46 protein-coding genes and 1 tRNA gene (1 of these 47 only partly in view) are annotated in these 57,671 nt (G+C 58.9%); 21 read left to right on the top strand and 26 right to left on the bottom strand.

The features are described from left to right. Positions 1-315 precede the first annotated feature (315 nt). Together HMPREF2971_RS02315 and HMPREF2971_RS02320 are read right to left on the bottom strand one after the other, a co-directional pair. A complete protein-coding gene (locus tag HMPREF2971_RS02315) occupies positions 316-2,505 on the bottom strand; it encodes a DEAD/DEAH box helicase (RefSeq protein ID WP_070690993.1) in 2,190 nt (729 codons plus the stop codon). A gap of 657 nt (positions 2,506-3,162) precedes the next feature. Further along, positions 3,163-5,007, bottom strand: a complete 1,845-nt coding sequence (locus HMPREF2971_RS02320; RefSeq protein ID WP_070690997.1) for a DUF2079 domain-containing protein — start codon at positions 5,005-5,007, stop codon at positions 3,163-3,165. A gap of 455 nt (positions 5,008-5,462) precedes the next feature. Here HMPREF2971_RS02320 and HMPREF2971_RS02325 point away from each other — a divergent pair, with 455 nt between their 5' ends. Further along, the gene (locus tag HMPREF2971_RS02325; RefSeq protein ID WP_246825016.1) at positions 5,463-6,491 is read left to right on the top strand and encodes a DNA-3-methyladenine glycosylase family protein; all 1,029 of its coding nucleotides are present in this window, start codon (positions 5,463-5,465) and stop codon (positions 6,489-6,491) included. 96 nt (positions 6,492-6,587) lie between these two features. Here HMPREF2971_RS02325 and trxA read toward each other — a convergent pair whose 3' ends face one another. The 3 genes from trxA to HMPREF2971_RS02340 all read right to left on the bottom strand — a co-directional run bounded on the left by trxA (position 6,588) and on the right by HMPREF2971_RS02340 (position 8,083). Continuing rightward, positions 6,588-6,965, bottom strand: a complete 378-nt coding sequence (trxA, locus tag HMPREF2971_RS02330; protein ID WP_012902990.1) for a thioredoxin — start codon at positions 6,963-6,965, stop codon at positions 6,588-6,590. A 412-nt stretch (positions 6,966-7,377) separates the two neighbouring features. After that, a tRNA-Tyr gene (locus tag HMPREF2971_RS02335) sits at positions 7,378-7,459 on the bottom strand. Between the two features lie 237 nt (positions 7,460-7,696). Beyond that, the gene (locus HMPREF2971_RS02340; protein WP_012902988.1) at positions 7,697-8,083 is read right to left on the bottom strand and encodes a hypothetical protein; all 387 of its coding nucleotides are present in this window, start codon (positions 8,081-8,083) and stop codon (positions 7,697-7,699) included. A 141-nt stretch (positions 8,084-8,224) separates the two neighbouring features. Between HMPREF2971_RS02340 and HMPREF2971_RS02345 the strand changes: the two genes are divergently transcribed. Next, positions 8,225-8,716: a YajQ family cyclic di-GMP-binding protein gene (locus HMPREF2971_RS02345; protein WP_005508322.1), complete on the top strand. Its 492-nt coding sequence runs from the start codon at positions 8,225-8,227 to the stop codon at positions 8,714-8,716. A gap of 222 nt (positions 8,717-8,938) precedes the next feature. On the opposite strand, the gene htpX is transcribed toward HMPREF2971_RS02345, so the two are convergent. Both htpX and HMPREF2971_RS02355 read right to left on the bottom strand, forming a co-directional pair. Beyond that, positions 8,939-9,823, bottom strand: a complete 885-nt coding sequence (gene htpX, locus HMPREF2971_RS02350; protein WP_070691001.1) for a zinc metalloprotease HtpX — start codon at positions 9,821-9,823, stop codon at positions 8,939-8,941. Positions 9,824-9,962: 139 nt separating this feature from the next. Continuing rightward, a complete protein-coding gene (locus tag HMPREF2971_RS02355; protein WP_005504804.1) occupies positions 9,963-10,226 on the bottom strand; it encodes a hypothetical protein in 264 nt (87 codons plus the stop codon). A gap of 194 nt (positions 10,227-10,420) precedes the next feature. On the opposite strand from HMPREF2971_RS02355, the gene HMPREF2971_RS02360 reads away from it, so the two are divergent. Both HMPREF2971_RS02360 and HMPREF2971_RS02365 read left to right on the top strand, forming a co-directional pair. Then, on the top strand, positions 10,421-11,008 hold the full coding sequence (locus tag HMPREF2971_RS02360) for a Fur family transcriptional regulator (RefSeq protein ID WP_049353374.1): 588 nt from the start codon (positions 10,421-10,423) through the stop codon (positions 11,006-11,008). A 129-nt stretch (positions 11,009-11,137) separates the two neighbouring features. Continuing rightward, entirely contained in the window at positions 11,138-12,628 is a 1,491-nt protein-coding gene (locus tag HMPREF2971_RS02365; RefSeq protein WP_049356300.1) for a catalase, read from the top strand. Positions 12,629-12,892: 264 nt separating this feature from the next. Here HMPREF2971_RS02365 and HMPREF2971_RS02370 read toward each other — a convergent pair whose 3' ends face one another. After that, positions 12,893-14,209, bottom strand: a complete 1,317-nt coding sequence (locus HMPREF2971_RS02370) for an SseB family protein (RefSeq protein WP_070542188.1) — start codon at positions 14,207-14,209, stop codon at positions 12,893-12,895. 280 nt (positions 14,210-14,489) lie between these two features. Here HMPREF2971_RS02370 and HMPREF2971_RS02375 point away from each other — a divergent pair, with 280 nt between their 5' ends. Then, positions 14,490-15,827, top strand: a complete 1,338-nt coding sequence (locus tag HMPREF2971_RS02375; protein WP_070691005.1) for a DUF6882 domain-containing protein — start codon at positions 14,490-14,492, stop codon at positions 15,825-15,827. Positions 15,828-16,015: 188 nt separating this feature from the next. Continuing rightward, positions 16,016-16,987 carry an EamA family transporter RarD gene (gene rarD, locus HMPREF2971_RS02380; RefSeq protein WP_070691009.1) on the top strand — a complete coding sequence of 324 codons (972 nt, stop codon included), beginning with the start codon at positions 16,016-16,018 and terminating at the stop codon, positions 16,985-16,987. A gap of 97 nt (positions 16,988-17,084) precedes the next feature. On the opposite strand, the gene HMPREF2971_RS09075 is transcribed toward rarD, so the two are convergent. The 4 genes from HMPREF2971_RS09075 to HMPREF2971_RS02395 form a co-directional block, all read right to left on the bottom strand. Continuing rightward, positions 17,085-17,228, bottom strand: a complete 144-nt coding sequence (locus HMPREF2971_RS09075) for a methionine/alanine import family NSS transporter small subunit (RefSeq protein ID WP_083314071.1) — start codon at positions 17,226-17,228, stop codon at positions 17,085-17,087. Between the two features lie 8 nt (positions 17,229-17,236). Further along, positions 17,237-18,820, bottom strand: a complete 1,584-nt coding sequence (locus HMPREF2971_RS02385) for a sodium-dependent transporter (RefSeq protein WP_070691012.1) — start codon at positions 18,818-18,820, stop codon at positions 17,237-17,239. Positions 18,821-19,202: 382 nt separating this feature from the next. After that, positions 19,203-20,264 (bottom strand): polyprenyl synthetase family protein, encoded by a 1,062-nt coding sequence (locus tag HMPREF2971_RS02390; protein WP_049353826.1) that lies wholly within the window; start codon positions 20,262-20,264, stop codon positions 19,203-19,205. Positions 20,265-20,318: 54 nt separating this feature from the next. After that, a complete protein-coding gene (locus HMPREF2971_RS02395) occupies positions 20,319-21,050 on the bottom strand; it encodes a demethylmenaquinone methyltransferase (RefSeq protein ID WP_049341054.1) in 732 nt (243 codons plus the stop codon). A gap of 253 nt (positions 21,051-21,303) precedes the next feature. Between HMPREF2971_RS02395 and HMPREF2971_RS02400 the strand changes: the two genes are divergently transcribed. The 3 genes from HMPREF2971_RS02400 to HMPREF2971_RS02410 all read left to right on the top strand — a co-directional run bounded on the left by HMPREF2971_RS02400 (position 21,304) and on the right by HMPREF2971_RS02410 (position 23,908). After that, positions 21,304-22,143 (top strand): ABC transporter substrate-binding protein, encoded by an 840-nt coding sequence (locus HMPREF2971_RS02400; protein ID WP_070691014.1) that lies wholly within the window; start codon positions 21,304-21,306, stop codon positions 22,141-22,143. Between the two features lie 148 nt (positions 22,144-22,291). Then, positions 22,292-23,095 (top strand): amino acid ABC transporter permease, encoded by an 804-nt coding sequence (locus HMPREF2971_RS02405; RefSeq protein ID WP_012902971.1) that lies wholly within the window; start codon positions 22,292-22,294, stop codon positions 23,093-23,095. A 33-nt stretch (positions 23,096-23,128) separates the two neighbouring features. Then, positions 23,129-23,908: an amino acid ABC transporter ATP-binding protein gene (locus HMPREF2971_RS02410; RefSeq protein ID WP_070691016.1), complete on the top strand. Its 780-nt coding sequence runs from the start codon at positions 23,129-23,131 to the stop codon at positions 23,906-23,908. A gap of 101 nt (positions 23,909-24,009) precedes the next feature. Here HMPREF2971_RS02410 and HMPREF2971_RS02415 read toward each other — a convergent pair whose 3' ends face one another. The 3 genes from HMPREF2971_RS02415 to HMPREF2971_RS02425 all read right to left on the bottom strand — a co-directional run bounded on the left by HMPREF2971_RS02415 (position 24,010) and on the right by HMPREF2971_RS02425 (position 27,270). Beyond that, positions 24,010-24,843 carry an oxidoreductase gene (locus HMPREF2971_RS02415; RefSeq protein WP_070691020.1) on the bottom strand — a complete coding sequence of 278 codons (834 nt, stop codon included), beginning with the start codon at positions 24,841-24,843 and terminating at the stop codon, positions 24,010-24,012. Between the two features lie 202 nt (positions 24,844-25,045). Further along, positions 25,046-25,423 carry a cupin domain-containing protein gene (locus tag HMPREF2971_RS02420; protein WP_070691023.1) on the bottom strand — a complete coding sequence of 126 codons (378 nt, stop codon included), beginning with the start codon at positions 25,421-25,423 and terminating at the stop codon, positions 25,046-25,048. A 167-nt stretch (positions 25,424-25,590) separates the two neighbouring features. Continuing rightward, positions 25,591-27,270: a phosphatase PAP2 family protein gene (locus HMPREF2971_RS02425; protein WP_070691027.1), complete on the bottom strand. Its 1,680-nt coding sequence runs from the start codon at positions 27,268-27,270 to the stop codon at positions 25,591-25,593. Positions 27,271-27,563: 293 nt separating this feature from the next. Here HMPREF2971_RS02425 and HMPREF2971_RS02430 point away from each other — a divergent pair, with 293 nt between their 5' ends. The 3 genes from HMPREF2971_RS02430 to HMPREF2971_RS02440 all read left to right on the top strand — a co-directional run bounded on the left by HMPREF2971_RS02430 (position 27,564) and on the right by HMPREF2971_RS02440 (position 31,826). Next, the gene (locus tag HMPREF2971_RS02430) at positions 27,564-28,607 is read left to right on the top strand and encodes an o-succinylbenzoate synthase (RefSeq protein WP_070691392.1); all 1,044 of its coding nucleotides are present in this window, start codon (positions 27,564-27,566) and stop codon (positions 28,605-28,607) included. Between the two features lie 92 nt (positions 28,608-28,699). Next, a complete protein-coding gene (gene menD, locus HMPREF2971_RS02435; protein ID WP_049363310.1) occupies positions 28,700-30,529 on the top strand; it encodes a 2-succinyl-5-enolpyruvyl-6-hydroxy-3-cyclohexene-1-carboxylic-acid synthase in 1,830 nt (609 codons plus the stop codon). A 277-nt stretch (positions 30,530-30,806) separates the two neighbouring features. Continuing rightward, positions 30,807-31,826 carry a glycosyltransferase gene (locus HMPREF2971_RS02440; protein WP_044150155.1) on the top strand — a complete coding sequence of 340 codons (1,020 nt, stop codon included), beginning with the start codon at positions 30,807-30,809 and terminating at the stop codon, positions 31,824-31,826. Positions 31,827-31,962: 136 nt separating this feature from the next. Here the strand turns inward: HMPREF2971_RS02440 and HMPREF2971_RS02445 are convergent, their stop codons facing one another. Continuing rightward, entirely contained in the window at positions 31,963-32,871 is a 909-nt protein-coding gene (locus tag HMPREF2971_RS02445; RefSeq protein WP_044150153.1) for an MBL fold metallo-hydrolase, read from the bottom strand. A gap of 255 nt (positions 32,872-33,126) precedes the next feature. Here HMPREF2971_RS02445 and gluQRS point away from each other — a divergent pair, with 255 nt between their 5' ends. The 6 genes from gluQRS (at position 33,127) to HMPREF2971_RS02475 (ending at position 40,303) form a co-directional block, all read left to right on the top strand. Then, positions 33,127-34,155 (top strand): tRNA glutamyl-Q(34) synthetase GluQRS, encoded by a 1,029-nt coding sequence (gluQRS, locus tag HMPREF2971_RS02450; RefSeq protein ID WP_049349151.1) that lies wholly within the window; start codon positions 33,127-33,129, stop codon positions 34,153-34,155. 381 nt (positions 34,156-34,536) lie between these two features. After that, positions 34,537-36,024 carry a sodium/proline symporter PutP gene (gene putP, locus HMPREF2971_RS02455; RefSeq protein WP_070691030.1) on the top strand — a complete coding sequence of 496 codons (1,488 nt, stop codon included), beginning with the start codon at positions 34,537-34,539 and terminating at the stop codon, positions 36,022-36,024. Between the two features lie 206 nt (positions 36,025-36,230). Further along, complete coding sequence (locus HMPREF2971_RS02460) at positions 36,231-37,184, top strand: 1,4-dihydroxy-2-naphthoyl-CoA synthase (RefSeq protein ID WP_049341035.1); 954 nt, start codon at positions 36,231-36,233, stop codon at positions 37,182-37,184. Between the two features lie 170 nt (positions 37,185-37,354). After that, on the top strand, positions 37,355-38,719 hold the full coding sequence (locus HMPREF2971_RS02465) for an AMP-binding protein (RefSeq protein WP_070691033.1): 1,365 nt from the start codon (positions 37,355-37,357) through the stop codon (positions 38,717-38,719). Between the two features lie 126 nt (positions 38,720-38,845). Beyond that, on the top strand, positions 38,846-39,760 hold the full coding sequence (locus HMPREF2971_RS02470) for a 1,4-dihydroxy-2-naphthoate polyprenyltransferase (RefSeq protein WP_070691036.1): 915 nt from the start codon (positions 38,846-38,848) through the stop codon (positions 39,758-39,760). A 102-nt stretch (positions 39,761-39,862) separates the two neighbouring features. Then, a complete protein-coding gene (locus HMPREF2971_RS02475; protein WP_049356260.1) occupies positions 39,863-40,303 on the top strand; it encodes a PLD nuclease N-terminal domain-containing protein in 441 nt (146 codons plus the stop codon). A gap of 133 nt (positions 40,304-40,436) precedes the next feature. On the opposite strand, the gene HMPREF2971_RS02480 is transcribed toward HMPREF2971_RS02475, so the two are convergent. From HMPREF2971_RS02480 to HMPREF2971_RS02490, 4 genes are all read right to left on the bottom strand, one after another. After that, positions 40,437-41,126 (bottom strand): histidine phosphatase family protein, encoded by a 690-nt coding sequence (locus HMPREF2971_RS02480; protein ID WP_070691038.1) that lies wholly within the window; start codon positions 41,124-41,126, stop codon positions 40,437-40,439. A 155-nt stretch (positions 41,127-41,281) separates the two neighbouring features. After that, positions 41,282-41,380 carry a 30S ribosomal protein bS22 gene (locus HMPREF2971_RS09080; RefSeq protein ID WP_005504750.1) on the bottom strand — a complete coding sequence of 33 codons (99 nt, stop codon included), beginning with the start codon at positions 41,378-41,380 and terminating at the stop codon, positions 41,282-41,284. Between the two features lie 263 nt (positions 41,381-41,643). Then, positions 41,644-43,683 carry a FadR/GntR family transcriptional regulator gene (locus HMPREF2971_RS02485; protein ID WP_070691042.1) on the bottom strand — a complete coding sequence of 680 codons (2,040 nt, stop codon included), beginning with the start codon at positions 43,681-43,683 and terminating at the stop codon, positions 41,644-41,646. A gap of 93 nt (positions 43,684-43,776) precedes the next feature. Beyond that, positions 43,777-44,961, bottom strand: coding sequence for an ArsR/SmtB family transcription factor (locus HMPREF2971_RS02490; protein ID WP_070691046.1), 1,185 nt, complete (start codon positions 44,959-44,961; stop codon positions 43,777-43,779). A 412-nt stretch (positions 44,962-45,373) separates the two neighbouring features. Between HMPREF2971_RS02490 and HMPREF2971_RS02495 the strand changes: the two genes are divergently transcribed. Both HMPREF2971_RS02495 and HMPREF2971_RS02500 read left to right on the top strand, forming a co-directional pair. Continuing rightward, positions 45,374-46,999, top strand: a complete 1,626-nt coding sequence (locus tag HMPREF2971_RS02495) for a TrkH family potassium uptake protein (RefSeq protein ID WP_070691049.1) — start codon at positions 45,374-45,376, stop codon at positions 46,997-46,999. After that, on the top strand, positions 46,992-47,654 hold the full coding sequence (locus tag HMPREF2971_RS02500) for a potassium channel family protein (RefSeq protein WP_070691053.1): 663 nt from the start codon (positions 46,992-46,994) through the stop codon (positions 47,652-47,654). The genes HMPREF2971_RS02495 and HMPREF2971_RS02500 overlap by 8 nt, the downstream gene beginning before the upstream one ends. 193 nt (positions 47,655-47,847) lie before the next feature. Here the strand turns inward: HMPREF2971_RS02500 and proC are convergent, their stop codons facing one another. Then, the gene (gene proC, locus HMPREF2971_RS02505) at positions 47,848-48,693 is read right to left on the bottom strand and encodes a pyrroline-5-carboxylate reductase (protein ID WP_070691057.1); all 846 of its coding nucleotides are present in this window, start codon (positions 48,691-48,693) and stop codon (positions 47,848-47,850) included. A 369-nt stretch (positions 48,694-49,062) separates the two neighbouring features. On the opposite strand from proC, the gene HMPREF2971_RS02510 reads away from it, so the two are divergent. Further along, entirely contained in the window at positions 49,063-50,472 is a 1,410-nt protein-coding gene (locus HMPREF2971_RS02510; RefSeq protein WP_070691060.1) for a chloride channel protein, read from the top strand. Positions 50,473-50,546: 74 nt separating this feature from the next. On the opposite strand, the gene HMPREF2971_RS09355 is transcribed toward HMPREF2971_RS02510, so the two are convergent. The 5 genes from HMPREF2971_RS09355 to topA all read right to left on the bottom strand — a co-directional run. Beyond that, the gene (locus HMPREF2971_RS09355) at positions 50,547-51,095 is read right to left on the bottom strand and encodes a DUF6609 family protein (protein WP_070691064.1); all 549 of its coding nucleotides are present in this window, start codon (positions 51,093-51,095) and stop codon (positions 50,547-50,549) included. Positions 51,096-51,403: 308 nt separating this feature from the next. Further along, positions 51,404-52,519: a hypothetical protein gene (locus tag HMPREF2971_RS02520; RefSeq protein ID WP_070691066.1), complete on the bottom strand. Its 1,116-nt coding sequence runs from the start codon at positions 52,517-52,519 to the stop codon at positions 51,404-51,406. A gap of 153 nt (positions 52,520-52,672) precedes the next feature. Continuing rightward, on the bottom strand, positions 52,673-54,274 hold the full coding sequence (locus HMPREF2971_RS09200; protein ID WP_141755847.1) for a hypothetical protein: 1,602 nt from the start codon (positions 54,272-54,274) through the stop codon (positions 52,673-52,675). 133 nt (positions 54,275-54,407) lie between these two features. After that, entirely contained in the window at positions 54,408-55,379 is a 972-nt protein-coding gene (locus HMPREF2971_RS02525) for a Ppx/GppA phosphatase family protein (protein ID WP_070691070.1), read from the bottom strand. Positions 55,380-55,691: 312 nt separating this feature from the next. Further along, positions 55,692-57,671, bottom strand: the 3' portion of a protein-coding gene (gene topA / locus HMPREF2971_RS02530) for a type I DNA topoisomerase (RefSeq protein ID WP_070691071.1). The gene runs 837 nt beyond the window's last position; the window shows 1,980 of its 2,817 coding nt (coding positions 838-2,817); its start codon lies beyond the right edge, outside the window — the gene reads right to left on this strand; its stop codon occupies positions 55,692-55,694.

Genomic DNA, 57,671 nt, shown 5'->3' on the forward strand with positions numbered 1-57,671 from the left:
GATGGCGCTCTACCACTGAGCTATCGGGGCAACAGGTAAAACTATACAGGTCTTCACGAATGCTCGCAAGCGGAGAAGCTATGGCATACGCCACATTTATGCTTATCCGCTCTCCACACTGCCGCATGAGAGCCCAGCATTGACCAGGTATCACCACAACAGCTGATGCAAACACATCAACACACAAATACATAAAGACCGGCAGGAGAGCTCATCACTCCCCTGCCGGTCTTTGAATCATATGCGGATGACAAGGCTGCTAGCCGATAGCCTCAGCAAGCCCCTCGTACCGCAAATCCAGGCTTAGCCGAAATTTTAGTAGCGCTTGCCGCGGCCGCCAAAGTCACGGCCGCCCTCACGGTTACCGCGGTAGCCTCCATCGCGACGGTTATCACGGCCGCCGAAGTCGCGGCCGCCATCACGGTTGCCACGGTAGCCACCATCGCGGCGGTTATCACGGCCGCCGAAGTCGCGACCACCGAAGTCGCGGTCATTGCGCTTGCCACCGAAGTCACGACGCTTGAAGTCGCGGTCGCCACCGAAGTCGCGGCCACCGTCACGGTTACCGCGGTAGCCGCCCTCGCGACGGTTATCGCGACCGCCAAAATCGCGGCCACCCTCACGGTTGCCACGGTAGCCGCCCTCACGACGGCCGCCACCGAAGCCGCGGCCACCCTTGGGACCGTTGTCCTTGCGGATGTTGATGAACTCGCCAGCAATCTTGGTGTCACGCAGACGGTCGAAGAAGTCGCGGGGCAGGTCCTCGGGCAGGCCAACAATGGTGAAGTGCTGGCGAATGTCGATGGAGCCAATCTGGGAGCCCTTAATGCCACCCTCGTTAGCCAATGCACCCACAATAGCGCCTGCGGTCACGCGGGAGGAACGGCCAACGTTCAGCTTGTAGTTGACCATACCCTCATCGTTGTGCGCGCGCTTTGCCTTGCGGCCGCCGCGATCCGAATCTTCGTCAGAGAAGGGGCGGGACTTGTGGGCGATATCTTCGCTCTCATCGAGGAAGAAGGGGCGACCCTGCTGGGCGATAACAGCCAGTGCGGCCGCAATGTCCTCAGCGGTGGTGTCGTGCTCGTTCTCGTAGTCCTCGATAATCTGGCGGAAGAAGCTCAGGTCCTCAGACTCGATGGTCTCGGTAATCTGCTGTGCGAAGCGCTGCTTACGGGTCTCGTTCACTGCCTCTGCGGTGGGCATGTGCATCGGCTCGACCTTCTGGCGGGTTGCCTTCTCGATCTGACGCAGCATGTACTTCTCACGCGGGGTGACGAAGAGGATTGCGGCACCTTCGCGACCTGCACGACCGGTACGACCGATGCGGTGCACGTAGGACTCGGTGTCGTGGGGGATGTCGTAGTTGACGACCAGGGAGATGCGCTCAACGTCCAGGCCGCGTGCCGCCACGTCGGTTGCCACGAGGATGTCGATGCGGCCGTCACGCAGGGCGTCAACGGTGCGCTCACGCAGCTGCTGGGGGATGTCACCGTTAATCGCTGCCGCCGCGAAACCGCGTGCCTTCAACTTGTCGGCAACTTCCTCGGTTTCCTTCTTGGTGCGCACGAAGACAATGATGCCGTCGTAGTTTTCAACCTCGAGCACGCGGGTCATTGCGTCCAGCTTGTGGGAGTGCATGACCTGCATGTAGCGCTGGGAGATGTTTGAGCTGGTGGTGGTCTTAGCCTTGACGCGAACCTCGCGGGGGTCGTTCAGGTACTGCTGAGCAATCTTGCGGATCGAGTTGGGCATGGTTGCGGAGAAGAGGGCAACCTGCTTGCTGTCGGGGGTGCCTTCGAGGATCTTTTCCACGTCTTCGGCGAAGCCCATGCGCAGCATTTCGTCTGCTTCATCGAGTACCAGGTACTGCAGGTTGGACAGGTCCAGGGACCCCTTTTCCAGGTGGTCAATCACGCGGCCGGGGGTACCGACGACGACCTGCGCACCGCGGCGCAGACCAGCCAGCTGCGGGCCGTAGGGGGAGCCACCGTAGATGGGCAGGACGGTGAAGTCCTCCATGTGGGTTGCGTAGGAGGAGAAGGCTTCTGCAACCTGCAGAGCCAGCTCGCGGGTGGGTGCCAGGACCAGAACCTGGGTGTCGCGGGAGACGCCGTTGATGTCGGCGAGTTCAGCCATGCGGGACAGTGCCGGCAGCGCGAATGCTGCGGTCTTACCGGTACCGGTCTGTGCCAGACCAACCACGTCGTGGCCCTCAAGCAACAGGGGGATGGTCTGTTCCTGAATGGGGGACGGCTTCTCGTAGCCTACCTCTTCCAGGGCTGCCAGGACGCGTGCGTCCAGGCCCAGGTCGGTGAAGCGTACGCCTTCTTCTTCAGCCTTGTCGGCGGTTTCTTCGGCGGGTGCTTCTGCAGTAGCTTCTGCGATGGTTTCTTCTGCTTCTACAGCAGGGCTCTCAACGGTGTTCTCGGTGATGTTCTCAGTGGTCACAACGGTCTCTGCCTCGGCGTTCAGTTCGGCCGGGGTAGCAGTATTCTCAGTCAATTTTTCCTCTATACGGTAGGGGTGGATAGCGCACGCTTTTCGGCGCTTACCGGGTGTCCCCTTCACGGCCCAGCCACACATCATCCCCTGGGGAGTAGAGTCCAGGGGTCCTCCGTTACCGGCACATTCTGCAGAGGTGTTCTGCGGATGCTATGGGTAGCGGCTCTTTGCTGGGGGTGGTCTTGAATTTCTCGGCACATTATCCGCACGCTTGTTCGTACTCTACGCTCAACGCACAGTAGTTCCTGTGAATCAGGGTGTACAGGGTGGGTAATGCTCACATGCAATGTCACGTATTCCTGGTGGTTCGCCTTCCCGCTCTACGGCGGTGGTGTGTCTGTTACAGCAGACGCAACAAAGACGCTGGACCAGAGATCGTTAAGAGAAGCCCGCGTGTACGGTGTAAACCGCAAATTTATGGGGCGTATCAATCGGTGATGGTGAGTACGGCGCACCTACAATTCCAGCACCACCTTGGGTGCCGGGTGCGCACAAGACCTTCATCGGGGGTTCCCGTGTTCTACCTAGTCTACCTTAGCAGCGCCCATTTAACCCCAAAAGGTGCTTAAAACCTCATCTCTTAACGGCGAGCGCCCACCCTCACAGCCGGAGGGCGGGCGCTTTTCAGGCACGCATCATGCCTATGCAGTCCTGGGATTAATCCACGCGACGCACAATATCAATCGTGCCGACAGTCGCATACTTAGCGTAGGAGCTGCCGTAGCGGTCAGCCGCATACTGTGCGGCGTTGGTCGGCGGGTTGCCGCCCCAGGAGTTGCTCATGCGGTCGATGACCACGTAGTCGGGCGCTGGCTTACCGGTGTGTCCAATCCAGTAGACGGTACGACCGGGAATCAGCTGGGTCAGAATCGACAGGTCAGATGCGACCGATACCCCTTCAGGTACCTTCTGGACGGCGTCCTGCTTCATCTGGTCAGTCGTAGTCAGCGCGGAGGCGGTGAACTGCGCATTACCCAGGGACGCGAGGGGCTGCTGGGATCCGGGCACGAAAATCGGGGACGCGGCTAGAAAGAGCGCCACGGCAGGCAGAACCCACACGGGCATGCGGCGCGCCGTGGCGGTCAGGCGGCCGGGCTCGGTATTGGTCTGAGGTTCCTGCGCGGAGGCGCTATCGGCTGCGCGCGCGCCCAAACGCGCCGGAATCGCAGCGGGAACCACTCCGTAGCGTATCCGCATGACAGCGTCGAGCAGGGCGAAGAAGACGACGGGCATGAGCACGAGCGAGTAGTGCCAGGTGCTTGCCCAGTAGGATTCCATGGTGGAGAGTAGACGCCAGGCAAGGGTCGGCAGGGCAATTGCCGCGAGCGGAGAAATCACCCAGAGGACTGCTCCGGTAATGAGCAGCAGGCCGAGGGTTGCCAGCTTGGTGTTGTTGCTGAGCATCTGCAGTGCCGAGCCGAAGGGGTCGCCCAGAGCCGCAGATAAGTTCACCTTGTCGGCATAGTCGAAGTTTCCGCCGCTATTGAAGTAGGGCAGAATCACGTAGATGGCGACGGCGGACCAGAATACGCCCCAAATCATGACCATGGTGGATTCGGCGACGGCGGGGGTGCGCGCCCAGGAGGAGTAGAGCTGATGCACGCGGATTCGCATGGGGGCGGGGGTGCCCGCGGAGAGGCGCGGCATCAGAATGTCTACGGCGGTGCTCAGCCAGCCGGTGCGGATAAAGATGATGAGGCCGATGGCTGCGACAGTAATGCCCATATCTTCTTTAACGAAGGCAATGGGTAGAGCCCACCAGCAGGCGTAGGCGAGGTAGCGTGCGCGTTCGGTGCCGCTCACTCGTGAGGCGAGCACCAGGTAGCCGAGGCTCATGGCCAGTAGCGGCACGGCGAAGGCTACTTCGTGGAATTGGGCGGCGATAGCTTGCTGAACGCCGAAGCTGAGGGCGAATCCGGCGCCGAGTAGCAGACCGGTGATGGTCGGGATAACGCCCTGAAGTTTTGCGGATTGAGCGTTCTGCGCGGGTTCACTCTTCTGCGCATCTTCAGTTTTTTGGGCGAGCGCGAAGGCACGCTGAGTGAAGCGCACAATGGCGAAGCTTGCGAAGGCGACCAGGGCGTTCTGCACGACCAGTAGCGTGGTCGGTGAGGGGAACAGCGCGTAGATGGGTCCCAGGAGCACCAGAATCGGGTGGAAGTGGTCACCCCAGAGGTTAAAGTCGGGCCCCTTAATGGGCACGATGGGCACGGAGAAGTGCGAGTACGCCTGAGCCATCTGGGTGAAAATCGCCAGGTCCCAGGAGGGCGTAATCCAGTGCTTCATCTGTTGCAGCGAGTAGTAGGTGTACAACGCCATGACGGCGGCGGCAAGCAGCAGGCCGGGTAGTAGTTCGAGGGGGCGGATGCTTTTGACGCGCTCGGTGAGGGACTGACGCGGCTGTTTCTTGGCGCGCTGAGTACGGCCCGCGCTGGTGTCGGTGCTGTTCTTCTGTTCAGGTGCGTCAGTATTCGAGGATGCTTCGTGTGCTTCCGCTGCCATAGGCGTCCTTCTCTCGGGGTGTGTGTCCGGGCTACAGGCGCCCACAGAACGGGTGGAACGCGTCGCCTTTGTCGTTGCCGGTGGCGGAGTTTGCGTTCGTTCTCGCTCTACCCTTTAGGGTATCGCATTAGCGCTGTGCCTGCCCTTCCTGCGCTTTTTGTATCTTGTCCCTCAAATATCTGCCCCGGATGTTGTTGCCCGGTTTGGGCGCATAGACTGGTGTGGTGAGTACGTTTCCTTCCTCAACCCCCGGCGGTGTCACCCCTAACTGTGCGGCCCTTGACAGCCACCCGGTAGCGGGTGCTCGGCGCATCCGGCATCCTTTAGCGGCAGCTGGTGTGCCCTATGCGCCAGCGCTTGCGGATGTTCTTCACGAACCGCGCGTTCAGGTTCGTACTCTCTCCCCCGCTGTTTCGTCTCTTCCGGGCGCTCTGAGCCCGGAGGTATGCGAGGTTGTGATTGAGCCGCATGTTCCGGTGCAGTTGTCGCAGACGTTGGGGTCGTTGCGCCGCGGTGCTCAGGATCTTTCGTATCGTGCGCTGAGCCGCGCGGATGGTGCCGAGAGAATCTGGTTGACGGCTCGCACGCCGTTTCATGAGTTCCCGGCGGTGCTGTACGCCGAACGATTGGCGCAGCCAGCTAAGCTTCCCGAGACTCTCCCCTCCCTGCATCGCCTGCTGATGCGCCCGGTGCGTATTCGTATCTGGGTTTCTTATAGTGCCGCTGATCAGCAGATGCAGGCGCGAGCCGACCTTCAGGCGCTAGCGCAGGAAATGACGTACTGGCTGGGGTTGCACGACCCCGCCGAACAGTTCGGTGCTCTGTCTTCTTTTGAGTCTCTTCCGCCGCGTGTTCAGCAGGCGTGGCGGCAGAATCCGGGGCTCCGCCTCAGCGCTTCGGGGCAGCTGGACCGGCAGATGCTCAACGCCATTGTGGAGCAGCGCATCACCCAGACCGAAGCGTTCAGGACCTTAGGCTGGGTTCTGCGCAAGTACGGCTCCCCCGCCCCTTCGACCGGGTTGGGGCATCAGCCGGAGGGGATGCGCGTCTATCCAAGCGCCCGGACCCTGGCGACGATTCCTACCTGGGATTGGCATCGGGCTGGCGTTGATAAAAGCCGCTACGATGCCGTGTACGCTTACGCTCGTTCCGCAGAGTCTCTAAAAAACATTGCGGCAGAAGGCGACGTCGCACTTCTGGCGCGGAGCCTGCACGCTGTGCGCGGCGTGGGCCCGTGGAGTATTTCCGAGGCCCTGCAGCGTGTGTGCGGGCACCCGGATGCCATCAGCGTGGGCGACTACCATCTGGCGCACGCGGTCGGTGAGCTGTTCATAGGTCAGCGCACCGATGATGCGGGAATGCTCTCCCTGCTGGCGCCCTTTAGCCCGCATCGGCAGCGTCTGGTGCGGCTCATGCATGCTTCGGGCTTTTCGAAGCAGCGCTACGGGGCGCGCATGACCATTGAGGATCACCGCGACCGCTAACGCTCCTGCACCCTCACGAGGTTAAAAGGGGGCGGGGCGCCCCTGCCGGTTGTGCCGGCGGGTGCGCCCCGTTCAAGCTCTTTTGTGGTGGTGAGCTTACTTCTTCTCTGCAGAGCCCTCTGCTGCTGCGATCTCTGCACGGACCTTGTCCATGTCGAGCTCGCGGATCGAACCGATTACGGTCTCCAGCTGGTCTTCGCGCAGTGCGCCAGCCTGCTGGTATACCAGGATACCGTCACGGAAGCCCATGATGGTGGGGATGGAGGTGATGCCTGCTGCCTGAGCGAGCTGGCCCTGGTCCTCGGTGTCGACCTTGCCGAAAACAATGTCGCTGTGCTTCTCCGAAGCCGCCTCGTAGACGGGGGAGAACTGCTTGCAGGGACCGCACCAATCTGCCCAGAAGTCCAGGAAGACAATATCGTTGCTCTCGACGGTAGCAGTCAGGTTCTGCTGAGTAATTTCATTAGTAGCCATGAGATAAAGCTACACCCTCAAGACCCCAATCGCTAATTGTTCGCTCTGGGATTCAAACATGTGAAAGATATGACAAATTGCGGTCATAGTAAATACTTTTTGCGGCTGTTTCAGCCGGTTCACGGGCGTGTCGCGAATACTCTAGCGAATGCCCCTGTAGCCGAATGATGGAGGCGCCCGACCCGGCGGGCGAAGCCCCGTGGTCGTCCCCTACAGCATCCTGAGGAAAGCACCCAATGCGGGCACCCAGAAAATACGGGCGCAACCATGAAAGACCGTTGCTGTGGAAGACCACTGTGGTGGAAGATTACCGCGGTGGAAAGCCGCTGGGTTGGAAAGCGGCTGCGGAATCCGCTATAAAACTGGTTTTAGATACACAAAAGCCCGGTTACTTTCGTAACCGGGCTATTTGTGGCAGGTGAGGGATTCGAACCCCCGTAGGCAGTGCCAGCTGATTTACAGTCAGCCCCCTTTGGCCGCTCGGGTAACCTGCCGCCTAGCTAGGTGCTAGTTGCTCGCTCAAGCGAACAGAGACTACTCTACAGCAGTTTTAGGGACTTGTACACTTCACATAGGGTTTTGTGACGAAGGTTATATGTCTGGTTGTATTTATCGTCTTTTCGTCACACAAGAGCGTCAGCGCACGCTCACCGCGCGCCCATATCTATCGCAGCGCCCACGCTCTCACCTTATGAATAAAGCCGCGAATAAAGCCACCGCCTACAGCAGTTTTAGAAGGAGCGGGAAGGAGTATCGCCATCCTGCTCAAGCAGAAGCACAATCTCCAGGTGCTCCAGATAGCGGCGCGCCTGCTCCACGGTGCACATGTCACCGGCAATCTCACGCTCCAGGTCACGGCGAACGCCACGGAAACGTGCCACCAGCGAAGGTTCCGTCAGGGTGATACCGATACCGTCAAAGAGAGAAGGCTCAGCATCTTCCTCGTGCAGGTCAAGGTGAATATCGTGGTGGTCAGGCTCGCTGAGGCGCTCAGCCTCAGGAATATCTTCGGGCTCAGCGCCCAGAGAGGTATGCAAGTCAATGAAGAGCAGGGTTTGCAGGTCGTGAGCTTCCTCGCTCGTGTGTGCGTCCGTTGCAGACAGGTTATGAATGGTCATATCTCTATTGTCCTCTTTTTAGGTTGGTAACGCCTGTAAAACAGGCCCGTATTTCTGTTAGTTAGCTGTGAACAAGAGCCCCAACCCGGTAGGCTAGTACTAACCGGTGCCAGTAGCACCTCATTCACGAAAGGAAAACCCATGGCTAGCGAATCCTCATTCGACATTGTGTCCAAGGTGGACAAGCAGGAAGTTTCTAACGCACTGCACCAGGCGCAGAAGGAAATCTCCCAGCGTTACGACTTCCGTGGCGTTGGCGCAGAAATCGACTACTCCGGCGACAAGATCCTCATCAAGGCAAACGCCGAAGAGCGCGCACTGGCAGTGCTGGACGTTTTCCAGTCCAAGCTGGTCAAGCGCGGCATCTCCCTGAAGTCCCTGGACTCCGGCAAGCCCTACGCATCCGGCAAGGAAACCCGCATCGAGTGCTCCATCAAGGAAGGCATCGCACAGGATCAGGCGAAGAAGATCTCCAAGATGATCCGTGAAGAGGGCCCCAAGGGCGTGAAGGCAAACATCCAGGGCGACGAGCTGCGCGTCTCCTCCAAGTCCCGCGATGACCTGCAGGAAGTCATTGCAATGCTCAAGTCCGCTGACCTTGAGGTTGACCTGCAGTTCGTCAATTACCGCTAAGCTCAGGCGAGACTCCCCCGCCCCACAATGGGTGAGGGAAGACGGCTAGAAGCCGAAACGTAAAAATCCTCGGGGTGGCTACTTCCACAGTAGCCACCCCGAGGATTTTTTGTCTGCCGACCCGTCACCGCGAGTCACAATCGTCACCCCGAGTCATATTCATGCAGCGCCATACTCATACAGCGCCACATTCGCTCCCGAATGATTCGGTAGAGAAAAGACTTAGTACTGACCCATCTCGCGAGCCTGCTGCTGCAGACGCGCAATACGCTGATCCATCGGCGGGTGAGTAGAGAGCATGCTCTTCAGCGAACCGAAGGGATTCGCAATCATCATGGCGCTCGCCGCCTCAGTGTTGCGGTTATTCGGGTCCATCGGATACATGGACACGCCGCTCTCCAGCTTGTGCAGTGCCGAAGCCAGCGCCAGCGGGTCACCGGTCAGACGTGCGCCATCCTCGTCGGCATCAAATTCACGGGTGCGGCTAATAGCCATCTGAATGACCTGCGTAGCAATGGGAGCCAGCATGGCAATCACAAACATGGCGATAGGGTTCGAGCGTTCACCGTCGCGGCTGGAACCACCGAACATCGCACCAAACGAAAGAATCTGCGCAATCGTACCGATGATGGAGGCGATACCCGCCGCCACCGAAGAGGTGAGGATATCGCGGTTGTACACGTGCATCAGCTCGTGGCCGAGCACGCCGCGCATCTCGCGCTCATCCAGCAACTGCAAAATACCCTCAGTGCAACACACCGCCGCATTCTGCGGGTTACGGCCGGTCGCAAACGCGTTCGGGGTCATAGTCGGTGCCACGTAGAGGGCGGGCATGGGCTGACCCGCGCGGGAGGACAGCTCCTCCACTATGTCGTAAAGTACCGGAACCTCTTCACGGCTGACCGGGTAAGCATTCATGGAACGTAGGGCGAGCTTATCGGAGTTCCAGTAGGTGTACACGACCGAACCCAAGCTAAACAGGCCCATAACCCAGATGAAAATGGAGGTGCGGAAAGTCGCCGAAAGCAGGCCACCGATGAGCAACATCATGCCCACCATGGAGCCCATCAACAGGGCAGTTTTCAGTCCGTTGTTATGGCTGTGCATGGGTATCCTCCTGAACAATTAGGTCAGTGCGTACAGCGTGTACTTGACTCTATAGAATACGTGCAAGCACCCGCGGGCGCACCTTATGGCACGCGGATTCACCCAGAGCGTCACCCATGCGCCGAAAGCTCAAAAGGGATTAGGGAATAGCGCCCGGAATATTCACCAGGGGCACCTGCTCCAGCACCTGCGCCGTAGCAGTGGGGAAAATACCCAGCAGCAGAATCGTGCCGTACGCGCCCAGAAAAAGGATGAAGAGCAGACCGAGCATCAGCTGACCCTCCAGATCAAAACCAGTGGTAGTACTGCGGTACTGGCCGTAAATCACCGGGGTCACGATGGGCACACCGAAGAGCAGAATCATCAGCAGAATGTAGATGGGGTTTGTGAAGTCGTACACCATGACCCTATCCTCCTTGATGGTGATCGCCGGTGCGGGTTACTCTAGGTTCTTTGATTGTACGGCATCTCTTCACACCCGAGGCCGGGGCGAGGAGGGGCGCCACAGAGTGGATGAAAGGGACGCCTTGCCGGCTTATTATGAGCTTTTCATAAAATAATGATGAATTTCTCATAATAACGTGTAGACTTAAACCTATGACCGACGCAAAGACAACCTCCGACACGAAGAAGGCTCAAAGCCCAGACCATCACAACACCGGTTGCGCCCACACCACCGGCCTACCCCTGCTCTCCGCAATGAGCCCCGAACAGCTCGAAGAAGCATGGACCACCGGACTGCGCGCCAGGGGCCGCCGCGTCACCAAGCAGCGCCTCGCCGTACTCCACGCAGTGCAGGAACACCCGCACTCCACCGCCGACACCATCGTGCAGGCAGTCCGCGAGCGTATCCCCGCCATTACGGTTCAGTCGGTCTACGTGATTCTTGCCGACCTGACCGACATCGACCTGCTGCGTAAGTTTGAGCCGCCGGGAACCCCCGCCCTCTACGAAACCCGCACGGGCGACAACCACCACCACGCCTTCTGCGTACGTTGCGGCAAGGTCGAAGACGTGGACTGCGCGGTCGGCTCCGCACCCTGCCTGACCCCCAGCGATTTTCACGGCATGGCACTCTTCAGCGCAGACGTGCTCTATCAGGGCGTGTGCGTAGACTGTCAAACTGAGGCAGAAGCAGAACTGGCGAAGAGCCAGGTGCAAGCCGCAGCGAGCGTTCAGCACTAACGAACCACATTCCCACACCTTACTCCGGGCGTGAAACAGCGCCTCAGTGTTCGTTAGCTGCACCCTAAAACAGGAAGAATGCTCGTCGAAAACCACATAGCATCACCAAAAACACAAGGAGAAGCAAATATGTATCAGACCCCGCAGAACCCCATTCAGCCCGGTTCTTACACCACCACGAGCACTGGCACGCCGGTGGCTTCAGATGATCATTCGCTCACCGTGGGCGCCGATGGTCCCATCGTTCTGCACGATGCTTACACTGTTGAAAAGCTCGCTCAGTTCAACCGTGAGCGTGTGCCCGAGCGTGTGGTGCACGCGAAGGGAACCGGCGCATACGGCTACTTTGAAACCACCGAAGACGTTTCGCAGTACACCCGTGCGGCGCTCTTTCAGCCCGGCGTTAAAACCGAGCTGCTGATTCGTTTCTCAACCGTGGCGGGCGAATCCGGCTCCCCCGATACCTGGCGTGACCCACGCGGTTTCGCGGTGAAATTCTACACCACCGAAGGCAACTACGACCTGGTAGGCAACAACACTCCTATCTTCTTCATTCGCGATGCCATTAAGTTCCCCGACTTCATCCACTCGCAGAAGCGTATGCCCGGTTCGGGTCTGCGCGATCACGATATGCAGTGGGATTTCTGGACCCTCAATCCGGCATCGGCGCACCAGGTAACCTGGCTGATGGGCGACCGCGGCCTGCCCCGCACCCTGCGCCACATGGACGGCTTCGGCTCTCACACCTACCAGTGGATTAACGCCGAGGGTGAGCGCTTCTGGGTTAAGTACCACTTCAAGACCGAGCAGGGCAACGAGTTCTTCACCCAGGCTCAGGCCGATGAAATGGCGGGTAAGGATGCTGACTTCCACCGCCGCGACCTGCGCGAGGCTATCGAGCGTGGCGACTACCCCGCCTGGACGCTCTATGTGCAGATCATGCCCTATGAGGACGCGAAGACCTACCGTATTAACCCCTTCGATCTGACGAAGGTGTGGCCGCACTCGGATTACCCGCTGATCAAGGTGGGCCGCATGGTGCTGGATCGCAACCCGCAGAATTTCTTCGCCGAAATCGAGCAGGCAGCCTTCTCCCCCTCGAATTTTGTGCCCGGTATCGCGGCTTCGCCCGATAAGATGCTGCTCGGTCGTATCTTCTCCTACCCGGATGCGCATCGCTACCGCATCGGCACCAACTTCGCACAGCTGCCCGTGAACGCACCACACGCAGCGCCGGTGAACAACTATTCGCATGACGGTTCGATGCGTTATAACTTCAACGACCCCTCCGTTCCGACCTACGCGCCGAATAGTCTGGGTGGACCGCATGCGGATGCGGAACGCGCTGGCGAAGGTAGCTGGGAGTCTGATGGCGAGCTGGTACGCACCGCCTACACCCTGCGCCCGGATGATGATGATTTCTCGCAGGCTCGCACCCTCTACGAGGTAACCATGAACGACGAAGAACGCGAGCGCCTGATCAGCAACATCTCCGGTCACGTAGGCGCTGTTCGTTCCGACGAGATTCGTGAACGCGCGTTCCAATACTGGGATAGCGTTCACCCTGAGCTCGGTTCTCGCGTTCGCGAGGCCGTGGCAGCCGCCGCATCTGGTTCATAAGATACGGCAGCGTCTGTTCTCCTGTAGATTCGAGAACATGACGCACAGCTGGCTACTACTATGGGGTCGGTGACTTTCAGTAAGGTGGAGTCACCGGCCCCATATTTTAAACCCGTTTGCAGGATTACAACCCTCTCCAAACACAAAAATCGCCCGAAAGAGACAACACCGTGTGGGTGTCTCTTCCGGGCGATTTTACGTGACGGGTTTTACGAACTATGCGGATGCACTAGCACCAGCGGGAGAAGCGCCGAAGACCGCTTCCTATTCACCCACAATATCGAGGAGCTCGCGAATCTGCGCCGCGCTCAACACGGTGGAAGGGTTAATTGCGTTCACCTTCACGCTCGGTGCGCCAATCTCCAGGGCGTAACGCAGAATATCCAGGGCATTCGCCGAACGCACCTCAATATGCGGGTCCAGCGCCGCAATCTCAATGGGCGAGGTGAATACCAGCAGGCTCTTCGGGTTACCGTTCTCATCCGGGTCAAACACAAAAGACGTACCCGAAGGATCAGCCGGGTCAACGCCCACCAGCAGCACGGATGCCGGGGACACCAGGGAGCCGAGCAGCATCTGCATATTGTCCTGCACAAGCGCCATTTTCGCGCCGTCATTGCGAGGAGAAGTGACAATCCAGTGCACCTGAGCGCGCTCAATGTAGCACTCGTGGTCAGTGCCGGGGTCAACCACGATCAAGTCCAGCGCCTCATTGCTGAGGAAGTCAATGAAGACCTTCATCGCCGGTTCGCGCAGAATCAGCTCATCTCCCTCGGATTCCTGGCGCACGTAGCTCTTGCCAATGTGCTCGGAGGAGGAGAACACGCACAGCGCCTGCATGCCGGTCTCGGGCATGCGAATGACCTGGTGGGCCAGTACCGACTCGGGGCCCATCGGGTCAGTCTCGGAGGGAATCAGCAGGGAGCCGGTCGCATCAAGTAGAACGTCGCCACCAAGCATCGTACGAACCACGTTAATGAGGGTTCGCTCCTGCACGTCGTTGCGGAAGGTCTCCAGAGCAGCAACCAAGTAGGGGTTCGGAATCTCATGCTCGCTCGAAGACAGTGCCGCGGCGGCGGAGTGGCGGGCACGACCCTCCATACGCTCACGAGCCCACTGCGGGATACGCGACGCATCGCGAGGGAACTCAGCCAGGTGCTCACGCACGTCGGTTGCGGTCAGGGTGCCCTCATTCTTCCAGCTAGCGGGCTCGTCGTCACGGTTGTAGGAGGCACCCACGCTGAACTGCGGGTTGGGCCAGCCGGTAGCCGCAACCACGATGGAGGCGGTAAACCAGGTGCCGCGGTTACCGTCGTAGGCGGCGCGCTGTAGCTTACGGACCTCAGCAATAATGGGCGAGCCGTCCTTGAGCGGGCCGATGGTGCCAATGAACTCTTCGCCGTCGCGGAATTCACGCACACGCACGAAAATCTGACCTGCCAGAGGCTTGACGTCCAGCACCATTTCGCTCCAGCCGGGGTCAACACTAACGACATCCAGCAGCCAGCTTCCAATGTTATTCAGCGCATCCTGGATGCGCGCGGCACGGCTACTCGTCTCGGCAAGGCGGGGTTCAGTCATAGTTCATACATCCTTGAGTGTGAATACGGCGCGGCTGGAGGCATCCGTGTTCGGTCGTAGTGTCGGCTTACAGGGTGCCGGAAGAAGCCGTCCCTTCGATTCTAACGAACACGGGCACTCCACGCAGATAGTTTACGCCGAAAGATATATGCTCTATCTCTCCCTCAGAGCTCTTGGATACGGCTCAAACAGGCGCCTTAGAGCCCAATACGCCTAAAGCACACACTAAAACCGGGGATACACGGCATAGTGAACGCTAAAAGGTTGATAATCTTGAAGCATGACGAATTCTCTGCAGGACCTTATCGACGCATCGATCTTTATCTCCACCGAGTACCAGGCTCGACTCGCCGAGCTCGTGGGTACCTCCGAGTGGAACGTGGATTTCACCTCCCAGTCTCTGGACTTTGAGACCACTCCCCCGCTCTCGCTCAAGCCGCATCTGCTGGGCACTGAATCTGAGAACCGCGGTACTTGGATTTGGTCTTGGCAGCAGCTGGGCTACTTCCCCGACTCCGTTGTTTCTGCCGCTATTCAGGCGCGTGAAACCGGTGAGCGTGACGGCCTGGCCGAACTGACCACCGACGAGCTGCCCCTCTCCGAGTCCCTGGCACGCCGCCTGACTCTGGCAACCAAGACCGTCAGCGGCCTGTACGCACACTACCCGCTGCCCGCGGGCGCTGGCGTGCGCGCATGGACCCTGCTGGAGGGTGCTGAGCTGACCCTCGAGGCACCGACCTACAAGGGTATTGGCCGCGTCATTGCTAAGACCCTGCAGAGCGAAGAGGTACACAACCAGGTTCTGGCGGTGGACTCCTACGCTCAGCAGCGTGGTTTCCACATTGCTTGGGACACCGAGGCAACCGCCGTTCTGACCGCAACCGACGGTGCCCTGCGCCTGTGGTTCGACGAGGGCCGCATCAGCGGCATCGAGCAGGCTGAACCTCAGGTTGGCCCCGAGGTTCTGGAGCAGTGCGCAGCCGCTGCCGCACAGCGTCGCGAATCCCTCGCGGCACTGCGCGCCGAGATTGAGCGCGTGGCAGCCGCTGAGGCAGCCGCTCAGAATGCACAGCGCGAGCAGGAGGCGGCAGAACGCGCCGCCGCACGTGCCGAGGCTGAGGCTGAGCGCGCCGCAGAAATTGCCGAGCACGCACCGGTCGCAGAGACCGAGGTTGCCGGCGTTGAGAGCACCGAGAACCTCTACCCTGCCGACGAGGCTCCCTTCGATCAGGAGCCGGCAGAGCACGCAGAGCCCGGCCTGGTCACCGTGGAGACCCTGCCCGGCGAGTACGAGGCAGAAGAGACCGAGCAGGCTCGCGTCTACACCGACGAGTCCATCGGTGCCGAGCAGCCCGAGCACGAGACCGTTGAGGCTTCCGTCGAGTACGTTGAGGAGCCGGTCGCGGCTGAGCCTGTTGCTGAGCAGCCCGTCGAGGTCGAGCAGGAAGCAGCAGAATACGAAGAGCAGCACGTGGAGCCCATCCGCAACGCTGGCGCAGCTCCCGACCTGCAGGCAGAGCACGAAGAGGCAGCCCGCCGCGAGCAGGAAGAAACTGCACGCCGCGAGGCAGAGCAGCCCAAGAAGAAGGGCTTCTTCTCCCGCTTCTTCGGCCTCTAAACCGAATACGCAGCATTCCTCAGGCGCGGTATCCTCGTGGTACCGCGCCTGAGGCGTCCCTAGCGTATGCTGCACCCCGTATCGGGTACAGTAGTGTGCGCGCATCGAAACCTGTGTGGGTACCCAGCTGGCGCATCCCGATGAATAGCTTAGAAGAACGTAACCGAAGAATCAGGTCAGACGAAACCATGTCAGAAACGCAGAAGCACACCACCCGCAACGGGTTTATCACCATCATCGGCACCTACATCATTTGGGGTCTGCTCCCCCTGTATTTTGTGCTGATGGCGCCAGCAGGACCGATTGAGATTGTCGTGGCGCGAGTGGTCTTCTCCCTCATCTTCTGCGCCCTGCTACTACCGATTGTGCGGGCAACCGCGGACTTCCGCCGCGCCCTCAAGGACCGCCGCATCATGCTGGTACTGACGGCGGCATCGTTCCTCATCTGCGCGAACTGGCTTATCTACGTGATGGCAACAACCAGCGGTCACACGATTGATGCGTCCCTGGGATATTTCATTAACCCGCTGGTCTCCGTGGTGCTGGGCGTGATTTTCCTGCAGGAGCGCCTGCGCACCGCGCAGTGGGTATCCGTCGCAATTTCATGTATCGCGGTGCTGATGATGAGCCTCATCTACGGTCAGGTGCCCTGGACGGGTCTGGGCCTGGCGTTCTCCTTCGGCATCTACGGCCTGCTCAAGGCACGCGTAGCCCACGACGTGAGCCCCATCGTTTCACTCTCTCTCGAAACTCTGATTCTGGCGCCCTTCGGCATTGCCACCCTCTTTGTGCTCAATGCTCAGGGACAAATGACCCTCTTCAGCGAAGGTGCCGGGCACTTCTGGCTTCTCGCATCCACCGGTGTGGTTACCGTTGTTCCGCTGATGCTCTTTGCGGCGGCTACCAAGGCTCTACCGCTATCAGTCATTGGCATGGTGCAGTACCTGGGCCCGACCATCCAGTTTGTTCTGGCGCTGACCGTTCTGCACGAGCAGATGAGCGCCGATAAGGTGCTGGGTCTGAGCCTCATCTGGATTGCGCTCATCATTTTCACCGTGGATGCGGTGCGTGCCTCCCGCTCCTACCGCGCCTCCGCGCTGTCCGACCCGGAAACCGGCATGATTCCGCTGGTACAGGCTGAAGACGTGCAGAGCAAGTAGCTCTCCCCAACCCGGATAAAACACAGCCCCGCACAAAACACAGTGATGCCCCGCCAGCTAACGCCAGCGGGGCATCACTTTATGTCGCGTTCACACTCTAAAGCTCAGAACCCTGAGCTTCAGCAGCATCGTCGAGAGCATCCAAATCCGGATGACGGTGCAGGTTCAGCAGAGCCAAACCCAGGCCACCCCAAATGATCAGGACTGCCACAACGAGCATCACAATTGCGGAGATAGACATGAGGGCTCCTAACGGGTAATGGTCGAATCAACGTGGCCGTGCTCCACCTGACCGGAAATCACCGGAGGTGCCGGCGGCTCTTCAGCCGCACGAGACTTCTTCGACCAGGGCAGAAGAGAAACAACGATCGCACCAACCAGAAGCAGTGCGCTCATACCCCAACCGAAAATCGCCAGCAGATCCGCAGGGTAACCCTCATACGGGGTCACAATCAGCTTGATAACACTCTGAATCAGAGAGTAACCCAGAACCAGCGGGGTCACGACAGCCAGCAGACCCATCCAGATCTTGCCGACCTTGATGGAGGAGTAGCGGTTCAGGTGCTCAGCCAGAGCGGGCAGAGCACGCACCACGTATGCAACCACGATAATGGCGCACAGGCCGGCTGCCAGAATGCCGAAGAGGTTCACGAAGTTATCGAGAATATCCAGCACGTACAGGCCGGTAGTGGTCGGCATCAGCAGCAGCGAAATCAGAGCCATCGGAACAATCACCAGTATGGTGGACGCCAGACGGGAAGTCGCGAACTTGTCCTGAATACCGGCGATAATCACCTCAAGAATCGAAATGAGGGAGGTGAAACCAGCAAAAAGCAGGGAACCGAAGAAGAGGATACCAATCAGCACGCCGCCGGGCGCCTGAGAAATAATGGTCGGGAACGCGATGAACGCCAGACCAATACCGCTGGTCGCAACCTCGCTCACCTGGGTGCCAGCAGCCTGAGCCATGAAGCCCAGAGCAGCGAACACACCAATACCAGCAAGAAGCTCGAAACCGGAGTTCGCGAAACCAACCACAGCACCGGAACCGGTCAAGTCAGTCTTAGGCTTCAGGTAGGAAGAGTAGGTGACCATAATGCCGAAGCCAATGGACAGCGAGAAGAAAATCTGGCCGTACGCAGCAACCCACACGTCCGGGTTAGCCAGGGAGTCCCAGCTGGGGGTGAACAGAGCGTTCAGACCGTCCACAGCGCCGGGCAGGGTCAGCGAGTAAATCACCAAACCAACGAACATGACCAGCAGCAGCGGGATGAAGATAATGTTGGCTGCGCCCACGCCCTTCTGAACACCCAGAGCCATCACAGCGAGCAGAACGCCCCACACCAGAACCATGGGAATCAGGATGTTCATGTTGAAGTCCAAGGAGACGCCGGGATCCTTTGCGACCTTCAAGAACTCGCCCTGGAAGAACGCCTTCGGGTTATCGCCCCACTCATTCGTGAAAGAGAAAACCATGTAACGCAGAGCCCACGCCACAATAGCGGCGTAGTAGATAGCGATGACAAAGTTGATACCCATGTGCCACCAGCCAATGAACTCGGTCTTACGGTTCAGACGGCGGAAAGCCAGCGGGGACGACGCACGCGCACGGTGACCGATTGCGTAGTCAAAGAACAGGAAGGTCAGACCGGCGGTCAGCAGGGCGACAATATAGGGAATCATGAAGGCGCCGCCGCCGTTATCAAATGCGATGTAGGGGAAACGCCAAATATTGCCCAGACCAACAGCAGAACCGATGGCGGCAAAGATAAAGACGCGACGGCTAGAGAAGCCTTCGCGCTTCGTGGGCGCCTTAGGGGTAGATGCTCCCATAGTTGTAAACCTCGAATGTGTGGGGACGCGGATGGTTGGTGCGAGAATAACCCGTCGGGGTGGTTGGGCTCTGCTCGCGTCCAGAAATAGTAAACGGCTCTCCAACACGGGGTTGGGCATGGGAGCCGTCAAACGTCTGAAGGGTGGATGTGCGCCTCAGGCATGCCTATAAGGATTACCTTAAAGGCATATAGCGGTCAAGGAGACCCCAGCATGCGGAAGCTTTCGGAGGGTGAAGGCAACCCCAAACCATCCCAAAAACCGGTGTTGACTAGCCATAATGCATAAAACCCCCGCCGAATCCAGGCAGATTCAGCGGGGGTTTTGAAGTATGAGACGCATCAGCACCTACGCCAGCGCATACGCTACGTGGTGAGGTATTTTAGCCTTCGCGGTGAACCACAGCGTGAGCGAAGGACTCCAGCGCAGCCTTCGCGGTGGACTCGGGCAACGGAGCAATCGCGGCGATTGCGCGGTCCGCCCAGTCGTAGGCGATCTGCCATGCTTCCTGGGTGACCGGGTGGGCGGCGAGCGCCTCCACAGCGGCTTCCAGTGCCTCGTCGGAGCTGAGGTCGGCATCCAGCAGTGCACGAACCTTGATAGCAGATTCGTCGCCGGCGGCTACCGCGCGGTCCAGCAGGATGGTCGGCAGGGTGGGCACGCCCTCGCGCAGGTCGGTGCCGCGGGTCTTACCGCTGGTCTTGCCGTCGCTCACAATGTCAATCACGTCGTCAGCGAGCTGGAATGCCACGCCGACCAGCTCGCCGTACGCCTTGACCATGGAGATAACGTCTTCGGAAGCGCCCGAAAGCAGGGAGCCGTACTCGCCGGCTGCGGCAATCAGGGAGCCGGTCTTACCCTCAATGACCGCGATGTAGTGGTCGAGCAGGTCCTGACCCTCGCGGGGGCCGGTGGTCTCAAAGAGCTGACCGAGCACCAGACGTTCGAAGGTCTGGGACTGAATCTTCATGGGGCGGGTGCCTAGCTCGGAGACCAGCAGGGATGCGCGGGAGAAGATCAGGTCGCCGGTCAGAATTGCGACGGAGTTGCCCCAAATCATCTGGGCGCTGTCCACGCCGCGGCGCTTGGGGGCGTCATCCATAACATCGTCATGGTAGAGGGTTGCCAGGTGGGTCAGCTCAACGACCACGGCGGCTTCGATAACCTCGTCGTTGATTTCGCCGTCTACGGCTGCGCAGAGCAGAGCCAGCAGGGGGCGCACGCGCTTGCCGCCCGCGGAGAGCAGGTGACGGGATGCTACGTCCGCCAGGTGGTCGGTCTGGGCGATTGCTTCTGCCAGGCGCTCCTCAATACGCGCGAGGGAGGAAAGAATCTGCGGACCCAGCTTGGGGTCTGCGGCGATGAGTTCGAAGCCTGCGGGAAGCTTCAGGTCGAGGTCTCCCAACAGGTCGGTTGCGGCAATGGGCTGCTCTGCGTTGCTCACGGTGTCTTCTATCTTCTTGGTGTTGGTGTCTTCGGTGGTGTGTGAACGCGGTGTCTATGCGTTGTGTGCTTCAGGCTTGAAACCGCGGTGAATGGCGACGATGCCGCCGGTGAGGTTGCGGTACTGCACGGAGGTGAAGCCCGCCTCCTTGAACTTCTGCGCCAGTTCCTGCTGGTTAGGCCAGGTGATGATGGACTCGGCGAGGTATTCGTAGGATTCGGGGTTGGAGGAGATTGCGCGGGCAATCGGCGGAATCGCCTTCATGATGTAGTTCTTGTAGACCGCGCCGAAGGGGGCGAAGGTCGGGGTGGAGAACTCGAGGATGACGATGCGTCCGCCGGGCTTGAGCACGCGGTAGATTTCGCTCAGCGCTTTGGGGTAGTTTGCGACGTTGCGCAGGCCGTAGGACATGGTCACTGCGTCGAAGGTTTCGTCGTCGAAGGGTAGGGCTGTGACGTCTGCCTGCACGAAGGTCATGTCGGGGCGACGGCGGCGGCCCACATCCAGCATGCCTTCGGAGAGGTCTGCTGCGATGACGTCCACGCCGGCGTCGGCGAAGGGTTCGGAAGAGACGCCGGTACCTGCGGCTACGTCCAGTACTTTCTGGCCGGGGTGCGCGTCTACGGCGGCGACTGCCTGCTTACGCCAGTAGATGTGCTGGCCGAGGGAGAGGATGCCGTTCATGAGGTCGTAGCGTTCAGCGACGGTATCAAACATGGCGGCAATATCGCCGGTTTTCTTGTCTAGGGTTGCGCGGGTTGCGCGGGTGTTCTTCTCTGCGTTCACGCTCTCAATTGTGGCATGGAGGTTACTAGATTCGATAGTTGGGTAAACCGTAGTAGTGTCGCACGGTACGTTAAGGTGCGTTCTGAAGTGGTTTTTGAGTCTCTAATTCGGGGTTTTATTCAGTTTTCCCGGTGGGATTTATGTATATTCAGCAAAAATTTATGAATATTTATGTATATGCTTGCATTTTTTAACATGGGGGCGCACAATAGACCATAGATTTCATAGAACACACCTCACACAGGAGAACATCATGAACACCGCAATCCTCAAGAAGGCATCCCTCAAGCCCCTCGCACTGCTGGCAGTACTGCCCCTGGCGCTGACCGGCTGCGTCTCCACCGCCAACGAGAACTCCGACGCCAACGGCGAGGTCAGCCTCGTCAAGTCCGGCACCCTCAGCGTCTGCACCAACACCCCCTACAAGCCCTTCGAATACGAAGAAAACGGCACCATCGTCGGTCTGGATGCAGACATCGCCAACGCTATCGCCTCCGACCTGGGCGTGAAGACGCAGCTGACCTCCATCAGCTTCGAAGGTCTGGACTCCGGCACCGGCCTGGCCACCGGTCAGTGCGACATCGCCCTGGCGGGTATCGGCGTGACCGATGAACGTAAGAGCAAGATGGAGTTCACCACCGTCTACTTCGACGACAACCTGGCAATCCTGGTTCCCAAGGGTTCCTCCATCACCTCCGCAGCAGATCTGAAGGGCGTGGCTGTCGGTGCACAGCAGGCAACCAGTGGTGAAACCTACGCCAAGGAAAACGGCGCAGAGGTCATCCAGTACGAAGACACCTCCCTCATGTTCTCCGCCCTGAAGACCGGTCAGGTCAAGGCAGTCGCAGCGAACCTCTCCGTGGTTTCCGAGGCGCTGACCAACGACCCGGATTCCTTCAAGATCGCGTACCAGGATTCCGAGAACACCGAGGAAATCGCCGCAGCAGTCTCCTCCAACAACAAGGCACTGCTGGCCAAGGCAAACGCCACCATCACCAAGCTCAAGGAAAACGGCGAACTCGACAAGATGAAGGCCAAGTGGGTTGGTACCACTTCCTCCACCTCCGCGAGCGCCTCTTCCTCCGCTTCCTAAGCGTCTAGCCGGTTAGTCTCTCCCCCAATTCAGGAGTACCCTTATTACTTTTGGGTTGGGGGCTTCTCCGGCCTTCACCCCTTGTGAGCGTGTAGAACGCTCCTAACCGAACAGCACACGGATAAACAGCACACGGATAAGAAAGCGCATGTCCTCTAAACTCTCACCCCGTCAGAAGCAGAAGCTCTTCCGCTACGCACAGTACGCCCTTCTGGCCGTTATTGCTCTGGCAGCCATTCTTCTGGCTGACTGGAAGACCCTCAGCCAACAGGTATTCAACCTGGACGTTGCGGCTGCCCAGTTCCCCGACGTCATCACCGTGGCGTTGAAGAACACCCTGCTGTACACCACCCTGGGCTTTATCGTAGGCCTCTCCGGCGGTTTGCTGCTGGCACTCATGCGTATTTCCTCCATCGCCCCCTACCGTTGGATTGCGACCCTGTACGTGGAGCTTTTCCGCGGTATCCCGGCGCTGCTGGTCTTCTTCGCGTTCGGTTACGGTATTCCTCTGGCGTTCAAGATTCGCTTCGTGGATAACCTGATTCCGGTGACCCTGTCCCTGGGTATGGTTTCTGCGGCATACATTAGCGAGGTTCTGCGTGCGGGCCTGCAGGCAATCCCGAAGGGCCAGATGGAGGCGGCACGCTCTCTGGGTATGTCCCACACCCGCGCCATGATTTCGATCATTATTCCTCAGGCGTTCCGCGTGGTTCTGCCCCCGCTGACCAACGAGGTTATCCTGCTGACCAAGGACTCCTCCCTCGTGTACCTGCTGGGCGTGACCGTCTCGCAGTACGAGCTGGCGAAGTTCGGTCGTGAAGGCCTGACCGCCGCTAACGCGGGTCTGACTCCCCTGGTGGTTGCGGGTCTGTGCTACCTGATTATCACTGTTCCGCTGGGCCAGCTCTCCGCATACTTCGAGCGCCGCACCCAGCTTGCGGGCCGCAAGTAAGCGCAACGACAGATACGGATTACGGAAGATACTATGACTGTTTCAACTTCATCCATGGCCGCCTCCTCGGTGCGCATTTCTAACCTGCACAAGTCTTACGGCAAGGTTCAGGTTCTCAAGGGCATTGACATGCAGGTCGAGCCGGGCGAGGTCGTGTGCCTTATCGGCCCTTCGGGTTCCGGTAAGTCCACCCTGTTGCGTTGCGTGAACCTGCTGGAGGAGCCGAACGACGGCACCATCATGGTGGGCGATACCGAGGTTACCGACCCGGACGTAGACATTAACCGCGTGCGTACCCATATGGGTATGGTGTTCCAGCAGTTCAATCTGTTCGGCCACCTGAACATCCTGGATAACTGCACGATCGCTCAGATTAAGGTTCTGGGCCGTTCCAAGGCTGAGGCGGAGGCGGTTGCCCTCGAGCAGCTCGCCAAGGTTGGCCTGGAGGGCAAGGAAGACCGCTTCCCGGCTCAGCTGTCCGGTGGTCAGCAGCAGCGTGTGGCTATTGCGCGTGCACTGTCCATGCACCCGGACCTGATGCTCTTCGATGAGCCGACCAGTGCACTCGACCCGGAGATGGTCGGCGAGGTTCTGAGCATTATGCGCAACCTTGCTGATGAGGGTATGACCATGATCGTGGTGACTCACGAGATGGCGTTCGCCCGCGAGGTCGCCGATAAGGTCGTCTTCATGGCCGATGGCGTGGTCGTGGAGGAGGGTCCCGCCGATCAGGTGATTGGCAACCCCCAGCACGAACGTACTCGAGCTTTCTTGGCGCGCGTGCTCGATCCGACCCACGCCGTAGTAGACTAGTACTAGCTCTTGAAAAACGTAGCGGGCGGTGCTGTACGAAACATTCTGTTTCGCGCAGCACCGCCCGCTTTTTAATGCTCTAGTTCGCCGCTATTTCGGTTCTAGAAGATACGGCGCGCCACCTTGTCAAAGAGACGGTCCGGTAGCACGGTATGCAGGAACACGGAGGGCTTAGCACCGAAACCCACGAGGTAGCGGGTCTTGGGGCGGCGCGCCTCCAGGGCTCGCAGAATGGTCCTAGAGATTACTTTGGGCTCTGAGAGGTTGGAGGATGGCGAGTAGAGCCTACGCATATTTGCCGCAACACGCTGCGCCTGAGCCGCGTAGACACCGTTTCGGGAGGATTCCTCCAGGTGGTCTGCCGCGATGAGTCCCCAGGGGGTTTTGATGCCGCCGGGCTCGATAATGACCACGTCAATACCGAACTCTTCAACTTCCATGCGCAGTGCATCGCTGAACGCCTCGAGGGCGTACTTGGTGGCGTGGTACCAGGCACCCAGGGGCGAGGTAATACGCCCCGCCATCGAGGAGATGTTTAGGATGCGCCCGCTACCCCGTGCGCGCATGTGCGGCAGCACCAGCTGGGTGAGGTGCGCCAGGCCGAAGAGGTTCACCTCAAACTGACGGCGCGCCTCGTCGATGGGGACGTCTTCAATAGCACCGTAGGATCCGTAGCCTGCATTGTTGATGAGCACGTCAATGCGGCCTTCTGCATCAATGATCTGCTGTACGGCGGCTTCCATGGATGCTTCATCGGTAACGTCCAGGCTGAGCGCTTTCACGCCCTCGGAGGCGAGCTCTTCAATCTTCTCAACGCGGCGGGCGGCACCGTAGACGGTGTAGCCGTAGCGCACCAGTAGCGGCGCTACGTCGTAGCCGATACCGGAGCTGGCGCCGGTGAGAAGAACGACGGGGCGTTGCAGTGACTTGGGCATTGCGTATCCTTTCGGGTTGCTCCCTGTGAGGTTAGCGGGAGTGTACTTTTCAGGGTACGCCCGCGCGGGGTGTACGAGCGTGCAGAAAGCTCAGGGTGTAGAGTGAGGGTATTCTTGCCGCCATATGTGAGGGCAGGAAGGCATACAAAAAGCTCGCCGCGGCATCCGGTGCAGATGCGGCGGCGAGCTTTTGGGTCAGTTTTTAGACCTCTTCGACGTCAATATTGACTTTGGGTTCGGGGTGCGATTCGCCGGTCAGCATGGTCACCAGCAGGGTAGAGTCCTTCACGGCGCGCAGGGAGTGCAGCAGCTTGGCGGTCACGTGAATTGGCTTGCCGGGCACCAGGGTAATATCGCGGTCCTTCACGTGGAAGAGGACCTCACCCTTAAGCACCTGCACGAAGATGGGGTGCACGCTGTGGTGCTCGTGCCAGGACTGACCTGCAGCCAGTTCCATGAGGGTCAGATTACCGCCGTCGGCATCAACGATCTTGCGTGCCTGGGGCTTATCGTCAAAAGGGGTCAGCGCTTCGGTGAGCTGGGGAAATACGAGGACGCGGCCTTCATGGGTACCTGCCATGGTACGCACCTTTCTCTTTAGGGGTGAGTGAAAGGGGGCGCGCACCCCCTCCCTATTATTGGTATTAAAAATACTAAATTTCTTATATTGTATTCCCCTCCCCGCAACAGGACAATACCTCGGCTCACACCGAGCTAAAACACCCCGAGCAGAGAGGGGAACAACATCTACTGGTAACTCCACACCTTCGAATAGGCGGAGCGATTACTATTACGCGGACGCAACAGGTTCACCATCAACGCCGTCGTACCAAAGCTCACCGCAATAATCATGCAGGTCGCCGCGGTAAACGCACCACCGGGAATCGGCGCAAAAATCGCAATCAGATACAGGATGACCGCGCAGAACGACAGGAACAGCGTCGCAATCGTCATCAACGGCACCAGCACCAAACCGCCACGCGCCGGCACCGCAAAATCTGCCGGACGCACATAACGCAGCACGCCCATACCCACAACCGTCCAGATGGCGGTGACCAGAATAGCGGTCACCACATCCGCAGGGCGGTGCCAACCATTAATAATCGTGGAGGCACCCGTCAGGCAGGTAGCAAGCGCCGCACACAGGGCAACGGTCGGACGCAGCAGGCGAGGCGCCGCAAGGAAGAGCGCCGCGCCAGCCGCCGCCGCGAAGGTCGTGTGGCCGCTGGGCGCCGAGTTGCTCAGCGCCTCCTGAACACCCAGGTCGGGCTTCACAATCAGGTAGTGCTTGAGCAGATATGTACTCGTCACCGCCGCAGCCCCAACTAGCACGCCAATCAGCGAGGGCAGGAACCGGTGCTTCCAAATCAGCACCGCAATCAGACCCAAGACGGCAATCACGCCAACAACCGTAGGAAGAGAATCCAGCGCCGTCAGGGTCGGACCGCGGTAACTCTTGAACTGGTTTGCGTACTCGGTGTACGCCTGCTCATCAACCTGCTGGCCGGTCATCGTGTAAATGAAGAACGCGAACGCGCCGTAGAGCGACAGACCCAAGAACAGCAACGCCATCACGTGACGCATCAGAACGCCGGTACTCGGAAGATGATGCCCCTGCTCTTCACCGGGACGATCTTCACCGGGACGATTCACCGGGCGGCCCGAAGCATCCACGGGAACCTGACCGGTCTGAACATACGCACCGTTCGGGTAGGCGGCGGCAGGATACGCCTCGGGAGGATAAGCCACCGGCTGTGCAGGTGCCTGCGGAGGCATCGCACGCGTGGGAAGAGGCTGTTGAGCACCCATCTGAGGCGCACCCATTGGGGAGGCACCCATCTGATTGTTCAGCGGGAAACCGCTCACCGGAGGCTTCGGCGGGTCCAGACGGCGCGTAGCCTGCATCGGTTCATCCGCGCTGTAGTTCCCCTGAGAGGCGCGTTCCTGCGGCGAGGGAATCGTCTCAGGAATCTTAATGGGGGCACGGTAAGCGCGTGGCAAAGGACGAGTCGCGCCAATAACCTCTGAGGTGTCGGGGTGCGAAGAAATAACTTCGGTATTCGCAGATTCAGCGTTCGCGGAACCGGTATTCATGGAACCTGCAGGCGCAGTTTTGTTAGCCGGCGAGGAACCGTAATCCGTCAAAACTTTCGTGCGGTCATCACTGTGCGTAGCGGCAGGGGTAGCCGTTTCGTGGGAGGCGAGCACCTGGGTAGCGTCCTGATAATCAGAGAGCACCGCAGTCGGGTCCTGATAATCAGAGAGCACCGCAGTCTCATCAGAGGAAAACACCGTAGTGGGCGCATTGTCAGCAGCGGCCGCATGCACATCAGCGGGGTGAAGCACACTGGTAGCATCGAGGTTTTCGGAGCTCTCCCAACCGGAGTTTTCCGAACCCGATGTATTTGCCGGTGTTGTCTTCTTCATAACCCTTTGTACCTTCTCGCCCTCATGTCTGTTAGCCATACCCGAGCCCGCCGATGCCAGCCCCTCAAAACAGTAGCCCCCAAGCTGCCGTTTTATGCGAGGCACCGTCCGAGTTCTCGGGCGAATAACTACCTACTATCCCAGGTTAAGCTATGAAAAACTAAAGTTTTTTCGACCATAACCTGAGAGTTTCCAGAGAATGCGTGACAGGGTGCGAGCGCACCTACCCGTCACCAGAATGCTATGGTGAGCTCATAGCGCATCGAAGAAGGGCAGATACCTTGAACACCAGCATGAGCGTGCCGCCTCTCGGCTACGGTTTTCATCTCACGAACACTCCGCTACCACCTCTGCAGGAGGTTCTGGAGAACCTGTTCACGGTCGAAATTCCGATGACGGTCACTTTCCGCGGGGTCAATAGCCGCCAGAGCGCGCTGATTCGTGGCCCGCATGGCTGGGGCGAGTTTGCGCCCTTCCTCGAATACGGTACGCAGGAGTCTGCCGCGTGGCTTGCCTGCGCGTTGGAGGCGGCGTGGCTGCCCGCACCGGAGCCGGTGCGTACGCGCATCCCGCTGAACGCGACCCTGCCAGCAGTACCGGCGGAGCGTGTTCCGCAGGTGCTCGCCAAGTACGAGGGCGAGATTCAGGAACTCAAAATCAAGGTGGCTGAGAAGGGTCAGAGCCTCGCCGACGATATTGCGCGTGTGGCGGCGGCACGAAATGCCCTCCCAAATGCTCGTCTGAAGGTGGACGCGAACATGGGCTACACCCTCGGCGGTGCCCTTGAGTCGCTGCGCAAGCTCTGCGAGTACGGCATTATTTACGCCGAGCAGCCGGTGGCATCCATTGAGGACATGGCTGCGCTCCGCTTTGCCATTGCCAAGGAGGGGCTGCCCGCCCGCATTGCCGCCGACGAGTCGATTCGTAAGGCGGAAGACCCGCTGAAGGTGGCTCGCGCGAACGCCGCGGACCTCATGGTTATTAAGGCGGCGCCGCTGGGCGGTGTACGCCGTGCGCTCGCGCTGGTGGAGCAGGCGCAGCTTCCGGCGGTGGTGTCTTCTGCGCTGGAGTCTTCGGTGGGCATTGCCACCGGTGCCTCCCTGGCGGCCTCCCTACCGACCTTGAGGTACGGGTGCGGTCTGGGCACGGTCTCCCTCATGGCTGAGGACGTCACCGATGAGCCGCTCATCGCCCGTGACGGGTTCATGGACCTGCGCGCCATCACCCCCAGCCCGCAGCGCCTGGAGCGTCTTGCCACCGATGAGCAGACCCGCCAGTGGTGGGTGGAGCGCGTCACCGCCTGCTACCGCGTTCTGGAACGCACCGCTGATCTGTAACGGTTAGCGGTGTAACGGTTAGCACTGTAACGATGAGGTCGTGAAGGGTAACCATAACTGAAGGAAAATGCCCTCGGCATTAGAATGGTACGGTGACTGAAAACCGCTCAACCCCCGCCATGCTCACCGCAGTATCCGTGCTCGATTCGCTGATTCGTGCCGGTATGCGGCATGTTGTCGTGTCTCCGGGATCCCGCAGCGCACCTCTTGCGTACGCTATTGCCGCCGCCGCTGAAGCCGGCGCCCTGATTGCGCACGTGCGTGTGGACGAGCGAAGTGCAGCCTTTACCGCCCTGGGTATTGCGAAGGCGTCCGGTCAGCCGGTGGGTCTGGTGTGCACCTCCGGTACGGCTCTGGGCGAGTACATGCCCGCTGTCATGGAGGCGTACCACGCCGGCGTGCCCCTGGCGGTGCTGAGCGCTGACCGCCCGGAGCGTCTGCGCGGTAGCGGCGTGAATCAGACGACCCGCCAGGCGAGTTTCTTCCATCCTTTTGTGCGTGCTGAAGCTGATTTGACCTCCTACCCCGAGCAGGTGGAGGGTGAGCAGACTCAGGCTTTTGCCGCCTGCCTGAATGCGCTGACCGGTCGTAGTGCCGAGCATTGGCGCAAGCAGTCGACGGAGCCGATTGGCCCGGTGCACCTGAACATTTGTTTTGATACGCCGCTGACCCCCTCTGGCCGTTTTGCGCAGATGCTGCCGCAGTGGGCGCAGAGCCTGCTGGAAGATTACGACCCGCAGGCTGAGGGTCGCGCCCGCGCCGCCCGCGCCGAGGGTTCCGGGCTCTCCAGCGCCGAGCAGCGTTGGCTTCTGGATTCCCTGGAGGCGCAGGCGGACCTGGCGGAGTTCACCCCGGCGCACCGCACCGTGGTGGTTGCCGCTGACGGTGCCGGCGAGTTTGCGGCGGAGTTCGCGCGCGTGCTGAACCTGCCGCTGTTTGCGGAGCCTTCCTCCGAGGCGCGCCACGGCGCCACCTCGATTCCTCACTACCCGCAGCTGCTCGGCGATGAGTCTTTCGTGCCCGCCGCGCAGATTGAGCGTGTGGTGCTCTTCGGCCACCCGACGCTTTCGCGCCCGATTACGGCACTGCTGGAACGCGAAGATATTCAGTGCGCGTTCTACGCCCCACGCCGCGCCAGCTGGTACGAGCCGGGTGCTCGCTCCTTCGTGGAGCTGTCGACCCCGCGCGAGCTCGCCGAGTTTGCGAGCGCCTCCACTGTGCCCGCTGATGAACTCGTTGACGGACTCAGCTGGCTGGCTCAGTGGGTTGAGCCCGCCCACGAGCTACAGGATGAGTGCCTGGGCGCCATTGCCGCCTACGAACACCCGGGTGCTGAGAGCTCGGTTGACTACACCGATTACCGCAACCGCACCGCTGGCCGCTCCTACGCCCGCCGCGTCTGGAAGGATGCGGTGGCTCAGCGTCGCCTCATGGTGTTGGGCTCCTCTAACCTGGTGCGTGATTTGGATGCGGCAGCCCCCGCCCTGGGTGAGCCCGCCCCCGCACGCGTGTTCGCCAACCGCGGTCTTGCCGGTATTGACGGCACGATTGCGACCGCTATTGGTGTGTCCCTGTCGGGCTACTACCCCGCCGGCGTGGATGAGAACTCCCGCCCGGTCGTTGGTGGTGCCGCCCTGCCGGTGACCCTGCTGTGCGGCGACCTGACCTTCCAGCACGATGTTTCCTCACTAAACCTGCCGAACACGGAGCTTCTGCCCGAACTGCGCGTTGAGGTCTTTGACGATGCCGGCGGCGGTATTTTCACGACCCTTGAACACGGTGATATGGCTCGTCAGGAGCAGTTCACCGCCGCTGTGGACCGTTTCTTCACGGTGGCTGCCGCCCCGAACACTGATTTGGCGCGCATGGCTGCCGGGTTTGGCACCGAATCGGGCGTTGAGGTGCGCATTCACACACCCTAAAACTGTTTCTAAAGGCAGCAGGCTAAGCCCCGTGCGCAGGGTTGAACGATATACTGAAAATTACCTGTGCCGTAGCCTTCCGTGGCTGAAAGCTAGCCGGTCGTAGCGGTTTCACTCGCCGTTGCATTCGTGTTTTTTGCGCGCCTGCTGACGTAAGGCACCCTATCTATCATTTATTGACCTTCACGCTCTTGCCGCTGATGCACACCGCCCGCGACCCGAGGTTTTACCCCGGCTAGCCCGGTGCATGCGGCGGACGTCGCTCCCAAGGATTCTCATGAGCTCACTCGATATTATTGTTGCTGTCCCCTCCGGAGCCGGTTGGGTTCCCGTACACGCCATGGCGGAGCTTCTCGCCCGCTACACCGGCGGCACCGTGCACACCGTGGATGTGGGCGCATCCCTCAGCAAGGAGACCAAGCTTCTGGCGCGCCTGCCCCGCCTCAAGGGCGGCTCTAAGCGTTGCCTGGTGATTGCTTCTGACCCCGGTCAGCTGTACGCCATTTCGCAGCGTTCCTTCGCGTTCCGCCGCTACGGCGCGATTTACGGCTGGGTGATTGATAGTTTCTGGGATGACCGTATTCCCGCGGTGGCTAAGTCCTCCACCTACGACCGTATTTTCGTTGCGGACGTTGACGACGTTCAGCCCTGGACCGCTGCGGGCGTGAAGGCCCCCGGCGTTCTGCCCTGGGGTGCGGATGTTTGGAGCAAGTTCAGCGACCGTCTGGCGGCGCTGGAGTCGAAGAGCACCGACCTGCTGCGCGTGGGCCGTCAGCCCGCCGCCTACGAAGATGACGAGGCGACCGCCGCCCTCGCCGGCGAGCTGGGTCTGAGCTTTGAGGGCCGCCCACCCTTCGGCGCAAATGACCGCGAGTCGGCTCAGCACCTGCAGGATTCTCTGAACCGCGCGAAGTTCCTGCTGGCGTTCTCTACTTCGGTCAGCCCGGCACCCTACACTCACCCGACCAAGGAGTACATCACCGGTCGTTGGACCGATGCGTTGGCTTCGGGCGTGACCGTGGTCGGCAAGGTTCCGAACACGACCACCGTACGCGAGATTCTCTGGGACGGCGCGACCATCGACATTGACCACGCGGATGCTCGTGCGGGCCTCGCGCAGGTTGCCGAGGCTGCCTCCCGCTGGACTCCGGCACAGGGTGAGCAGCAGATTCGTCAGGCGCTGCAGCGCCTGGATTGGCGTCACCGTTTCGTTCAGCTGTGCGAGGCAATGGGTGAGGTCCCTGCCTCCCTGAAGGCTGATTGCGAGGCAATGCGCGCCCAGTACGTTCAGCACTAAAAACGTCACCTCGCTGAAGACATGCAGATGAAGACATGTAGCAGCTGAGGGTATATAAAAGGTGAGGGCTGGTTTCTATCACAGAAACCAGCCCTCACCTGTATTTATACCCCATGAGGCATATTGCATACGGGGTTTAGTACGATGCCTGACCCAGAGTAATCGGACCCGTGAAACCACTGGTATCCGGGTGCTCCGAATCGAGGTACGCCGCCACCGGTGCGTTCTCCAGCTGAGCCAATCGATCCAGCAGGAAGCGAGTCGCACCCGGCGCATACGGCAGCTTATACATTGCCGCGGTAGTTGCTTCATCCTCACGGTCCAGAGTGGAGGAACGAATCGACTCAATAGCGGTCACCATGGTGTTACGCTCACGCTCCACAAAGGTGCGGTCCACCGGCTCACCATTACCGGGCACAAACACACGGTAGCGATCAAATTCGAGCACGGCACCGAGAGTATCAATCCAGCGATCCGGGAAGGAATCCTCGAAGTAGGGGTCGGTACCCTCTTCAATCAGACCGCCCATGAAGAGCACATCTTCAATGCCGACCAGAATGTCACCGTCGGTGTGGCCGGGACCCATGTACATGAGGGTTGCGCTACGCTCACCCAGGTCAATGGGGGTGAAGGTAATACCGTCACCGCTATTGGCGACCAGGCGGTTGGGAACAATAATATTGGTGGCTGCACCCTGGTGGTGTGCCATTTCCGGTTCGAGCGTCTCGACGTAGGGACGCTGCGCCTCACCGTATTTACGAATTGCACGCGCGGCGCGAGGATGCGCCCAGAATTCTTCGGCACCCATTGCCGCGAAAACATCGTTACCGAAGAAACGCTCATAGTGACCGTGAGTGTTTACGACGGTGATAGGAAGGCGCGTGAGACGGCGAACCTCATCATAGATTTCGGTTGCCTGACGGGGACCTGCGCCGGTATCCACGACAAGTGCCCGTTCCAGTCCGAGGACCAGTCCGGTGTTCAGTCGGTAGTTGTCGGTCGCAATACGGTACACGCCGTCTGCGAGTTCAATAGTACGAGCCATAGATACAACCCTACTGTAATTTTTGGCGACTGAGGGGCTATTCGGGCTTCTGGAGAACATATTTTTGCACTATTGCACATCACTAAGGGCATAAAAGTGCATCATTCCGTATAATTACGTCTCTACGGGCAGGTGGCACGTGATGCTTGACAACCTCTGCAGATTGATTAGTCGGGTAGCGCATTCTCCCAGCTAGTCCAGCTCTGATTAGGCTCTGAGCAAGAACCAGAAATTCGCGCCCTATAGGATAGGAGTATGACTTCTTCCTCTAGCCCTTCCTCTGCTCAGCCTGTAACTCAGCCGTTCCCCAGCGGCACCGGACGCTACGCCCCCTCCCCCTCGGGTGATTTGCACCTGGGTAATTTGCGTACCGCCATTTTGGCATGGGCTATGGCGCGCCGCGGCGGCAAGCCCTTCTACCTGCGCGTGGAGGATTTGGATCGCGTGCGCCCGGGCGCGGCGGAACGCCAGATTGCTGACTTGGCGACTCTGGGCCTGGATTGGGATGCGAGCCCCGGCACCTCGACGGAGCGTATTGAGGGTAGCGAAAGCACCGAGGGCAAGGAGGCAGGGGTGCTGTATCAGAGCACGCGCCTTGCCGCCTATGAGCAGGCGGTTCAGCACCTACGAGAGGCGGGCCTCGTGTACGAGTGTTACTGCACCCGCCGCGAAATTCAGGAGGCGTCGAGCGCCCCGCACGGTGCACCGGGCGCCTACCCGGGTACTTGCCGCGACCTAAGCGAGGACCAGCGGGAGGAGCGCCGCACCCAGCGTCCGCCGGCTCTGCGTCTGCGTGCCGAGTGCACGAACTACACGGTACAGGATGATTTTTACGGCACCTACACCGGCCTGGTGGATGATTTTGTGCTGGTGCGCAATGACGGAACCTACGCCTACAACCTGACCTCCGTGGTGGATGATGCCTTTGTGGGCGTTGAGCAGATTGTGCGCGGCGATGATCTGTTGCCTTCTGCGCCCCGCCAGTCGTATTTGGCGCAGCTTTTGGGTTTGACGCAGCCGCGTTACGCGCATGTGCCGCTGGCGCTGAACGAGGAGGGCAAGCGCCTGGCGAAGCGTGACGGTGCGGTGACTCTGCCGCAGTTGCGTGAGGCGGGCGTTGAAATCCCTACGATTTTGGGGTGGATTGCCGCATCTATTCCGGTGTATAACGCCGATGGCTCCACCCATTCGGCGGATGTTCCGGTGCCCAATGCGGCAGCGATTTTGGAGCGTTTTGATCCGGCTCGTATGGCTACTGAACCATGGGTTGTGAGGGATCTCTAAGCCTCTGTGACATTGTCGTGTAACAGTTCAACACTCTGAACGGCTTTTAAATTTTTCGTTTAATTCGTTTTAGATGCATATGCCATTGAGCGTTTGCGTTGCTTTTCAACTACATATCTTTCACTCAAGTGCCCGAAACCCTGAAATTCAGGGATTTTTCGGGCACTTTTTCGCACACGCTCCCACAATGACCCACGTGTACGACCATAAAGTTTACACAGCAAATACATATTTATTCCATAACTTCTCATCCCTAGACGTCAAATAGACTTTGTTTTCAGCTTTTCAAAGCCTAGACTGTATCCTATGCCACTCATAAAGTTATGGGGTAGCGCATAAATACACACAGGCAAGCATTATCACCAGGAGAGAAGGAACATTATGGCCGCGAGTACATACCAGGTCATCGCGCTGGCGATTTATTTTGTTGCCATGATCGCAATTGGCCTATGGGCAAATAGCAAGAACAACAGCCTCGACGACTATGTGCTGGGCGGGCGTCAGCTCTCCCCCACCGTCGCCGCACTCTCAGCGGGCGCCTCCGATATGTCCGGTTGGCTCCTCATGGGTCTGCCCGGCGCCGTCTACCTCAGCGGCCTCTCCCAGGCATGGCTCGCCGTCGGTCTGACCATCGGCGCATGGTGCAACTGGACGTTCGTGGCACCGCGACTGCGTAGCTACACCGAAGTTGCCGGCGACGCCGTGACCGTCCCCGTCTTCCTGAGCAACCGCCTCCATGACACCAAGCGCGTGCTGCGCATCGTCTCCGGTGTCGTGATTCTGGTATTCTTCACCTTCTACGTCTCCTCCGGTATGGTGTCCGGCGGCCTGTTCTTCAAGTCCTCCTTCGGTCAGGAATACCACACCGGTATGCTCCTGTTGGCAGGCATTACCGTGTTCTACACCTTCTTCGGCGGCTTCATGGGCGCGTCCTACACCGACATGGTTCAGGGTCTGCTCATGCTCGCAGCACTGATTGCCGTTCCGGTCGTCACCATCATTGACCTCGGCGGCGTGGGCCCCGTGGTTGAGTCCATCAGCCAGGTACGCCCCGACGCACTGAGCATCTTCGCGGGTACCACCTTCGCCGGTATTGTTTCATCCCTCGCATGGGGTCTGGGCTACTTCGGTCAGCCGCACATTATTGTGCGATTCATGGCAATGCGCACCCCCGCGGACGCTAAGTCTGGCCGCCGCATCGGCATCAGCTGGATGGTTCTGACCGTGTTCGGCGCACTGAGCGGCGCGTTCATGGGTATCGCCTACTTTGCACGCCACCCCGAGGCGTCCCTCACCAACCCCGAAACCGCTGAGTCGGTCTTCCTGGACCTCGCCCAGATTCTGTTCCACCCCCTCATCGCGGGCCTGATTCTGGCTGCGGTTCTGGCGGCAATTATGTCCACCCTCTCCTCGCAGCTGATCGTGTGCTCCTCCGCTCTGGTGGAGGACCTCTACGGCATCTTCTCCTCGAAGAAGCTCAGCGCGTCCAAGTCCCTGTGGCTCGGTCGTGCAGGCGTGGCAATCGTGGCACTGGTCGCCGGCGCCCTGGCGTGGAACCCGAATAGCTCCATTCTGCAGCTGGTCGCATTCGCGTGGGCGGGCTTCGGTTCGGCATTCGGCCCGACCGTTCTGCTCTCCCTCTACTGGCGTAAGCTGACCACCCAGGGTGCACTGGCCTCCATGATTACCGGCGCCGTTGTGGCATTCGCATGGGGCCAGAGCCCCATGAAGTCTGTGCTCTACGAAATGGTTCCCGGCTTCGCTTCGGCGCTGCTTGTCGCCATCGTGGTTTCGCTCATGACCTACAAGAAGAACGACGCCATTGACGAAGAGTTCGACCGCGCGGTTGAGCTCGCCAAGGTCAAGTAAAGAGTCTCTTCCCCAAGGCTCGGGCCGCACACACGCGGTCCGAGCCTTGGTCTGTTTATAGGGTCTTAACCTGCCAAGATACAGGTATGAGCGCAAGGACAGAGGCCCTTCCCGCGCATCATATTCTGTTATTGGAATATTATGCCGAGCGTGCTTCGTTCCCCGGCCTCGACGAGCCGCACCGCGGGCACCGTAAAATAGGGTCTATGACTGCACAACTTCCCGAAAAGATCTCGGACATCTTCAACCCCGCCGACTGGCGCGTCGTTGAGGGCTTCGAGGACTTCACCGACATCACCTACCACCGCCAGGTTGAGCGCGACGAAAACGGTGAGATTCTGCGCGATCTGCCTACCGTGCGCATCGCCTTCGACCGCCCCGAGGTGCGCAACGCATTCCGCCCGCACACCGTGGACGAGCTCTACCGCGCCCTCGACCACGCCCGCATGACCTCTAACGTGGGCACCGTACTGCTCACCGGCAACGGCCCCTCCCCCAAGGACGGTGGCTGGGCATTCTGCTCCGGCGGCGACCAGCGCATCCGCGGTCGCGACGGCTACCACTACGCCAGCGGCGACACCGCAGAAAGCATCGACCCGGCACGCGCAGGCCGACTGCACATCCTGGAGGTGCAGCGCCTCATCCGTACCATGCCCAAGGTCGTTATCGCCCTCGTCTCCGGCTGGGCTGCAGGCGGCGGCCACTCCCTGCACGTAGTTGCTGACCTGACCATCGCCTCCGAAGAGTACGGCAAGTTCAAGCAGACCGACGCAACCGTCGGCTCCTTCGACGCAGGCTACGGTTCGGCGCTGCTCGCACGCCAGGTGGGTCAGAAGTTCGCCCGCGAAATCTTCTTCCTCGCCAAGGAATACGACGCACAGCGCATGTACGAAATGGGCGCAGTCAACGACGTCGTTCCCCACGCAGAGCTCGAGAACAAGGGCCTGGAATACGCGGCGCACATTGCTCGCCAGTCCCCGCAGGCAATCCGCATGCTCAAGTACGCCTTCAACCTGCCCGACGACGGCATGCTCGGCCAGCAGGTCTTCGCTGGTGAGGCAACCCGCATGGCATACATGACCGACGAGGCTGTGGAGGGCCGCGACGCGTTCTTGCAGAAGCGTGACCCGGACTGGTCCAACTACCCCTACTACTTCTAAGAGACAGCCCCTTCTACAGAAGTAGTTTCAGATGCATAGGCTCGGAGCCGGATTCAACCCTGAGAACCTCAGCTAAGAATCCGGCTCCGGCGCATTTGATGCCGCACCGGCATATGACACCGGCGCATGACAGCACGCAGCCGCTACAAACAGCCGCTAAGGATTTAGCCATGATGAACACCCCCGTACCCGGGCTCATGCCCTCCCCCGCCCCGCAGGAGGTTGCCCTGCATCCGCAGGCGGTACAGGTGCGTGCCGATCAGCCCGCCGACCCTCACGCCATGCTGGGCGCCTTTGAGCAACTACTGGGCGGGTACGCGGCGGATGCGGGTGCGGCTGCGGAGCCTATCGCGCTGGTGGTGGGCACCTCCGGATCCACCGGAACCCCCAAACGCACCGCACTGACCGCGCGAGCTCTTGCCGCCAGTGCGGCAGCCACCGAGCAGTTCTTCGGCTCAAACTCCGATGCAGCATCGCAGTGGCTCCTGGCTCTTCCGGCGCACTATATTGCCGGCGCGCAGGTGCTCGCCCGCTCCGTACTCGCCGGTACCGCCCCGGTCATCGCCCGCTCCGTCATTGAGCCCGTGCACTTTAGCCCCGAGGTTTTTCTGCAGGCGGTTGAGCGAATGAGCTCGGCACGCAGGTTTATTTCCCTGGTACCGACCCAGCTACATAAGCTCCTTGAAAGCGCGGACGCCGATTCGCACCTGGGCGCTGATATTCACGAGGCGCTCAGCTCCTTCACCGGAATCCTGCTCGGAGGCGCCCCCGCCAGCGCCGACCTGCTCGCCGTCTCCACCGCTCTGGGGCTAAATACGGTGACCACCTACGGTAGTGCCGAAACCGCCGGCGGATGCGTCTACTCCGGCTCTGTTCTGCCCGGCGTGCGGGTGGAGCTCGTGCCCGAAGAAGGTATGCCCGCCGTGCCGGATATTGAGGGGAAGTCGGCGATTGAAGAGTCTGTGCAGGTGGGCCGTATTTGGATCAGCGGCGCGCACCTCGCCAGCGGCTACATTGGCGACGCCGCCCGCACCGCCGAGCACTTCTTCACCGCCGCCGACGGCACCCGCTGGTACCGCACCGACGACTACGGGCTGCTGAGCTCTGCAGCAGCTCCCAACAGCAACAAGAGTTGTAGCGAGCAACGCCTGCAAGCGCTCGGACGTAGCGACGACGTCCTCATTAGCGGAGGCGTAAAAATCTCCGCCCGCGCCGTAGCGACCGTCCTCGAAGAGCACCCCTCCGTACGCGAAGCCTGCGTAGTCGGCCTATCCGATGCCCGCTGGGGCACAGCCATCGCCGCCGCGGTCACGCTCGTACCTTCTGCCGGTGCCGCGGCTACATCTACCGAGAATAGCCCCACCCTGAACGAAGAACTCTGCGCCCTGCTACGTGCCCGCTGCGCCGAAAAGCTCGGTGCCCCCGCCGCACCCAAGCAGCTGAGCATCCTGCCGGATTTCCCGCTCACCAGCACCGGCAAGCCGGACCGCGCAGAAATATACAGTATCCTGGACAGAGACTATCGTCAGGGCTAAAGCAGGCTCATCCGCGGGTTTTCACCCCGCACACGCACCCGCCCGCATGCCCTGACCGTCACCGTCACAACCCGTCTCATCACAAAACCCACGCATCATACGCACTTAGACCCGGAAGGAACCCCCGTGGCAACTGCCGCCCAATGGATTGAAGGCGCTCGCCTGCGCACCCTGCCGCTCGCCGTCGCCCCCATTATTGCCGGCTCAGCTGCCGCCTACGAGGTCAACGAATTCAAGCCGCTCTACGCGTTCTTGGCGTTCCTCGTCGCGTTCTTCCTGCAGGTCGGCGTGAACTACGCCAACGACTACTCCGACGGCATCAAAGGCACCGACGAAGACCGCGTGGGTCCGCTACGCCTCGTCGGTTCCGGCGTGGCAAGCCCCCGCTCCGTCAAGTACGCCGCCTTCGCCTGCTTCGGTCTAGCGATGCTCGCCGGTCTTGCCCTGGTGGCTCTGGCGAACCAGTGGTGGTTCCTGGCGATTGGTGCCTCCAGCGTCTTCGCGGCGTGGGGCTACACCGGCGGCAAGCACCCCTACGGCTACATGGGCCTGGGCGACGTATTCGTCTTCGTCTACTTCGGTCTGGTTGCGACCCTGGGCACCCTCTACACGCAGGCGCACACCCTGACCCTGCTCGGCTGGGTTGGTGCTATCGGCATTGGTCTGATTTCCTGTGCGCTGCTCATGGCGAATAACGTGCGTGACATTCCCACCGACATTGAGGCGGGCAAGCTGACCATGGCGGTCCGCCTGGGCGAGCGCTGGTCGCGCATCACCTACATCGTGGAGATGGCGCTGGCACTGGGCCTGGGCGTGCTCCTGCTCGACGAGAACCCCTGGTTCCTGCTGATCTTCCTGCTTGTCGGCCCGACCATCCACTCCTGTGTGACCGTGTGGACGCGCGGCGGCCGCGAGCTGATTCCCTTGCTCAAGCAGGCGGGTATTGTGGCGCTCGCGTACTCCGTAATTCTTGCCCTCGCCGTGTGGCTGGGTTCGCTGGATATTATTAGCCACGAGGTTCAGGTGTTCACCGGCTACTAAGCCGACGTACGATTCTGCGCCGGATTGCCGCGCCATTACGCCGTTGGCGGGCACCCGGTTCACAGTTCCGCAATAACGCGGCGGTATGTCATAGTAGTGCTTATGATTCGAGCCATGCTGATTATTGGCGGCGCCGCCCTCATCGTGGGGCTGACCCTCTACACCCTCTTGGACGCCGTCCGCACCCCCGCACACGAGGCGCGAACCCTGCCCAAGTGGCTGTGGGTTCTCGTCACCCTACTCTTCCCCGTGGTGGGCCCGCTCATGTGGCTTATCTTGGGCCGCCCCAAGGCACTGCCCGCAGCACAGCCCGCAGCAGGTGCTCCTCGCCCAGGCTTCGGTCAGCGACGCAGCACCCCGGCGCCCTCGGTCTCTTCCCCCGACGACGATGAAGAGTACCTGCGCTGGCTCAAAGCAAAAGCAGAACGCGAACGCCGCAGCCGCGAGGCAGAATCGAACGACAAACAGGATTCCGAGCGTAAGGACCCCGAGTTTAAGGATCCTGAGGACGGCACCCCGAATCGGGGTAACGGGCAGAACTAGTCAGGACAGCTAGGTTTGAAGCTCCTGCACCCCTCAAGGTTTACAGAAAGAGGCTGTGAGCACATCCGTAACGGATGGCTCACAGCCTCTTACTATGCTCAAAAACAGCTTCAGGAACTAGCTACCGGATGTTTTAGCTACCGGGCAGCTGAATCACGCCACCGTACAACGGCGCAGCAGGCTCCGAATACCCCACAAAATGCGGCATCTCATGCTCAAAATCAGTGGTGCTAAACGCCAGAGTCGTAATCGACGCCAGGTTGCACTCACGAGCGCGCGGGTCATGCTGCAGCATGCGGCCCTCAACGCCCAGGCGAGTAATCCAAATCGGCAGCTGGTGCGACACAATAATCGCCTCCGCGCCCTCGCCGCCGTGCTCATAGGCGGTACGCGCCGCATCCTGAACAGCCGCCGCCATACGGCGAATCTGGTCCAGGTACGACTCACCCCAGGAGGGGCGCGCCGGGTTGTACAGCTTCATCCAGTGACGCGGGTTCCTCAGCAGCTCCTGCGCGTTCACGTGCAGACCCTCAAAGTAGTTATCCGCCTCAATGACGCGCTCATCCGGCTGCGCGGTCAGGCCCAGCAGTTCCTCAACCGGGGCGGCAGACTCACGGGTACGCTGCAACGGCGAGCAGACCAGATGCACGAAACGGGCACCGCGCTCAGCACGAGCCGCGAACTCCTCAGCGCTCAGACGCACCATCTGCTGGCCCTTATCGGACAGACGGTAGCCGGGCAGACGGCCGTACACGATACGCTCGGGGTTGTGCACCTCGCCGTGACGCATGAGGTGAACTTTAATGGTGGAAGTTTCAGTCATAATCTCAGTCTCTCAGATAGCGCGCCGCACCCCAAACAGGTGACCCGCATATACCCTCTACAAATACAAAACACGGCATAAAACCCAGCCCGCAAAACTGCAGAAACGCAAAAACCCCGCCTCTCCATACGGAAGGCGGGGCAAAAGAAGCCTATTTACTTCTTGTTGCGGCGCTGGTGGCGGGTCTTACGAAGCAGCTTGCGGTGCTTCTTCTTGGACATACGCTTGCGGCGCTTCTTGATAACGGAACCCATAGGATTTCCTCACTTTACTCGTACCCGGCCGAGCCATTCGACTCGGTAGCTACCCGGGGATATTTATACCGGTATAACCGATCCAAAACGCATTTTAGGCACAGAAATACCCTTGCGTTTTAGAGCGCTACCTACCTAGAGTACTAGGTTTACCCCCATTTTCACCATTCGAGAGCGGCTTTTCAGGAGTTTTCCCCTGAATTTCCGCTTTTCCCACGGGTATATCGAGGGTATCTCCGGGTCAAAATGGGGATTCGGCAGCCCTAACGGCGCTTCTTCTTCGACTTCTTCGAGCCCTTAGCGCGGCCATGAGACAACACCGAACCGGAAGAAGCTACAGCACCCTCAGAAGTGCTCTCCTCAGTCTGGAAGTCGGTCTCAACCGGCTCCTCAGCCGATTCCTGCGCGGGGTCCTCAGCGGGTTCTTCAACCGGCTCTTCTACAGAAGCCTTCTCAGCAGAGCTTTCCGCTGCGGATTCTTCCTCCGCTGCCGCGTGCAACGCCTTCAAACGCTCAGCGCGCTCAGCCTCGGCACGAGCCAGCGCCTCCTCGTCAATGACGGGCTGCTCGGGCTGGGGCTCAGGCTTCGTTTCAGCCTTCGCAGCCTGCTCCTTCACAGCTTGCTCCTTCTTAGCGCTCTCCTGGGCTTCATCGTGCTCAGGCTCGTACACATCCACACCAAAGAAACGCTTCATCTTCGAGAAGATACCGCGGCGCTCCTGAACCGGCTCCTCATGCGGAAGCTTCTCATAGGTGTCGTGGATGGTCGCAGCCGCCTCAAGACGAGTAGGCTCAGCAGGCTGAACGGCGGGCGCCTCCTGGCGCGCCGGAGCACGCAGAACCTTCTCAGAAGACTCAGCCTCCGCGGGCGCCGCAGCAGTCACGACAGCCGCAGAACGCGCGGTACGGGCAGGCGCAGTCAGAACCCTGCTACGGTCCACCGGCTTAATGATGGTCGCACGTACCGGAGAAATAATCTGACCGCTACGACGACGCGGAGCCGCCGCAGAAGCACGCAGAACCTTCGCGGGGCCCTCAGCCTCTTCCTGCGCGTACGCGGCAGGGAGGCTCGGCAGCTGACCGCTGGGAGTCTGCGAGCTGAGAGCCTGGGAGGCGGGTGCAGCCTGCGCTACCGGGGCGCTGCGGCGCGGGGTGCCGAAGCTCAGCGGCACATCCGGGCTCACCGAATGAGCGGCAGGCTGTGCGGTGGCTACGGAAGCCGCAGCAGGTGCGGGCTGAGCAACAGCGGGAATGGAACGTTCTACCTTGTCAGAGCCAGAAGTGTTAGAGCTAGAAAGAACCTCAGCAGGCTCATCAACCCGCTCCACAGGAGTCTCAGCAGCAGTCTCCTCAACGTAGACAATATCGCCCTCAGGCACCGTGTACTCCACGACAGAAGACGGAGCAGAAGCCTGAACAGGCTCAGCCGCAGGCTCCACAGAATCGGGTGCCGCAACGGGTGCATCTGCGGCGGGCAGAGCCTCCACATCAGCGAAGGACGGGTCATCCTGCAGCAAATCGTCAAAGTCATCAGCGGCGAACTCATCCACATCAACCGGCGCGAACTCAGACGCAATCGGCTCGCCCGGCAGGCCATTCGCCGAGGTCGCCTCCTGCTCCAGGTCAATACCGGCATCGGAATACATGCCGCGCAGCTGACCAATCACCATGGCACGCGCAGTCGCAGCGTCGCCAGCCTTCAGCGCCTCCGCAATAGCGCGACTCTCAGCACGCAGACGCTCAACAGCGCTACTCCACAGCGGCATACGACCCACCAGAGACAGCATCGACTCAAAACTCGGCTGACGCACCGACGCGAGCAGACCCACCAGCAACTCATTACCACCGCAACGCATCACCTGGTGGTGGAACGTCAACAGAAGCTCCAGGAAGTCACGAATCGACAGGTCGAAGTCTTCCATCTGCTCCAGGACCTCGTCCATCTCCGCGAAGGAGACGGTCTTCGGGTCAATACGCGCAATCGCCCAGCTTTCCAGCAGAATACGGGTCTGCACCAGGTCACGAGTCGGGTAACGCGAACTGGACATGTGCAGGCGCAGAGCGGCACTCGCGGCAGCGGCAGGCTCATCACTCAGGTGTACCAGCATTTCCTTGCCGCGGCCGTTGTACAGCTGCACCAGATCCATATCTTCCAGGGTGCGCAGAGCCTCGCGAGTGCGGGAACGACCCACACCAATAGCGCGTGCAATCTCGCTATCGCTGGGCAGGTCCTGACCCAGCTGAATATTGCCCTCGAACAGTTCGTTCTCGAGCCAGCGCAGAATTTTACGATGAATAGCCACGTGAATGCGTCTTTCGGTTAGATAAAGGTGAGTGAGAGTGTGTGTGCTTTATCGATGAGTTATGCCGGAGGTTGAACGGCGTCAGGGCGCGCCTTAGCGGCGGCGGCCACGCAGGAAGCCGAAGAGACCACCGCGGTGGGCGTCCTTCGCCTCGGTGTTGGTCGTCTCAGTGCTGGGGCGGTACACCGAATCGTAAGCGGGCATGGTCTGATACTCAGCCTCTTCAGAGGAGGGCTCAGACTTGCTTTCAGACTTGTCAGACTCTTCTACAGCGGTCTTCTCGGGGGCAGATTCTTCAACTGCTGGCTTCTCAGTAGCTACGGTTTCTTCAACCGAGGTCTTCTCCTCAGCCTTCTCCGAGGGCTTTTCGTCGGCAGTCTTCTCAGCCACCGCGGGCTCCTCGGCAGCAGGAGCTTCGGGGGTCACAGCAATAGGCTGAATCGAACCGCCCACAACCGCAGCCGGGTCAATACCGTAAGACACCGTAGCGGCAGGCTGAGCGATTACTACAGGCTTTTCCTCTACGACAGGCTTAGCCTCAGTGGTCTTGTTGGTCTCAGCGGGCTTCACCTCAGCGGATGCCGCCGGGGTAGCGGGCTGAACGGGGGTTGCCGACGCCGCGGGGGTCACCCCAGCATCGTAACCGTACGATGCGGGAGTGAAGGGGCGCATCGGGGTGCTATCCACTGCCTCTTCCTGCGGGGTAGGCTCAGTAGCTCCTGCCTTCTCAGCGACAGCTTCGGAAGCGGCACTCTCAGCAGCCTGCTCCGCAGGGCGCGAGTAAATGCGTGCGCTCGGGGTTAGGTACTGGGCGCGGGCGCGCTGGATGCGAGCCTGCTCGATTTCCTCGGAGGTGGGTGCCTCAACGGTGAGAGTTTCGGAGTCGGTCGCCTCGGGCTTCGGAGCACTCTTTTCGGAGGTCTTCTCGACCGGCTTCTCAGCTGCCGTCTTATCGGAGGCAGATGCAGTCACGCCACCGGGCAGTGCCACGGGTGCGTGCGCCTCATTGGACTGACGTGCAATCTGAACGGTCTCGTTGATCCACTCGGTCACGGTGGCGAATACATCCGGGTTCAGGGAGTAGAGGCGACGCTGCCCCTCCACGGTCACGGAGACCACATCTGCATCGCGAAGGACTTTCAGGTGCTTCGAAATGGTCGGCTGGCTCATGCCCAGCTTTTCAACCACTGCACCCACCGTGTGGGTTTGCTCAGCGAGAATACGCACAATTCGGCGGCGAGTCGGATCCGCGATGACAGAAAAAACATCAGAATGCATATAGCGATTATGACATATAAAGTGGCGCCTCAAGCTTAGAATGAGGGTGATGCAGAAATTACCTTCAAAAATTCTGAAAGAAGCCTGAGCACTAGCTCAAAATGCAGGATTGAAGGGGATAAAAGCATGAAGTGTCCGTCACATTGTAAGGGTACATATCTGTATCTCTTCTTGGGCATATGCTGATATTTCAACCCACCACAGTATATATACCGTAAAGAGCATATACACTCTTCCGCGCCTCATACAGAAAACCGCCCCTACGCCTTTGCCAAACTCACATATTGAGCGTCCAGCTATCAACACACTACCCCCTTTCAAAGCACCCGGCGCGATACACTAGAAGGCGTCAAAACAGGCACAAATCCGCCGCCCAACACACCAACACCCAGACACCCACTGAAGGAGGCGCATGGGACGCATACTCCGCCGCACCCGGCGCCGACATCACCATCCCCAGGGTCAGCTCAACCGCCGCTGGGACACCCTCAGCGGCACCACATCCGTGCCTCAAAAGCAGCAGGTTCACCGTAGCCGACGCGACCGCCTCGAGGCCGAAAACCTTAGCATCCTCACGAGCGTGCCCGGTATTGACCTCGATCGTCTGCTCGCCCTACGCGACCATGTGAGCGAAACCTCCGAGGTTCAGCGTAAGCGCGCCCCCATGGGGTTCAATCTGCAGACCCTCGAACGGTTCCGTGACTTTATTGACGTGACCGTTCTTGCCTCGCCTTCGCGCACCGCAATCACTGCGTTTCTGCTGGTCATCATCTTCTTTACGCTCACCTTGCTACTGCCCATCTCCTCCAATGATGGGCAGCCCGCGCCTTTCCACCACGCATTTTTTACCTCTACCAGCGCGGTGACCGTGACTGGCCTGACTACCGTCTCCACCGCCGAGCAGTGGTCCACCTTCGGTCAGGCAATGATTCTTCTCGCCTGCCAGGTGGGTGGCCTGGGCACGCTGACCATTACCTCCCTGCTGGCGCTGGCTATCGGCCGTAAGATGGGTCTGCGCACCAAGCTCATCGCACAGGAAGACCTGAACATCAGCCGTCTTGGCGAGGTCGGTGGCATCATCAAGAGCGTCTCCTATGCTTCATTCTCCATCGAGGCAATCATTGCGCTTGTGCTGATTCCTCGTTTCCTGACCCTCGGTGAAGACCCGTTCCAGGCGATCTGGCACAGCATTTTCTACTCCATCTCAGCCTTCAACAATGCAGGCTTCACCCCGCATTCCGACGGCATCGTGCCTTACGGTCATGACCTTTTCCTGCTCGTGCCCATCTGCATTGCCGTGTTCTTGGGCTCGCTTGGTTTCCCTGTTTTCATTGCGATTCAGCGCAACCCCTTCCGCCCCTCACACTGGCAGCTCACCGCAAAACTGACCATGGTCACCACCCTCTTCTTCTTCGGTTTTGGTGCCTTCTTCTGGGGTCTCTTCGAGTGGAACAACCCCGCCACCATCGGCGACTACTCCGCAGGCGACAAGGTTCTGAACGCCATTTTTGCTTCTGTAATGATGCGTTCGGGCGGCTTCAATCTGGTCGACATGAGCAGCATTACCCCCGTCTCCACGCTCCTGACGGACATGCTCATGTTCATTGGCGGTGGCTCCGGCTCGACCGCGGGTGGCGTGAAGGTCACGACCATCGCCGTGATTGCCCTGTCTATCCTTGCTGAGGCGCGAGGCGATCAGAAGGTTGTCGCGTTCAACCGCACCATCCCCGAGTCCTCCCTGCGTATTGCTATCTCCGTGATTGTTATGGGTGCTACCGTGGTAGGTGTCGGCACCGCGTCGATTCTGATTATTAGCGGCGCGGACCTCAAGGAAGTCATTTTCGAGGTCATCTCCGCCTTCGCGACCTGCGGCCTCTCGAATGGTCTCTCCTCCAGCCTGCCGCCGGCGGGTATCTACGTGCTCAGCGGCCTGATGCTCATTGGCCGTGTGGGCACCACAACCGCCGCGACCGGCCTGGCGCTGCGTTCACGCCGCCGCCTCTACAAGTTCCCCGAAGAAAGGCCCACCATTGGCTAGTGCACATAACGCCCCCGTCCTCGTGATTGGTCTGGGACGCTTCGGCTCCGCGGTGGCGGCCCAGCTGCGCCTGCAGAATAAAGAGGTTCTCGCCATCGAGAAGGACCCCGAGCTGGTGCAGAAGTGGTCCGGCGTGCTGACGCACGTGGTCTCCGCCGACGCGACCGATATCGACACCCTGCACCAGTTGGATGCGGACGATTTCGGCTCCGCCGTGGTGGGTGTGGGCACCTCCGTGGAGGCATCCGTGCTAATTACCGCGAACCTCGTGGACATTGGTGTGGAGCGTATTTGGGCGAAGGCTATTACCCCCGCGCACGGCAAGATTCTGGAGCGTATTGGCGCGCACCACGTGGTCTACCCGGAGGCGGACGCCGGCCGCCGCGCCGCGCACCTCGTCTCGGGCCGTCTGCTGGACTATATCGAGTTCGACGACGACTTCGCCATTGCGAAGATGCGCCCGCCGAAGGAGACCCACGGCTTTACGCTGGCGGAGTCGGATATTCGCGCCAAGTACGGCGTGTCCGTGGTCGGTATCAAGTCCCCCGGTGAGGATTTCACCTACGCGGACGCCACTACTCGTATTCACTCGCGCGACATTCTGATCGTGTCCGGTCAGGTGGACCTGATTGAGCGCTTCGCGGCGCGGCCCTAAAAGCACTTTTCCTCGCTGCAGCGGTTATCTTCCCCAGCTCTGCTGGTTTTGAGGAGCCCGCGAATATACATAGAAAACAGCCTCTTCCCGAAGTTCCGGGAAGAGGCTGTTTTCATAGTTTTGCCCAGTAGTTTTACCCAGTGCGGGCGGCGCTACCGAACGGTATTAGTCCCCGCTGGGTAGTTCCCGCAGGTTAGTCTTCGTCAGCGGTGTACAGCTTGCTCATTTCTGCCGAACGTTCCGCGCAGGCGCGCATCGCCTGTTCGGTCAGCTGGAAGAGGCCACCGTCCACGAAGGTGTTCAGCGCACGCTCGGTGGTGCCGTTCGGGCTGGTCACGGCGCGGCGCAGGGCGGGCGCATCCGGGTTGGCGTCGAGCAGGTAGCCCGCGCCGGCAACGGTTGCGCTGGCAAGCTTGAGGGCGGTGTCTGCGTCCAGGCCGAGCTTCTCGCCGGCGGCTGCCATCGCCTCCGCAAGCAGGAACGCGTATGCCGGGCCGGAACCGGAGACGGCGGTGACCGCATCCATCTGATCTTCGCGGACCTCAACGACCAGGCCGACGGTGCCCAGGACCTCTTCGACGAGCTTCTTCTGCTCGTCCTTCACGGTGTCGGTGGTGGAGATGGCAAGCACGCCCTTGCCCACGGAGGAGGGGGTGTTCGGCATACAGCGAACAATGGGCTGACCTGCGGGAAGGCAAGCAGCGAGGGTTTCGAGGGTCACGCCAGCAGCAACGGACACCACAACAGCGTTCGGTGCGAGGGCGGGTGCGATATCGCGGGCGAGCTCAACGATGCCGTAGGGCTTCACGCCGAGCAGCACGACGTCTGCGTGGGCGGTTGCCTTGTGGTTGCCGTCAGCTTCGCCGCCGGTGGTGATGATTTCTACCTTGTCGCCGAGGCGCTGGGCGAGGGCGGCACGAGATTCTTCGCTACGCACGGTGGCGCGGATGTGGGTGGGGTCGTGGCCGGCTGCGAGCAGACCTGCGGCGATGGAGCCGTTCATTGAGCCGGTGCCGAGAAAAGCGATAGTTGCGGTCATCGTTGATCCTTCCTAATGAGGTGCCTGCGCCCGGCGGCTACTTTGCACAGTGTGCGGCGGGTGCATGGAGGCGTACCCTTCCAGCTTAGCGGGTGCGGGTGGTTTGGGGCACACCGAACCAACGCGTGAAAGCCGAGAGTTGATGCGCCGACCCCGTGGGCGAGGCTCGTGTTGCCATCCGAAACCGGGTTTTCGCGTTGCCCCCCGTTGCTGAGGCGCAAAAAGCGCGGGCGTAAAATTAAATCGGCTTTGTCTCCCCCGATTTCGCTGCGGTTTCCATCCGGTTTGCGCCACGGCTTTCGCCGCGGTTCGCGCGGGTTGTGAAGCCTCCAACACCACACAGCACGCAACACACAAACCCCTTTTTCTATGTCTTCTCATACTGGTTCTTCCTCGAATTCTTCCCCGAATAGCCCGCAGAACCCTGCGGGTTTCCGTTCTTTTTCGTTTCGCTTCCTGCTGGGGCTGACCCTTGCCGCGCTGGTCACGGGCGTGTTCAGCGGCTTGGGCGCGATTGCTCTGCATTATGTTCTGGACTTTATGCAGGAGCTAACTTTCGGTCAGTCTGAGGGGCATCACCCGATGGTGACTGACGGCGCCGATCCGGCGCGTCGTGCCCTGGTTTTAGCAGCGCTGGGCCCGTTTGTGGCGCTGGTGTGGTACTACCTGCAGTCCGGTGGGCGGCGTGTGGTCGGCGTAAAGTCGCAGATTGCCGGTGCTACCGAGGAGGACCGTACCCCGTCGCTGTGGCGGCAGATTTCGCATTCGGTGATTCAGATTGTTGCTGTGGGTGCGGGCTCTCCTGTGGGTAAGGAGGTCGCGCCTCGTGAGCTGGGTGCTTTGGCGGCTGGCCGCACCTCGAATCTGCTGGAGCGTCTTGGTTTTGTGGGCGCTGATGGTGCCGCACTGTTGGGTGTTCGTGAGCGTAGTCTGCTGGTGGCGGCGGGTGCGGCGTCTGGTTTGGCGGCGGTGTATCAGGTGCCGATTGGTGGCGTGGTGTACCTTGTGGAGGCGATGGCTGTTGGTTTGAGCTTGCGGTCGCTGTATGTGGGTGCGGTGACGGTGTGGACGGCGACGGTCACGGCGAATCTGGTGATTGTCAATGAGCCGACGTACCCGGTGCCGCAGCTTCCGTTGGATGCGACGACGCTGACGGTGGCGGCGCTGACGGGTGTGGTGTTGGCTCCGTTGGCGTTGGGTTTTAGGGCGTTGTCGCAGCGTGCGGAGAAGTTGAAGGCGAAGGATCGTTCTCTGTTGTGGCGTATTCCTGTGGCGTTTGCGCTGGTCGCGGTGGTTTCGCTGTGGCTTCCGGAGATTCTGGGTAATGGTCGTCTGCTGACTCAGCACACGTTTAATGTGTCGTTGGATGCGACGGCTGGCGGTCTGTCTGCGGTGGCGGCCTGGTATGTGGTGGCTCTGTGCGTGGCGAAGGCTGCCGTGGTGCTGTTGAGCTTGCGTTCGGGCTCGTACGGTGGCACGCTGACGCCGGGTTTGGCGTTGGGTGCGGCGGCCGCGTTTAGCGTTGCGGCGCTGGTACTGTGGGCGTTCCCTGCTTTGGGAGGGGTGCCGGGTGGTGCGTCGATGGTGTTGTATGCGGCGGCGTTGACGGGTACGGCGGCGTTTTTGGGTGTGTCGATGAATGCGCCGTTGTCTGCGTTGACTCTGTTGATTGGTTTTACGGGTCAGGGTGCGAGTGCGTGGCTGCCGATGGCGGTTGCGGTGGGTACGGCGGTGCTGACCCGCTGGGCGTGGACGCGAGTGTTCGGAGCCAAGAAGTAGATTGCAGAAATAGGGGCGGCCCCGGATGCGTGTGCGTCCGGGGCCGCCCTGATTTGTTGCGCCGAAGAACTGCCTTAAATTTGCTTTGACGGCTTTGAAAGGAATAGCAGATAGACTCCGAATACGAGCTTAATTGCCGCGTCGATATATGCGATTACTTCTAACGGAATGTTGGTAAAAATATATCCTGCAAACACGTTAATGGCACAGATAAGACCCAGGTATATCATTGACTTTCCATGCACAAAATAGTATGGGAAGAAGTGCAGTGCGGTTGCCATCAGCGCTCCAAGCCAAATCAATCTCCAATTTTCAGTTGCGAAGAATGGGCCGCCCAGCAAAACCATTAAGACAAATAATAGAATAACGGCACGTGAAGATACCTTCTTTTGAAATTCGCTCGAAGGGCCATCGGCTAGTCTATTCAGCACCTTCTTGTTCATGTTGATTGAGAAAAAGCTGACGACGTACCCAATACTGAATACTTGCATATTTATTATTTGTTTTCCTCCGGTCATGGTGGCTATTGCTATAACTGCCGCCACCACAATTAGCCACAGACCGCATGCCCTCTTGTAATTAAATTCTAACTTTTCGTCTTTGTTGTAGCTTAGAAAAGCCATCGATTCCTCCAATAGTCTCTCGTAAAATTATTTCTCTTATCGTGCAACTAAATTTTATTGTAAAAAATCTGCCATGTATTAGTATACTCCACCCCTTCTTTCTGCTAATTATATCCTCTGCAATTAGATCAAAATGGCGATAACCCCCATGAAGCATAAAGGCAACAAAAGTTGTGCCATGGTTTAGCGTCTTTGGTCGTAGTTAAAAACCATGGCAGAAGACGCTAAACTATGGCACAAATTCTGGAGGGGGTTACAACTCCCCGATGATGAGAAGCCATAGAGAACAGGGGTCTAGCCAAAATTTATTAATCACGGTTCAGAGATTCCCACTTTTTAGAAATCCATAGAACCATCCGCCTACCAATAGAAGCCTTTTTACCTTTCAGATTTACATCTTGCTCGATTTGTTTTTCCTCCGATGCTCTCTCTAAAATTCCAAACACTTCTGGCTTATATTCACCATAGTTGTACCCACGCTTTTTATGCCCCCAATTTACGACCCAATAAGGAAGGCCAAAAACAATTAAGCCCAAAATACTCAAATATCTTAAATTCACCGTTTTTGGATAAGATACAAAATTACGATACTTTCCATTCCACAAGGCAAAGAAAAATCTTTGCGAATTCCTATCCACAGTAGAAGAATTTTTCAACACATCTTTAAACTCTTCATTTGACATATTTTCTTGAAGAATGCGAAGGTAACCATATTCAGCAAAACATTTCCCCGTCGAGCCCATGTGTATAGCACTTATAGCATTACTGAAAAAAACTGACAACCAGAGAATAAATCCAACCAAGGATACATCCTTCGCTAAACGCACAACATCCCAATTCTCAGACATAATATAATCAAACATATAAGATAAGTATGCCACTATAAATATAGATACAGGAATGATTATTAGAATCGAAATAATCACTTCAACTGCAGTAAATACAGCACTTCCAAAGTTTGGAATAGATTTGATTTTAATACTGCTAACTATTATTCCTTCTGAAACATTCAAGAGACGTTTTTGCCCATTAATTTCCGGACATACAGAGATTACCTTGCGTTCCCAAACAGCACGCTCAAGAGCAGCTTTTCGAGATTTTCTAATTTCTTGATATTCATTTCTTAAGCCTTCAAATTTATTACTTTTTTCAAATTCTATAAGCTCATTATGACTTTTAGAGATTTCAAGCCATTCCTTATAACGAGTTAACTCAGGTGGCATCCCTTGTTTGGAGAGTTCCATCTGCTTAGTCTCCCTGCGGGCACTCAGTATAAGACTTAAAGCAGCAATGATTGCCGTTGCAATCGGCGCGATTGCAGAAATCAGCACTTTGCCGAGATCCTGGTCATGGGTCCAATGCCAGAGATAGTCCCAGCTGAATCCCTCAGCTAGCACCTGCGCTAACAGTAGTTGATTCATCATCGATGATTGTTCCTTTCTTCGTATTGTCAACTAATCACTATGGAGAAAAATTCGCATTTCTCGCAGTTCCCTGATTGAATTTACTGAGATCTTTCACGCAAAAAATGTTTTCATAACTACATAAACCCCTACCCATCTATAAACTCAAAATATTTAATCTCGCATGCGGCGAATAGATTTTGGAGGCCTCGAATTAGCCGGCCTCGAATATCGATAAAGTATTTTTCGATTATAAACAGGAGATAAACTATCTTTTCCCACTTCAGATTTATATACCGCATAGTAATCATTAATCTTCCGCACCGACATATAAATATAAGCTATATACAGATAGTCCAAAGACTTGCCACTCTCAGATTCTTCAAAGTAACAGGATATAAACTTATCAGAGTAAACTTTAAGTTCTTTGTCAAAAATACTCTTTATATCGTACTGCAATAATTTCATTACCAAGTAAGCACTAAATATTGAAATTATAAATATGGCCACGAGAGCCAAGAGACTTGGCTTCACCGATTTATCAGCAGAGTCCAAATATGACGCATACAAATATGCCAATACCAATAAGATAAATAGACCATATATAGTTCTATATATCCACTTTCCAACTAGGTCGGGCCAAAAGTACCTACCCCAAATCAAAATCTTATGCCACCAACTCAAATCTGACGTTTCCGCAATATACAGTCCCTTATATAAATGCCCACTTTCAAAAAGCCTAATAAGCAACTCAATTAGAAAAATACCCATAATAACACCAAAAACCGAGCCAGCAAACTCAAATGAACCAGTGACAAGGAAAAATGATAACGGGCTAAAAAATAAACAAATAATACACAAGAAAATCAGCCCAGAATTTCTAAGCAGTTCAACAAGACCCTTGAGGTATAGATTTGTTTTGACTTTGAAGCTAAATCCAATATGGCTAATCTCAGATACAAAACGGTCGCCATATTTACAATCTGAGTCAATATGCCCATCTGCAGTATAAGAATCATTCGATTCGACCTTTGACTCTGCAAGTAAAGAGTCCACTACGAAATACTCATCGACATGAGATTTGTTGATATTTTTATATATCTTATTAAATTTTTTCAGCCTAGATATATTATCAATCAGAATATCCTTTTCATTATAAGTTAACATCAATCCAGAAGATAGTGTGAACCAAGCAAAAAATACAATGAGCCACTGAGGAATATCTCCATACCTTGAAAGATCAATTTCAACAGGAACGAAATAAGTGCCCCATCCAGGACCTACACGCCATGGTCCAAAAAATTCAGGAGCATACGATGTACCCTGAAGGTAACCCGCAAAAGCGGCATACCAAAAGTTTACAATAAACACCATAGAAACAATGTAACTAACGCGTTTAGCAAATTTTCGATAGGCTGCACGGCGAGCGTCGCCCAAAGGGCCCTCTACCCCATCTGCAAATTTACCTACACTAACATATAGACTCAAAAGAAGGCTAGCCAAGGAAGCAATAATTCCAATCCGTATATCAAAGATATAATACGGAACATTAAATACAACCTGAAATATCAAACTAATTGAACTACCTGTTTTTTCAGGATTGGAAATAAATGCCAAAATTGCTGGACATATTACAAAGAAATAAGCTATAGTGACGATACCGAAAAGATTAAAAGGGGCATTAATAATATATTTTCTAAATATTTTTCTCCGTTTTTCTTCATGTTCTTCGCCCCAGGCTTCATTGACCTCGTCAATAACTTCTTGAATTTTCATCGGTGATTGTTCCTTTCCTACGTCTTTGTCGGCGGGTTATATACAAAAGAAATGCGGTGACCCCGCAGGCGGTGCCCATTACACACCAGCCTGCGGGGTTCACGCGCGGCTATTCGGCCACGTCACGCACCGGTTACGCACCCAGGAGGGTCTTCGGGTTGACCGGAGTACCCGTACCCTCCGCCAGATGCTCAATACGCTTCAGGATTAGGCCCTCACGCAGCGCCCACGGGCACACGCGCATCGTCTCAATACCAAACGCCTCCATCGCAGCCTCCGCCGCAATAGCGCCCGCCAGCATCTGCTCCGCACGCGCCTTCGAAACACCCGGCAGGTCAGCACGCTCAGACACCGTCATCGCCTCCATGCGACGAGTCCACAGGCGCAAATCCTGCAGATGCATCTCACGCTTCACATGCGGGCCCGCCGAATACGGCGCCGCACCACAAATACGCGCCAACGAACGGAACGTCTTCGACGTACCCACCGTCATATCCGGCGCACCATACTGCAACAGGTTCTCCGCCACCGGGGCGATCTGCTCACGCACATATTTACGCAGACGCTTCACCTGCTTCGGGCTCGGCGGCTGCTCATCAAAAAACTCACGAGTCAGACGGCCCGCGCCCAACGGCACGCTCATCGCCGCATCCGGCAACGCATCCGTACCCGTCGAGAACTCAAACGAGCCGCCACCAATATCAAAATCAAGGATGCGGCCCGCACCCCAACCCTGCCAGCGGCGCACCGCAAAGTACGTAATTGCCGCCTCCTGGTCGCCCGAAATACCGTTCAGGCTCACACCGGTCTGCTCACGCACCTGGTGTAGCACCGCCGCACCATTACCCGCCTCACGGATAGCGCTCGTGGAGAACGCCAGCAGGTCCTCCGCCTCATTCTCGATAGCGAAGTCGCGGGCGCTGGTCACGAAGCGGGTCAGCGCGTCCGCGCCCTCCTGCGAGATATTGCCCTCGGCGTCGAGGTACTGCACGAGCTGCAGCGGAATCTTGTGGGATGCGTACGGTTCGGGGCGCGCTCCAGGGCTACCGTCAATCAGCAGCAGGTGGACCGTATTCGATCCGACGTCCAGAACTCCCAGGCGCATGGTGCGCTCCCCTCCCCCGCCCCGCGGCAGGATATTGTCTGTGTGCGGTACCGCAGGTGCGGCGCCTCTTCCAGTCTGTCAGAGGCGCGGCTCACTCCGCAAACAATCCGGGCGGATGCCCAGCATCAGCACAGCGCAAGCCTAAAAAAACACAGCGCGGGCACAAAAACGCGCCGAACACACCGAACGCGCCGAACATCCCGAGCACAAACGTTCCTTGGACACCCAAAAGCCCGGGCACGCAAAAGGCGCAGGAGGCACCCCACCCCACTAAGGGGTTCGGGACGCATCCTGCGCCTTTAGGTAGAAGAGCTACTCGGCGGTCTTCTTCGCCGCGGTCTTACGAGTGGTCGTCTTCTTCGCGATAGTAGACTTTGCGGTCGTCTTCTTAGCAGTAGTCTTCTTAGCCGTGGTGGTCTTCTTCGCGGCGGTCTTACGCTTGACCGGGCCCTTCGCGCGCTTGTCAGCAAGCAGCTGCACCGCACGCTCGTGGGTCAGCGACTCGACCGACTCCGCACGCGGAACCGTAATGTTCGTAATACCGTCGGTGATGTACGGGCCAAAGCGGCCGTCCTTCACCACGATCTTCTTCTCGCTGACCGGGTCCACGCCCAGCTCAGCCAGCGGAGGCTTAGCCGCCGCACGACCGCGCTGCTTCGGCTGGGAGTAAATCTCCAGGGCCTGCTCCAGCGTAATCGTGAAGATCTCGTCCTCGCTGCCAATCGAGCGGGAGTCCGTGCCCTTCTTCAGGTACGGGCCAAAGCGGCCGTTCTGCACGGTAATCTCCACGCCCTCAGCGTCGGTACCGAGCACGCGCGGCAGGCTCATCAGCTGCAGTGCCTGCTCCAGGGTCACGGTCGCCAGGTCCATGGACTTGAACAGGGACGCGGTACGAGGCTTGGCGGGCTTCGGCTTCTTCTTCGGCTTGGGCTTACCGTTCTTGTAGTATTCGGTCGGCTGCGCGTCCAGGTATGCCTGGATCTGCTCCTCGGTCATCTCCTCGATCACCTCGGTGACGTAGGGGCCGTAGCGGCCGTCGCGTGCCACGATCTGGTTGCCGGAGACCGGGTCCACGCCGAGTACGCGGCCGTCGGACTTGCCCTGTTCGAGCAGTTCGCGTGCCTTCGCTTCGGTCAGTTCGTCCGGTGCCAGGTCGGCAGGTACGTTCGCGCGGATCGGTTCGGTCAGTTCGCCGGTCTCGGTGTCGAGGGTTCCTTCGGCTTCCAGGTAGGGGCCGAACTTGCCCACGCGTAGCACAATGCCGTCCGCGATCGGGATGGAGTTGATGCTGCGGGCGTCAATCTCGCCGAGGTTGTCGACGATGGGCTTCAGGCCGCGCTTGGAGCCGCCGCCGAAGTAGAACTCGCCCAGCCATTCGACGCGGGATTCTTCGCCGCGTGCGATGCGGTCGAGGTCTTCTTCCATCTGCGCGGTGAACTCGTAGTTCACGTAGGGACCGAAGCTGGATTCGAGCAGGCGCACCACGGAGAACGCGATCCAGGACGGGATCAGTGAACCAGAACGAACGTTCACGTATCCGCGGTCCATAATGGTCGAAATAACCGCCGCGTAGGTGGACGGGCGGCCAATGCCCAGCTCGTCCAGGGTCTTCACGAGGGACGCCTCGGTGTAGCGCGGAGGCGGCAGGGTCTCGTGGCCGGCGGGTTCAATCGCCTCGGCGGTCAGTGCCTCGCCGGTGGTCAGGTTCGGCAGGCGCTTCTCAGCGTCCTTCGCCTCACGCTCAGCCACGCGGGATGCGTCAACGCCCTCCTCGTAGGCGGCGAGGAAGCCTCGGAAGGTGATGACGGTACCGGATGCTGCGAACTCGGCGTCCTGGCCGTTAGATGCCACGGCGCCCAGGCGCACGGAGGCGGTGGAACCGGTCGCGTCAGCCATCTGGGAGGCGACGGTACGCTTCCAAATCAGTTCGTAGAGGCGGAATTCGTCGTTGGACAGGGAGCCGCGCACAGCGTCCGGGGTGCGGAAGGTGTCACCCGCGGGGCGGATTGCTTCGTGTGCTTCCTGCGCGTTCTTGCTCTTGGAGGTGTACACGCGCGGTGCGGAGGGCACGAACTCGGCGCCGTACAGCTCGGATGCCTGGCGGCGTGCGGCGGAGATAGCCTGCTCGCTCAGTGCCACCGAGTCGGTACGCATGTAGGTGATGTAACCGTTTTCGTAGAGGCGCTGCGCCACCTGCATGGTCACGCGGGAGGAGAAACGCAGCTTACGTGCGGCTTCCTGCTGCAGGGTGGAGGTGGTGAACGGCGCTGCCGGGCGGCGCTTGTACGGCTT

This window comes from Rothia sp. HMSC066G07 (assembly GCF_001814485.1).
Lineage (GTDB): Bacteria > Actinomycetota > Actinomycetes > Actinomycetales > Micrococcaceae > Rothia.

Excerpts from the sequence above, each read along its gene's own strand:
- HMPREF2971_RS02495 (WP_070691049.1), top strand. The coding sequence starts at position 45,374 with ATGGGACGCATACTCCGCCGCACCCGGCGCCGACATCACCATCCCCAG.
- trxA (WP_012902990.1), bottom strand. The coding sequence starts at position 6,965 with ATGGCTACTAATGAAATTACTCAGCAGAACCTGACTGCTACCGTCGAG.
- HMPREF2971_RS02445 (WP_044150153.1), bottom strand. The coding sequence starts at position 32,871 with ATGGCTCGTACTATTGAACTCGCAGACGGCGTGTACCGTATTGCGACC.
- HMPREF2971_RS02430 (WP_070691392.1), top strand. The coding sequence starts at position 27,564 with ATGAGCGTGCCGCCTCTCGGCTACGGTTTTCATCTCACGAACACTCCG.
- HMPREF2971_RS02525 (WP_070691070.1), bottom strand. The coding sequence starts at position 55,379 with ATGCGCCTGGGAGTTCTGGACGTCGGATCGAATACGGTCCACCTGCTG.
- HMPREF2971_RS02520 (WP_070691066.1), bottom strand. The coding sequence starts at position 52,519 with ATGATGAATCAACTACTGTTAGCGCAGGTGCTAGCTGAGGGATTCAGC.
- HMPREF2971_RS02365 (WP_049356300.1), top strand. The coding sequence starts at position 11,138 with ATGTATCAGACCCCGCAGAACCCCATTCAGCCCGGTTCTTACACCACC.
- HMPREF2971_RS02420 (WP_070691023.1), bottom strand. The coding sequence starts at position 25,423 with ATGGCAGGTACCCATGAAGGCCGCGTCCTCGTATTTCCCCAGCTCACC.
- HMPREF2971_RS02385 (WP_070691012.1), bottom strand. The coding sequence starts at position 18,820 with ATGGGAGCATCTACCCCTAAGGCGCCCACGAAGCGCGAAGGCTTCTCT.
- HMPREF2971_RS02410 (WP_070691016.1), top strand. The coding sequence starts at position 23,129 with ATGACTGTTTCAACTTCATCCATGGCCGCCTCCTCGGTGCGCATTTCT.
- htpX (WP_070691001.1), bottom strand. The coding sequence starts at position 9,823 with ATGCACAGCCATAACAACGGACTGAAAACTGCCCTGTTGATGGGCTCC.
- HMPREF2971_RS02340 (WP_012902988.1), bottom strand. The coding sequence starts at position 8,083 with ATGACCATTCATAACCTGTCTGCAACGGACGCACACACGAGCGAGGAA.
- proC (WP_070691057.1), bottom strand. The coding sequence starts at position 48,693 with ATGACCGCAACTATCGCTTTTCTCGGCACCGGCTCAATGAACGGCTCC.
- HMPREF2971_RS09075 (WP_083314071.1), bottom strand. The coding sequence starts at position 17,228 with ATGTCTATCTCCGCAATTGTGATGCTCGTTGTGGCAGTCCTGATCATT.
- HMPREF2971_RS02375 (WP_070691005.1), top strand. The coding sequence starts at position 14,490 with ATGACGAATTCTCTGCAGGACCTTATCGACGCATCGATCTTTATCTCC.
- HMPREF2971_RS02360 (WP_049353374.1), top strand. The coding sequence starts at position 10,421 with ATGACCGACGCAAAGACAACCTCCGACACGAAGAAGGCTCAAAGCCCA.
- HMPREF2971_RS02355 (WP_005504804.1), bottom strand. The coding sequence starts at position 10,226 with ATGGTGTACGACTTCACAAACCCCATCTACATTCTGCTGATGATTCTG.
- HMPREF2971_RS02320 (WP_070690997.1), bottom strand. The coding sequence starts at position 5,007 with ATGGCAGCGGAAGCACACGAAGCATCCTCGAATACTGACGCACCTGAA.
- HMPREF2971_RS02475 (WP_049356260.1), top strand. The coding sequence starts at position 39,863 with ATGATTCGAGCCATGCTGATTATTGGCGGCGCCGCCCTCATCGTGGGG.
- HMPREF2971_RS02510 (WP_070691060.1), top strand. The coding sequence starts at position 49,063 with ATGTCTTCTCATACTGGTTCTTCCTCGAATTCTTCCCCGAATAGCCCG.
- HMPREF2971_RS02440 (WP_044150155.1), top strand. The coding sequence starts at position 30,807 with ATGAGCTCACTCGATATTATTGTTGCTGTCCCCTCCGGAGCCGGTTGG.
- HMPREF2971_RS02490 (WP_070691046.1), bottom strand. The coding sequence starts at position 44,961 with ATGCATTCTGATGTTTTTTCTGTCATCGCGGATCCGACTCGCCGCCGA.
- HMPREF2971_RS09200 (WP_141755847.1), bottom strand. The coding sequence starts at position 54,274 with ATGAAAATTCAAGAAGTTATTGACGAGGTCAATGAAGCCTGGGGCGAA.
- HMPREF2971_RS02370 (WP_070542188.1), bottom strand. The coding sequence starts at position 14,209 with ATGACTGAACCCCGCCTTGCCGAGACGAGTAGCCGTGCCGCGCGCATC.
- HMPREF2971_RS02345 (WP_005508322.1), top strand. The coding sequence starts at position 8,225 with ATGGCTAGCGAATCCTCATTCGACATTGTGTCCAAGGTGGACAAGCAG.
- HMPREF2971_RS02480 (WP_070691038.1), bottom strand. The coding sequence starts at position 41,126 with ATGACTGAAACTTCCACCATTAAAGTTCACCTCATGCGTCACGGCGAG.
- HMPREF2971_RS09080 (WP_005504750.1), bottom strand. The coding sequence starts at position 41,380 with ATGGGTTCCGTTATCAAGAAGCGCCGCAAGCGTATGTCCAAGAAGAAG.
- HMPREF2971_RS09355 (WP_070691064.1), bottom strand. The coding sequence starts at position 51,095 with ATGGCTTTTCTAAGCTACAACAAAGACGAAAAGTTAGAATTTAATTAC.
- HMPREF2971_RS02405 (WP_012902971.1), top strand. The coding sequence starts at position 22,292 with ATGTCCTCTAAACTCTCACCCCGTCAGAAGCAGAAGCTCTTCCGCTAC.
- putP (WP_070691030.1), top strand. The coding sequence starts at position 34,537 with ATGGCCGCGAGTACATACCAGGTCATCGCGCTGGCGATTTATTTTGTT.
- HMPREF2971_RS02400 (WP_070691014.1), top strand. The coding sequence starts at position 21,304 with ATGAACACCGCAATCCTCAAGAAGGCATCCCTCAAGCCCCTCGCACTG.
- HMPREF2971_RS02460 (WP_049341035.1), top strand. The coding sequence starts at position 36,231 with ATGACTGCACAACTTCCCGAAAAGATCTCGGACATCTTCAACCCCGCC.
- HMPREF2971_RS02415 (WP_070691020.1), bottom strand. The coding sequence starts at position 24,843 with ATGCCCAAGTCACTGCAACGCCCCGTCGTTCTTCTCACCGGCGCCAGC.
- rarD (WP_070691009.1), top strand. The coding sequence starts at position 16,016 with ATGTCAGAAACGCAGAAGCACACCACCCGCAACGGGTTTATCACCATC.
- HMPREF2971_RS02425 (WP_070691027.1), bottom strand. The coding sequence starts at position 27,270 with ATGAAGAAGACAACACCGGCAAATACATCGGGTTCGGAAAACTCCGGT.
- gluQRS (WP_049349151.1), top strand. The coding sequence starts at position 33,127 with ATGACTTCTTCCTCTAGCCCTTCCTCTGCTCAGCCTGTAACTCAGCCG.
- HMPREF2971_RS02465 (WP_070691033.1), top strand. The coding sequence starts at position 37,355 with ATGATGAACACCCCCGTACCCGGGCTCATGCCCTCCCCCGCCCCGCAG.